This window comes from Halopseudomonas salegens, from assembly GCF_900105655.1.
GTDB lineage: Bacteria > Pseudomonadota > Gammaproteobacteria > Pseudomonadales > Pseudomonadaceae > Halopseudomonas > Halopseudomonas salegens.
In genome coordinates, this window is record NZ_LT629787.1 from 859594 (window position 1) to 915469 (window position 55876).

The 55876-nt window shown below is 58.3% G+C and carries 54 protein-coding genes, 1 tRNA gene and 2 riboswitches (2 of these 57 running past the window's edge); of the genes, 29 read left to right on the forward strand and 26 right to left on the reverse strand.

The window, feature by feature from the left end; all coding sequences use genetic code 11:
• The 7 genes in view from pseB to pseI are tightly spaced (at most 11 nt apart) and all read left to right on the forward strand, a layout consistent with a single transcriptional unit that may run on beyond the window.
• Window positions 1-68: the end of a UDP-N-acetylglucosamine 4,6-dehydratase (inverting) gene (pseB, locus tag BLU07_RS03890; RefSeq protein WP_092384343.1), read on the forward strand. It extends 931 nt beyond the left edge of the window; 68 of the gene's 999 nt are visible here — the last part of the coding sequence; the start codon falls outside the window, past its left edge; its stop codon occupies window positions 66-68.
• Window positions 69-71: 3 nt separating this feature from the next.
• Window positions 72-1238 (forward strand): UDP-4-amino-4,6-dideoxy-N-acetyl-beta-L-altrosamine transaminase, encoded by a 1167-nt coding sequence (gene pseC, locus BLU07_RS03895; RefSeq protein ID WP_092384345.1) that lies wholly within the window; start codon window positions 72-74, stop codon window positions 1236-1238.
• Window positions 1235-1870 carry an LbetaH domain-containing protein gene (locus BLU07_RS03900; protein ID WP_092384347.1) on the forward strand — a complete coding sequence of 212 codons (636 nt, stop codon included), beginning with the start codon at window positions 1235-1237 and terminating at the stop codon, window positions 1868-1870. The genes pseC and BLU07_RS03900 overlap by 4 nt, the downstream gene beginning before the upstream one ends.
• Window positions 1871-1872: 2 nt before the next feature.
• Window positions 1873-2568 (forward strand): pseudaminic acid cytidylyltransferase, encoded by a 696-nt coding sequence (gene pseF, locus BLU07_RS03905; RefSeq protein ID WP_092384349.1) that lies wholly within the window; start codon window positions 1873-1875, stop codon window positions 2566-2568.
• Between the two features lie 9 nt (window positions 2569-2577).
• Complete coding sequence (gene pseG, locus BLU07_RS03910) at window positions 2578-3666, forward strand: UDP-2,4-diacetamido-2,4,6-trideoxy-beta-L-altropyranose hydrolase (RefSeq protein ID WP_092384351.1); 1089 nt, start codon at window positions 2578-2580, stop codon at window positions 3664-3666.
• The gene (pseH, locus tag BLU07_RS03915) at window positions 3667-4182 is read left to right on the forward strand and encodes a UDP-4-amino-4,6-dideoxy-N-acetyl-beta-L-altrosamine N-acetyltransferase (protein WP_231701685.1); all 516 of its coding nucleotides are present in this window, start codon (window positions 3667-3669) and stop codon (window positions 4180-4182) included.
• 11 nt (window positions 4183-4193) lie between these two features.
• Window positions 4194-5255, forward strand: a complete 1062-nt coding sequence (pseI, locus tag BLU07_RS03920) for a pseudaminic acid synthase (protein WP_092384353.1) — start codon at window positions 4194-4196, stop codon at window positions 5253-5255.
• On the opposite strand, the gene BLU07_RS03925 is transcribed toward pseI, so the two are convergent.
• Both BLU07_RS03925 and BLU07_RS03930 read right to left on the reverse strand, forming a co-directional pair.
• Entirely contained in the window at window positions 5252-5986 is a 735-nt protein-coding gene (locus BLU07_RS03925) for a serine acetyltransferase (RefSeq protein WP_092384355.1), read from the reverse strand. The two genes, pseI and BLU07_RS03925, sit on opposite strands and share 4 nt — an antisense overlap.
• Window positions 5881-6480 carry a lipopolysaccharide kinase InaA family protein gene (locus BLU07_RS03930; protein WP_092384357.1) on the reverse strand — a complete coding sequence of 200 codons (600 nt, stop codon included), beginning with the start codon at window positions 6478-6480 and terminating at the stop codon, window positions 5881-5883. The genes BLU07_RS03925 and BLU07_RS03930 overlap by 106 nt, the downstream gene beginning before the upstream one ends.
• A 105-nt stretch (window positions 6481-6585) precedes the next feature.
• Between BLU07_RS03930 and msbA the strand changes: the two genes are divergently transcribed.
• Window positions 6586-8370: a lipid A export permease/ATP-binding protein MsbA gene (gene msbA, locus BLU07_RS03935; protein ID WP_092384359.1), complete on the forward strand. Its 1785-nt coding sequence runs from the start codon at window positions 6586-6588 to the stop codon at window positions 8368-8370.
• Window positions 8371-8400: 30 nt separating this feature from the next.
• Window positions 8401-9831 (forward strand): bifunctional D-glycero-beta-D-manno-heptose-7-phosphate kinase/D-glycero-beta-D-manno-heptose 1-phosphate adenylyltransferase HldE, encoded by a 1431-nt coding sequence (hldE, locus tag BLU07_RS03940; RefSeq protein ID WP_092384361.1) that lies wholly within the window; start codon window positions 8401-8403, stop codon window positions 9829-9831.
• A gap of 7 nt (window positions 9832-9838) precedes the next feature.
• On the opposite strand, the gene BLU07_RS03945 is transcribed toward hldE, so the two are convergent.
• Genes BLU07_RS03945 through BLU07_RS03955 form a run of 3 tightly spaced genes read right to left on the reverse strand, consistent with a single transcriptional unit; the run spans window position 9839 to window position 12689 of the window.
• On the reverse strand, window positions 9839-10702 hold the full coding sequence (locus BLU07_RS03945; RefSeq protein ID WP_092384363.1) for a hypothetical protein: 864 nt from the start codon (window positions 10700-10702) through the stop codon (window positions 9839-9841).
• A gap of 17 nt (window positions 10703-10719) precedes the next feature.
• Window positions 10720-11517, reverse strand: coding sequence for an aldo/keto reductase (locus tag BLU07_RS03950; protein ID WP_092384365.1), 798 nt, complete (start codon window positions 11515-11517; stop codon window positions 10720-10722).
• Window positions 11517-12689: an FAD-dependent oxidoreductase gene (locus BLU07_RS03955; protein WP_092384367.1), complete on the reverse strand. Its 1173-nt coding sequence runs from the start codon at window positions 12687-12689 to the stop codon at window positions 11517-11519. Before BLU07_RS03955 ends, BLU07_RS03950 begins: the two co-directional genes overlap by 1 nt.
• 100 nt (window positions 12690-12789) lie before the next feature.
• Between BLU07_RS03955 and waaA the strand changes: the two genes are divergently transcribed.
• From waaA to BLU07_RS03970, 3 genes are all read left to right on the forward strand, one after another.
• Window positions 12790-14049 (forward strand): lipid IV(A) 3-deoxy-D-manno-octulosonic acid transferase, encoded by a 1260-nt coding sequence (waaA, locus tag BLU07_RS03960; RefSeq protein ID WP_092384369.1) that lies wholly within the window; start codon window positions 12790-12792, stop codon window positions 14047-14049.
• A 117-nt stretch (window positions 14050-14166) separates the two neighbouring features.
• Window positions 14167-15186 carry a class I SAM-dependent methyltransferase gene (locus tag BLU07_RS03965; protein ID WP_092384371.1) on the forward strand — a complete coding sequence of 340 codons (1020 nt, stop codon included), beginning with the start codon at window positions 14167-14169 and terminating at the stop codon, window positions 15184-15186.
• Window positions 15187-15220: 34 nt separating this feature from the next.
• A riboswitch (yybP-ykoY riboswitch) is annotated at window positions 15221-15387 on the forward strand.
• 16 nt (window positions 15388-15403) lie between these two features.
• On the forward strand, window positions 15404-15973 hold the full coding sequence (locus BLU07_RS03970; RefSeq protein ID WP_092384372.1) for a TMEM165/GDT1 family protein: 570 nt from the start codon (window positions 15404-15406) through the stop codon (window positions 15971-15973).
• On the opposite strand, the gene BLU07_RS03975 is transcribed toward BLU07_RS03970, so the two are convergent.
• The 4 genes from BLU07_RS03975 to BLU07_RS03990 form a co-directional block, all read right to left on the reverse strand.
• Window positions 15970-17610: an acyl-CoA dehydrogenase family protein gene (locus BLU07_RS03975; RefSeq protein ID WP_092384374.1), complete on the reverse strand. Its 1641-nt coding sequence runs from the start codon at window positions 17608-17610 to the stop codon at window positions 15970-15972. The genes BLU07_RS03970 and BLU07_RS03975 overlap by 4 nt on opposite strands.
• Complete coding sequence (locus BLU07_RS03980) at window positions 17607-18248, reverse strand: TetR/AcrR family transcriptional regulator (protein ID WP_092384376.1); 642 nt, start codon at window positions 18246-18248, stop codon at window positions 17607-17609. Before BLU07_RS03980 ends, BLU07_RS03975 begins: the two co-directional genes overlap by 4 nt.
• A gap of 68 nt (window positions 18249-18316) precedes the next feature.
• The gene (locus BLU07_RS03985) at window positions 18317-18517 is read right to left on the reverse strand and encodes a DUF2788 domain-containing protein (RefSeq protein WP_092384378.1); all 201 of its coding nucleotides are present in this window, start codon (window positions 18515-18517) and stop codon (window positions 18317-18319) included.
• Between the two features lie 69 nt (window positions 18518-18586).
• Window positions 18587-19096 (reverse strand): Lrp/AsnC family transcriptional regulator, encoded by a 510-nt coding sequence (locus BLU07_RS03990; RefSeq protein ID WP_092384380.1) that lies wholly within the window; start codon window positions 19094-19096, stop codon window positions 18587-18589.
• 373 nt (window positions 19097-19469) lie between these two features.
• Here BLU07_RS03990 and hrpB point away from each other — a divergent pair, with 373 nt between their 5' ends.
• Window positions 19470-21998, forward strand: coding sequence for an ATP-dependent helicase HrpB (gene hrpB, locus BLU07_RS03995; protein ID WP_231701686.1), 2529 nt, complete (start codon window positions 19470-19472; stop codon window positions 21996-21998).
• Between the two features lie 53 nt (window positions 21999-22051).
• Here hrpB and BLU07_RS04000 read toward each other — a convergent pair whose 3' ends face one another.
• Entirely contained in the window at window positions 22052-23497 is a 1446-nt protein-coding gene (locus BLU07_RS04000) for a TolC family outer membrane protein (RefSeq protein WP_092384384.1), read from the reverse strand.
• A 148-nt stretch (window positions 23498-23645) separates the two neighbouring features.
• Window positions 23646-23740: riboswitch (TPP riboswitch) on the forward strand.
• Window positions 23741-23816: 76 nt separating this feature from the next.
• Here BLU07_RS04000 and thiC point away from each other — a divergent pair.
• The 5 genes from thiC (at window position 23817) to BLU07_RS04025 (ending at window position 29392) form a co-directional block, all read left to right on the forward strand.
• On the forward strand, window positions 23817-25700 hold the full coding sequence (gene thiC, locus BLU07_RS04005; RefSeq protein WP_092384387.1) for a phosphomethylpyrimidine synthase ThiC: 1884 nt from the start codon (window positions 23817-23819) through the stop codon (window positions 25698-25700).
• Between the two features lie 175 nt (window positions 25701-25875).
• On the forward strand, window positions 25876-26892 hold the full coding sequence (locus BLU07_RS04010) for a helix-turn-helix transcriptional regulator (RefSeq protein WP_157719076.1): 1017 nt from the start codon (window positions 25876-25878) through the stop codon (window positions 26890-26892).
• Between the two features lie 2 nt (window positions 26893-26894).
• Window positions 26895-28211, forward strand: coding sequence for an amidohydrolase (locus tag BLU07_RS04015; protein ID WP_092384391.1), 1317 nt, complete (start codon window positions 26895-26897; stop codon window positions 28209-28211).
• A 111-nt stretch (window positions 28212-28322) separates the two neighbouring features.
• A complete protein-coding gene (locus BLU07_RS04020) occupies window positions 28323-28937 on the forward strand; it encodes an NUDIX domain-containing protein (RefSeq protein ID WP_231701687.1) in 615 nt (204 codons plus the stop codon).
• The gene (locus BLU07_RS04025; protein WP_407920095.1) at window positions 28934-29392 is read left to right on the forward strand and encodes a DUF1249 domain-containing protein; all 459 of its coding nucleotides are present in this window, start codon (window positions 28934-28936) and stop codon (window positions 29390-29392) included. The genes BLU07_RS04020 and BLU07_RS04025 overlap by 4 nt, the downstream gene beginning before the upstream one ends.
• A gap of 3 nt (window positions 29393-29395) precedes the next feature.
• On the opposite strand, the gene BLU07_RS04030 is transcribed toward BLU07_RS04025, so the two are convergent.
• The 4 genes from BLU07_RS04030 to BLU07_RS04045 all read right to left on the reverse strand — a co-directional run bounded on the left by BLU07_RS04030 (window position 29396) and on the right by BLU07_RS04045 (window position 32575).
• Window positions 29396-30358: an NAD(P)H-dependent flavin oxidoreductase gene (locus BLU07_RS04030; protein WP_092389570.1), complete on the reverse strand. Its 963-nt coding sequence runs from the start codon at window positions 30356-30358 to the stop codon at window positions 29396-29398.
• 92 nt (window positions 30359-30450) lie between these two features.
• Complete coding sequence (locus tag BLU07_RS04035) at window positions 30451-31362, reverse strand: flagellar motor protein MotB (RefSeq protein WP_092384395.1); 912 nt, start codon at window positions 31360-31362, stop codon at window positions 30451-30453.
• Window positions 31362-32135, reverse strand: a complete 774-nt coding sequence (pomA, locus tag BLU07_RS04040; protein WP_092384397.1) for a flagellar motor protein PomA — start codon at window positions 32133-32135, stop codon at window positions 31362-31364. The genes BLU07_RS04035 and pomA overlap by 1 nt, the downstream gene beginning before the upstream one ends.
• A gap of 188 nt (window positions 32136-32323) precedes the next feature.
• Complete coding sequence (locus BLU07_RS04045; protein ID WP_092384399.1) at window positions 32324-32575, reverse strand: YheU family protein; 252 nt, start codon at window positions 32573-32575, stop codon at window positions 32324-32326.
• 70 nt (window positions 32576-32645) lie between these two features.
• On the opposite strand from BLU07_RS04045, the gene BLU07_RS04050 reads away from it, so the two are divergent.
• Complete coding sequence (locus tag BLU07_RS04050; protein WP_092384401.1) at window positions 32646-33404, forward strand: sulfite exporter TauE/SafE family protein; 759 nt, start codon at window positions 32646-32648, stop codon at window positions 33402-33404.
• Here the strand turns inward: BLU07_RS04050 and mnmC are convergent.
• Entirely contained in the window at window positions 33371-35395 is a 2025-nt protein-coding gene (gene mnmC, locus BLU07_RS04055; RefSeq protein WP_231701688.1) for a bifunctional tRNA (5-methylaminomethyl-2-thiouridine)(34)-methyltransferase MnmD/FAD-dependent 5-carboxymethylaminomethyl-2-thiouridine(34) oxidoreductase MnmC, read from the reverse strand. The two genes, BLU07_RS04050 and mnmC, sit on opposite strands and share 34 nt — an antisense overlap.
• A gap of 713 nt (window positions 35396-36108) precedes the next feature.
• Window positions 36109-36185, reverse strand: a tRNA-Met gene (locus BLU07_RS04060).
• Between the two features lie 234 nt (window positions 36186-36419).
• On the opposite strand from BLU07_RS04060, the gene BLU07_RS04065 reads away from it, so the two are divergent.
• The 4 genes from BLU07_RS04065 (at window position 36420) to BLU07_RS04080 (ending at window position 40897) form a co-directional block, all read left to right on the forward strand.
• Window positions 36420-37604, forward strand: a complete 1185-nt coding sequence (locus BLU07_RS04065; protein WP_092384405.1) for a GGDEF domain-containing protein — start codon at window positions 36420-36422, stop codon at window positions 37602-37604.
• A 23-nt stretch (window positions 37605-37627) separates the two neighbouring features.
• Complete coding sequence (locus tag BLU07_RS04070) at window positions 37628-38875, forward strand: diguanylate cyclase (RefSeq protein ID WP_092384407.1); 1248 nt, start codon at window positions 37628-37630, stop codon at window positions 38873-38875.
• A 37-nt stretch (window positions 38876-38912) separates the two neighbouring features.
• Window positions 38913-39965: a DNA polymerase IV gene (dinB, locus tag BLU07_RS04075; RefSeq protein WP_092389572.1), complete on the forward strand. Its 1053-nt coding sequence runs from the start codon at window positions 38913-38915 to the stop codon at window positions 39963-39965.
• Window positions 39966-40114: 149 nt separating this feature from the next.
• Window positions 40115-40897: an SDR family oxidoreductase gene (locus tag BLU07_RS04080; protein ID WP_092384409.1), complete on the forward strand. Its 783-nt coding sequence runs from the start codon at window positions 40115-40117 to the stop codon at window positions 40895-40897.
• A 124-nt stretch (window positions 40898-41021) separates the two neighbouring features.
• Here BLU07_RS04080 and BLU07_RS04085 read toward each other — a convergent pair whose 3' ends face one another.
• Window positions 41022-41468 (reverse strand): DUF2489 domain-containing protein, encoded by a 447-nt coding sequence (locus BLU07_RS04085; RefSeq protein WP_092384411.1) that lies wholly within the window; start codon window positions 41466-41468, stop codon window positions 41022-41024.
• 9 nt (window positions 41469-41477) lie between these two features.
• Window positions 41478-41951 carry an LEA type 2 family protein gene (locus BLU07_RS04090; protein WP_092384414.1) on the reverse strand — a complete coding sequence of 158 codons (474 nt, stop codon included), beginning with the start codon at window positions 41949-41951 and terminating at the stop codon, window positions 41478-41480.
• Window positions 41952-42080: 129 nt separating this feature from the next.
• Between BLU07_RS04090 and BLU07_RS04095 the strand changes: the two genes are divergently transcribed.
• Window positions 42081-42641, forward strand: coding sequence for a hypothetical protein (locus tag BLU07_RS04095; protein ID WP_092384416.1), 561 nt, complete (start codon window positions 42081-42083; stop codon window positions 42639-42641).
• Window positions 42642-42748: 107 nt separating this feature from the next.
• Here the strand turns inward: BLU07_RS04095 and BLU07_RS04100 are convergent, their stop codons facing one another.
• The 5 genes from BLU07_RS04100 to dinG form a co-directional block, all read right to left on the reverse strand.
• A complete protein-coding gene (locus BLU07_RS04100) occupies window positions 42749-43225 on the reverse strand; it encodes a YchJ family protein (protein WP_092384418.1) in 477 nt (158 codons plus the stop codon).
• A 2-nt stretch (window positions 43226-43227) separates the two neighbouring features.
• On the reverse strand, window positions 43228-43713 hold the full coding sequence (locus BLU07_RS04105; RefSeq protein WP_092384420.1) for a DUF6231 family protein: 486 nt from the start codon (window positions 43711-43713) through the stop codon (window positions 43228-43230).
• Window positions 43714-43734: 21 nt separating this feature from the next.
• A complete protein-coding gene (gene pdxH / locus BLU07_RS04110; protein WP_092384422.1) occupies window positions 43735-44376 on the reverse strand; it encodes a pyridoxamine 5'-phosphate oxidase in 642 nt (213 codons plus the stop codon).
• A gap of 84 nt (window positions 44377-44460) precedes the next feature.
• Window positions 44461-45633 carry a serine hydrolase domain-containing protein gene (locus BLU07_RS04115; RefSeq protein ID WP_092384424.1) on the reverse strand — a complete coding sequence of 391 codons (1173 nt, stop codon included), beginning with the start codon at window positions 45631-45633 and terminating at the stop codon, window positions 44461-44463.
• A 356-nt stretch (window positions 45634-45989) separates the two neighbouring features.
• A complete protein-coding gene (gene dinG, locus BLU07_RS04120; RefSeq protein WP_092384426.1) occupies window positions 45990-48122 on the reverse strand; it encodes an ATP-dependent DNA helicase DinG in 2133 nt (710 codons plus the stop codon).
• 136 nt (window positions 48123-48258) lie between these two features.
• Here dinG and BLU07_RS04125 point away from each other — a divergent pair, with 136 nt between their 5' ends.
• Window positions 48259-49077 (forward strand): SDR family oxidoreductase, encoded by an 819-nt coding sequence (locus BLU07_RS04125; RefSeq protein ID WP_092384428.1) that lies wholly within the window; start codon window positions 48259-48261, stop codon window positions 49075-49077.
• Between the two features lie 257 nt (window positions 49078-49334).
• On the opposite strand, the gene BLU07_RS04130 is transcribed toward BLU07_RS04125, so the two are convergent.
• Together BLU07_RS04130 and BLU07_RS04135 are read right to left on the reverse strand one after the other, a co-directional pair.
• Window positions 49335-50564 carry a TIGR03862 family flavoprotein gene (locus BLU07_RS04130; protein ID WP_092384430.1) on the reverse strand — a complete coding sequence of 410 codons (1230 nt, stop codon included), beginning with the start codon at window positions 50562-50564 and terminating at the stop codon, window positions 49335-49337.
• A 36-nt stretch (window positions 50565-50600) separates the two neighbouring features.
• Window positions 50601-51521 (reverse strand): histone deacetylase family protein, encoded by a 921-nt coding sequence (locus BLU07_RS04135; RefSeq protein WP_092384432.1) that lies wholly within the window; start codon window positions 51519-51521, stop codon window positions 50601-50603.
• A gap of 164 nt (window positions 51522-51685) precedes the next feature.
• Here BLU07_RS04135 and tesB point away from each other — a divergent pair, with 164 nt between their 5' ends.
• The 3 genes from tesB to BLU07_RS04150 all read left to right on the forward strand — a co-directional run bounded on the left by tesB (window position 51686) and on the right by BLU07_RS04150 (window position 54220).
• On the forward strand, window positions 51686-52549 hold the full coding sequence (tesB, locus tag BLU07_RS04140) for an acyl-CoA thioesterase II (protein ID WP_092384434.1): 864 nt from the start codon (window positions 51686-51688) through the stop codon (window positions 52547-52549).
• A 1-nt stretch (window position 52550) separates the two neighbouring features.
• The gene (locus BLU07_RS04145; protein WP_092384436.1) at window positions 52551-53135 is read left to right on the forward strand and encodes an HAD family hydrolase; all 585 of its coding nucleotides are present in this window, start codon (window positions 52551-52553) and stop codon (window positions 53133-53135) included.
• Between the two features lie 89 nt (window positions 53136-53224).
• Window positions 53225-54220 (forward strand): HDOD domain-containing protein, encoded by a 996-nt coding sequence (locus tag BLU07_RS04150; protein ID WP_092384438.1) that lies wholly within the window; start codon window positions 53225-53227, stop codon window positions 54218-54220.
• Between the two features lie 17 nt (window positions 54221-54237).
• Here BLU07_RS04150 and nadC read toward each other — a convergent pair whose 3' ends face one another.
• Window positions 54238-55095, reverse strand: coding sequence for a carboxylating nicotinate-nucleotide diphosphorylase (gene nadC, locus BLU07_RS04155; RefSeq protein WP_092384440.1), 858 nt, complete (start codon window positions 55093-55095; stop codon window positions 54238-54240).
• Between the two features lie 267 nt (window positions 55096-55362).
• Here nadC and BLU07_RS04160 point away from each other — a divergent pair, with 267 nt between their 5' ends.
• A protein-coding gene (locus BLU07_RS04160) for a hypothetical protein (RefSeq protein WP_092384442.1) crosses the window boundary here: on the forward strand, window positions 55363-55876 show its 5' portion. It continues 461 nt past the right edge of the window; the window shows 514 of its 975 coding nt (coding positions 1-514); its start codon is at window positions 55363-55365; the stop codon falls past the right edge of the window.

Consider the following 55876-nt stretch of genomic DNA (forward strand, 5'->3'; position numbering starts at 1 on the left):
AGTGGATGAGTCAGGCTGATCTGCAAGCCTGGATTGACGCTAATCGAGAAAAAATCGGGAGCATCTGATTTATGATTCCCTACGGGCGGCAAGAGATCACACAGGCAGATATTGATGCAGTTGTGCGTGTGCTGCAGTCCGATTTTCTTACCCAGGGCCCCATGGTGCCGCGTTTCGAAGAATGCATGGCAAAGCACGTGGGTGCCGGCCATGCGCTGGCAGTCAACAGTGCCACCTCGGCATTGCATATTGCCTGCCTGGCTCTGGGGCTTGGGTCGGGTGACTGGTTGTGGACGACCCCGGTTACCTTTGTGGCATCAGCCAATTGCGGCCTGTACTGCGGAGCCCGGGTCGATTTTGTCGACATCGACCCCCGCACGTACAACCTCTGCCCGATAAAGCTGGCGGCCAGGCTGGAACGGGCCGAGCAAGAAGGCACCTTGCCCAAGGTACTGGTCGCTGTGCACCTGTGTGGCCAGCCTTGCGATATGCAGGCGATACACGCGTTGGCCCGGCAGTATGATTTCAGGGTGATTGAAGATGCGTCGCACGCGGTGGGCGGCAAATATCAGGGCGAATTCATCGGCAGTGGCCGCTACAGCGACATTACTGTTTTCAGTTTCCATCCGGTCAAGATCATTACCACAGCAGAAGGCGGCATGGCGTTAACCAACAATGCCGAGCTGGCCAAGCGGATGAACCTGCTGCGTAGTCACGGCATTACCCGTGACCCCGAACTGATGACGCATAGCCCGGATGGGCCCTGGTATTATCAGCAAGTTGAGCTTGGTTTCAATTACCGGATGACCGAGTTGCAAGCGGCATTGGGTGTCAGTCAGATGGAGCGCCTGGATCAATTTGTTGCCCGTCGCCATCAGTTGGCCGAGCGATATGATCAGCTGTTGGCCGATGTGCCGGTGGTTACCCCCTGGCAGCATGCGGATGCCTATTCCGGTTTGCATTTATACGTGGTTCGTTTGCAACTGAGCGAGATACCGGCAACCCACAGAGCGGTTTTCGAGTCTTTGCGAGCGCAGGGCATAGGCGTGAACCTGCATTACATTCCGGTGCATATGCAGCCTTATTATCAGCGCATGGGCTTCGGTGCCGGGGACTTTCCAGAAGCCGAGCGCTACTACGCTGAAGCAATCAGCTTGCCCATGTATTCCGGGCTGACCCATGAACAGCAAGATCAGGTTGTCAATGCGCTGGTTCGGGCCGTTGGTGAAGCGCAATGATTGTGTCGCCTGGTGTTGAAACCCTGCAAAAGCTGGTCGCCCACCAGATCCATAACCTGTTTTTCTTGTCAGCAACGGAATCAGCTGCGCTGGATCGTGTTTTACCGGCAGTGCTGCAAAAAACCGAGGTCTGTTTCAGGGGCTCAAGCAACAAGTACTACACGAAGGATGGCCAGACATTCTTCTCTGTCTACCATTCAGGGCAATATTGTATTTTCCTGTATTTTCTTGCTCGCGAGGTATTTCTTGACCGCTCTGCCAGCAGAGACCTGGCTGACAAGGTCTATTATCTCAACAAAGCACTGAACAGCCTGGATTTGTACTACGAGGTTGAAATGCCCCCCGTGTTTCATCTCGATCATCCCTTGGGCGCTGTGCTCGGGCGGGCGGTATACGGCATGAATTTCACGTTCTCCCAACAGTGCACGGTAGGTAACAACAAGGGGGTCTACCCGTGCATCGGCGACAACGTCCAGATGCTGTCCGGCTCGAAGATCCTGGGCCATTGCCATATTGGTGACAATGTTGTGCTGGCGGCCAATGCCTACGTCAAAGATACCGACATTCCGCCTGACTCCATCGTATTCGGGTCTTCACCGGACTTGACCATCAAAGCAAGGAAAGCAGAGTAACTATGCGGCTGGCAGTCATTCCTGCCCGGGGCGGCAGCAAGCGAATTCCCAGAAAGAACATCAAGCTTTTCTGTGGAAAACCCATGCTTGCCTGGTCTGTTGAGGCAGCGCTGCAGAGCGGATGCTTTGATCAGGTTATCGTCTCTACGGATGACGACGAGATTGCAGACGTGGCGACACGGCTGGGCGCTACGGTGCCATTTATGCGGCCTGAAGAGCTGTCAGATGATTTCACTGGCACGCTGCCCGTTATCCGGCATGCTGTCGAATGGTTCCAGCAGCATGGCTATTCGGTTGAACAGGCCTGTTGTATCTACGCGACGGCACCCTTTATTAGTCCTGAAGATATCCAGCGCGGCCTCGAAAGGCTGCAGCGCGATGCCTGCGACTATGCTTTTTCCGTTACCAGTTATGCTTTTCCGGTTCAGCGCGCCATAGTCATCAATACGCTGGGCGAGGTGGAAATGCTCTATCCGGAGCATTTTAATACGCGTTCGCAGGACTTGCCGGAGGCGTATCACGATGCTGGCCAGTTTTACTGGGGCAAGGCATCCGCCTGGCTGAATGAAAAGCCGATTTTCGGCCCTGGGGCGGTTCCTGTGGTGTTGCCGCGACATCGTGTTCAGGATATCGATACGGCTGAAGATTGGCACCGGGCCGAGTGGATGTTCAAGGCGATGCACCACCATGAGCAATGAGCCGGCATCATGCGTGTAGTTTTCCGGGCTGACGCCTCCATTCAGATTGGCAGCGGGCATATCATGCGTTGCCTGACACTGGCGGACGCCCTTGCAGCTAGGGGGATTGACTGCCACTTTATCTGCCGTGAGCATCCGGGGCACTTGCTGGATGCCATCAGGCACAAGGGGTTTGCAGTGCATGTTCTGCCCCGGGCGGAAACCGGTGATGAGGCCTCGAGCAAGCCGCTTGCCCATGCCGACTGGCTTGGCAGCAGCCAGGATCAGGATGCTGCGGAATGCCGGCGCATGTTGGCCGAGCTGCGGCCTGATTGGCTTGTAGTGGACCATTATGCACTGGATGCCCGCTGGGAAGGCCAGCTCAAACCCTGTTCTGGCAAGTTGATGGTTATTGATGACCTGGCTGATCGGGAGCATCAATGTGATCTGCTGCTGGATCAGACGTTGGGTCGCCGTGCTGATGATTACCGCGCCCTGGTGCCGGCGGACAGCCGGATTCTGTGCGGATCAAACTTCGCCTTGCTCCGTCCGGAATTTGCTGCCTGGCGCCAGGCTGGTCTTGAACGGCGCAAGCAGGCCCGACTACGCCGGCTGCTGGTCAATCTGGGGGGCGTGGACAAGGACAATGTCACAGCCAGGGTCCTGGCGGCGCTGAGCCTGTGCGAGTTGCCTGCAGATCTTCGGATAACGGTTGTCATGGGCGCTACAGCTCCCCATCTTGAACAGGTAAGACGTGTCGCACAGTCCATGCCCTGGTCTACCGAGGTTCTGGTTGGTGTCAGCAATATGGCTGAACTGATGGTCGCCAGTGATCTGGCTATTGGCGCGGCAGGGGCCACTTCATGGGAACGTTGCTGTCTCGGATTACCGGGTATTTTGATAGTATTGGCAGACAATCAGAAGCAGGTGGCTCTGGGCTTGCAGCAAGCCGGTGCGGTAGCGCTGGTCGCCACGGATTCGTCCTTCAGTCAGGCGTTGGAAGACGCCCTGCGACGACTGCAGGAAAGCCCGGAGTTGCTTGCTGCAATGGCAAGCTCTGCGGCGGATATTGTAGATGGCCAGGGCATAGCCAGGGTTATTCAGCAATTGGAGTTATGAATGGCGCAAGCACCGCAGCAACTTATTCGCCCTATGCAAGCGTCAGATCTTGAGACAGTTCTCGCCTGGCGCAATCATCCCGATGTGCGGGATTTTATGTACACAAAGCATGAAATCACCCTTGCAGAACACACTGCCTGGTTTGCAAAAGCGAGCAGGGATGCCCAGCGTCACCTGATGATTTTCGAGTCGAACGAGGTTCCTGTTGGCTTTAGCAACCTTCATCAGATAGCCGAGGGCGGCATCGCAGACTGGGGCTTTTACACTGCACCCGAAGCGGTAAAAGGTACTGGCCGCGCTCTGGGTAAAGCCGCCCTTGAGTACGCTTTTGTCGAGTTGGGGCTGCACAAGGTATGTGGCCAGGCGCTGGCTTTCAATCAGCGCTCCATCCGCTTTCATGACAACCTGGGTTTTCAGCAGGAAGGGGTGCTCAGGCAGCAGCACTTCGATGGTCAGCGCTATCATGACGTAGTGTGCTTTGGCCTGCTTGCCAGCGAGTGGCAAACCAACAATTGAGAGAGATCATCATGTCGACCCACCCGAGTATGCATATTGCTGGCCGCAAAATCTCAATCGAGGCTTCGCCCTATATCATCGCCGAGCTTTCCGCCAACCATAACGGCAAGCTGGAAACTGCCCGCAAGATCATAGCCGCGGCAAAAAAAGCAGGCGCCGATGCCGTCAAGCTGCAAACCTACACCGCAGACACCATCACGCTTGATTGCGACAGCGAAGAGTTTCAGATCCATGGTGGCTTGTGGGATGGCAAGTCGCTGTATGAGCTCTATCAGCAAGCTCACATGCCCTGGGAATGGCACAAGCCCCTGTTCGATTATGCCCGTGAACTGGATATCACCATTTTCAGTTCGCCATTCGACAATACGGCTGTCGACTTGCTGGAAGGTCTGAATGCACCCGCCTATAAAATCGCCTCCTTCGAGGCGGTTGATCTGCCATTGATCAGGTACGTGGCCGGTACCGGCAAGCCAATGATCATCTCTACCGGCATGGCCGATGCGGCAGAAATACAGGAAGCCATCGAAGCGGCGCGCGACGGGGGATGTACCGACCTAGCTGTTCTGCATTGTGTCAGCGGTTACCCCGCACCTGCTGAGGATTACAGCCTGCGTACCATTCCCGACATGATGCAGCGTTTCGGCCTGGTGACCGGGCTGTCTGACCATACGCTGGATAATACGACGGCAATTGCCAGTGTGGTGCTGGGGGCAGCGATTATCGAGAAGCACTTTACGCTCGACCGCAATGGGGGCGGCCCGGACGACAGCTTTTCACTGCAACCCGCTGAACTCGAGGCCCTGTGCCGTGACAGCAAGACCGCCTGGTCGGCGCTGGGACAGGTCGATTATGGTCGCAAGTCCAGCGAGCAGGGCAATGCCCAGTTCAGGCGTTCGCTGTATGTCTGCAAACCAATGTGCAAGGGTGAGGTGTTTACCCGTGACAATGTGCGCAGTGTGCGTCCCGGGTTTGGCCTGCCACCCAAGCAGCTGCAACAGGTACTGGGCAAAAAAGCCGCCTGCGATATTGCCTTTGGTACAGCCTTGCAGACGAACATGTTGGCATCCGCTTAAGCAGGGGGCTGGTGTGGGATGATGGTGCTGGTTTTTTGCGTGATGTAGGTGACGTTGTCCGGCACATCTTTGTTGATAAAGCTCATTGCGCCAATGATCACATTGTCTCCGATGCGCAAGTTACTGCCGATAATGCAGGTATGTGCGCCGATATTGACATTGTCGCCCACCATGATGGCCTGGTTGCCGGCCTCAACCGAGCCAATAGTGGTTGACTGCCTAAGCGTGCAGTTTTTGCCAATGCGAACGCCCGAGTAAATGACGATGGCGTTCGGGTGATCCATTTTGAGCCCCTTGTCGATTTCCGCTCCCAGCATGATTTCAACGCCAAAGCGACGCGCCAGGGATTTGCTGATCCGCTTCGCCAGTGAGTGGGTAAAGCGATGAGGGCGGGTATCGAGATATTGCGCCAGACGGAGCCAGAACAGGCAGTTGCATGAGTTGCTTCTGCTTGCCCGACGCAACAGCCGCAGCCAGGAAAATGGTTTGCCTTTACCGAGGATTTCGCTGGTCCAGAAGTCCTTCAGATCGCTTATCGTGGATGGCGTGGGCATCGGTATTTCTCGTGAGATGGTTGGTTGGCTGCCGTGGGCTGCCGCTCCTGAGAGGCTGTCTTTTACTCTGGCTACTGCAACAAGCTCATCATGAAACTCGCATGCGCCACGGGCTGCACCTGTTCCCAGTCTTCTGCATAACGCAGCAAGTGCTGGTAATTGCGCTTGCGCATCCATTTTGACAGGGGACGACCCAGGCAACGCATATCGGAAATATCAATCAGGCCCAGCTCTCCCTGCGGCGTAAGGATGATGTTGCCCATATGCAGGGAGCGAAAATACACGCCGAGATCATGCAGTCGGGACACGAAGCTGCCCAACTGGCTCATGACTTCAACCTGCCGGGAGGGTGTGGCGTTTTCCAGCACCTGACGCAAGGTATCGCCCGGCAATGGTTCGTAATGCACGACTGACCGATAGGGGCGGCGCATCTTGTACAGGTCGAGAATTGTCGGGCAGGGAATGCCCATGCTGTGCAGTTTGTGCGCATTGCCGGCAAAACGTTTGGCATGCGGAAACAGGGTATTTTTCGACAGCAGCGTCTTGCGTCGAAAGAGTTTCAGGAAGGTGCCATCGTCCAGACGCATGACCTTGATGCCATACTGATCCTGCTCGATGACCTCAGCGGTTTCGAGCCAGTTATCAAAGCTTTTTCGATCCAATAACCGCATGCGTGTTTCTCAAGCCAAAACGACAGTTTATCCTATATTGCTATCACCTCTGCAAGTCGGGAGGCTGTGGTAAACTCGCGCAAGTTCCCACAGCATGGCAGGTTTATGTCCGATTCCAAGCAAGAAACCTTTCTGCAATCCAGTGTGCGTATCTACTGGCGACTGCTGTCCTATGTGAAGCCTTACTGGCTAGCCTTTGCCATCAGTATTTTTGGTTTCATGATTTTTGCTTCCAGCCAGCCGGCGATGGCCGGAATGTTGAAGTATTTTGTGGATGGCCTGACGGAAGGCAATGATGCGAAATTCTTTGGGGTTGCGCTGATCTGGGGTTTCCCGTTGTTCATTATCGCGGTGGCGTTTTACCAGGGTGTCGGCTCTTTTCTGGGTAACTACTATCTGGCCAAGGTTTCCATGGGTGTGGTGCATGACCTGCGGACGGCTCTGTTCGATAATCTGCTGAAACTGCCCAACAGCTATCTGGACAACAACAATTCCGGGCACCTGGTTTCGCGTATCACCTACAACACCACCATGGTCACCGGAGCGGCAACCGATGCAATCAAAACGGTTTTCCGTGAGGGCATGACGGTGATTTTCCTGTTCATTTACCTGTTGTGGATGAACTGGCAACTGACCCTGATTCTGATTGCCATCCTGCCGGTGATCGGGGTGATGGTGAACAGCGCCAGCAAGAAATTCCGCAAGCAAAGCAAGAAAATCCAGATTGCCATGGGCGATGTCACCCACGTGACCTCCGAGACCATTACGGGTTACCGGGTTGTGCGCAGCTTTGGTGGCGAGGCCTATGAGTCGGAACGTTTCCGCCAGGCGAGTGAGAACAATCGTCTGCGTGGCCTGAAAATGACCCGAACCAGCGCGGTGTTTACCCCGGCATTGCAGTTGGTGACTTTCAGCGCCATGGCGGTGGTGATGTTTCTGGTATTGCTGATGCGCGGTGATGCCACCGTGGGTGATCTGGTTGCCTATATTACAGCCGCCGGTTTGCTGCCCAAGCCGGTGCGCCAGTTATCTGAAGTCAGTGCCAATATCCAGAAGGGTATCGCGGCGGCAGAAAACATTTTTGAGCAACTGGATCAGGAGCCGGAAGTTGATGCCGGCACCTATGCCTGTGAGCGGGTAGCGGGGCGGCTGGATTTCGAGCATTTGCGCTATGCCTATCCGGGGACTGACAAGATGGTGCTGGACGATATCAGCTTCGGCATCGAGCCTGGGCAAATGGTCGCCCTGGTCGGACGCTCCGGCAGCGGCAAATCAACCCTGGCCAGTCTGATTCCGCGCTTTTACACCCATAGTGAAGGGCATATCCGGATTGATGGCGTGGATATCCGTGACTACACCTTGTTCAATCTGCGCCAGCATATCGCCCTGGTGACCCAGCACGTCACCCTGTTCAATGACACTATTGCCAACAACATTGCCTACGGTGATCTGGCAGGCGCGCCGCGTGAAGCCATTGAGGCGGCGATCGAGGCATCCTATTCGAAGGAATTTATCGATCGTTTGCCGGAGGGCCTGGATACCCTGGTCGGTGAAAATGGCGTGCTACTCTCGGGTGGTCAGCGTCAGCGCCTGGCGATCGCCCGTGCCCTGCTCAAGGATGCGCCTGTGCTGATTCTGGACGAGGCGACCTCGGCCCTGGATACCGAATCCGAACGGCATATCCAGGCCGCTCTGGAACGGGTCATGCGAGGGCGCACGACGCTGGTGATCGCTCATCGGCTGTCTACCATCGAACAGGCAGATGTCATCCTGGTCATGGACCATGGCTGTATTGTCGAGCGCGGCAGCCATGCCGAGCTGCTGGCCAAAAATGGATACTATGCACGGCTGCACAGCATGCAGTTTGAAGAAGAGCACAAGCCAGCCTGAGGCTGGCGTGAACCAACAGGTATTGCAGCCATGAAACTGAATATGCCCCGCTTCGATTCCGCACCTGTACTGGTGGTGGGTGATGTCATGCTTGATCGATACTGGCATGGCCCGACTCAGCGGATTTCCCCTGAAGCGCCGGTACCGGTGGTCAAGGTCGAGCAGATCGAAGACCGCCCCGGTGGCGCGGGAAACGTGGCGCTGAATATTGCTGCCCTGGGTGCGCCGGCCTGGCTTGTTGGCGTCACCGGGACTGATGAGGCGGCCGATACGCTGCGTACGCGACTTGAAGCCGCGGGTGTGTACTGTGATTTCCAGGCTCAGGCGGCGCAGCCGACCATCACCAAGCTGCGTGTGATGAGCCGCCACCAGCAATTGTTGCGGCTGGATTTCGAAGAGCCTTTCGTCACTGATGGCGAGGCCATGCTGCAGACCGTGGCAGGGCTGCTGAGCCAGGTCAAGGTGATGATCCTGTCCGATTACGGCAAGGGCGCACTGGTCAATCATCAGGCCTTGATTGCTCTGGCCCGCGAGCGCGGCATTCCGGTATTGGCTGACCCCAAGGGCAGCAACTTCGGTATCTATCGCGGGGCGACCTTGATCACGCCAAATCTGACCGAGTTTGAAGCGGTGGTTGGCCATTGTGCCAGTGAGCAGGAACTGGTCGACAAGGGGCTGGCACTGATAGACGACCTGCAGCTGGAGGCGCTACTGGTGACCCGGAGCGAGCATGGCATGACCTTGCTGCGCAAGGGCGAGTCAGCGCTGCATTTGCCGGCTCGTGCGCGTGAAGTGTTCGATGTGACTGGTGCCGGCGATACGGTGATCTCTACCTTGGCAGCAGCCCTGGCAGCGGGCGAAGACTACCCTCTGGCGGTTGGCCTGGCCAACCTGGCGGCGGGTATTGTGGTTGGCAAGCTGGGCACCGCCACCGTCAGTGCGCCGGAACTGCGCCGTGGCGTGCAGCGTGAGCAGGGCAGTGAGCGTGGTGCCTTGAGTGTTGAGCAGTTGTTGCTGGCCATTGAGGATGCCCGGGCCCATGGTGAGCGCATTGTATTCACCAATGGCTGTTTTGACATTATCCACGCCGGCCATGTGGGTTACCTGGAAGAGGCGCGCAGCCTGGGTGACCGCCTGATCGTGGCCATCAATGATGATGACTCGGTGACTCGACTGAAAGGACCGGGCCGGCCGATCAACAGCGTGGAGCGACGGATGACCGTGCTCGCCGGTCTGGGTGCGGTCGACTGGGTGGTCAATTTTGCCGAGGACACCCCGGAAGCCTTGCTCGATCAGGTCAAGCCGGATGTATTGGTCAAGGGGGGGGATTACAGTGTTGAGCAAGTGGTCGGAGCCCCTATCGTGCAGGCCTATGGCGGTGAGGTGAAAGTGCTCAACTTTGTGGAGAGCTGTTCGACGACGGCGATTGTTGAACGGATACGCGAGCGGGATGGTCAGTAGGCGGCCGTTACAGGTTGTGCAATCCATCCGGCCAGTCGGTTTTTCGCTCCCGAACCACCCAGCCTTCCTGTTCGGCCATGGCCTCACCAAGAGTGAAAACATGGCCGGATTGTTCAATCAGCTCACCACGACTCAACTGGAATAACTGCCCGGTCGGTGCCTGCGCGGCAAATTCTGCCAGATACAGGTCTGCATTCTGGTAGTCCAGCTGGGTGATCAATTGACCGCTGGCAGTGTCCAGGCGTTCATCCGCGTGCAGTCCGCTAATGTGCTCGAGATTGTCCGGTAATTGCAGACTCAGGTAGTAAATCAGCTGCAATGAGTTGGTTGGCAGGTGGACATAGGCACGAGGACGTTCCAGCAAATTCAGTTCGCGGCACATTACCGCGCGTGAAGCGCCACGTTGCGGGGCCAGGCAGTAGTGCCGGCGTGGGTCAAGCGGCAAGGTGTCGGCGTAGGGTGTGGGCAGCCAGGTATCCTGGTATCGGCCCTGTAGCCAACCGGATTCGGTTTCCAGCAACAGCTCTTCAGCAATTTCATTCATAGCGGTCAGCAGCGGCACACGCAGCTCATGGGCGGGCACATAGCCGGAAATCAGCTTTAGCTGAGCGCTGTCCGGTTCCTTGATCAGGAGCTGGAAGCGCCGCCCGCGCCAGGTCAATTCAAGGGCAACGGACACCCCCAGATTGGCGAGGGTGACTTCAAAATGCTCCGGATCAGCAAGATCAATGGGTTGGCGACGATCCTGCATGGCGGCAAAGCTCAAGGGTAAGCCGACCGGGGTGTAGTGCAGCACTTCGCTGCTGGCTTTGACCTGGATGGCCTGGGTCTTGAAGGCTATGGGGTTGTGCTGCGCGATGATGCGTGACATCTGCTGCTCCCTGACGGTTACCGGCCCAGAACCTCTACCGCTACCTTGATGTTGTGCCTGAGATGCTCGGGGTTGATGGTCCCGACGATAGCACTGCTGACTGCCGGGTGATCGAAGACAAATGCAAGCCCTTGTTTCACCGGATCAGCCCCCTGTAAACAAAGGTGCCCGCTGGCCAGGGCTTTCTTGATCAATATGCCTTTGTTGTGTGACAGGGCATGGTCAAGCACTGCGACTTCGGCCTGTTCCTGCAGATTGTAGGTGACCATGGCGCAGTCGCCCTGCTGCAAGGCGCGAATACCACCCTCAATGGTTTTTCCCGAGAAGCCGAATGCCCGGATCAGGCCTTCCTGTTTGAGCTGGGCCAGGGTCGGGTACACATCCTGATCGAGCACGGCCAGATCATTGCCATCAGAGTGCACCAGTACCAGATCAAGATAATCGGTTTCCAGTCGGCGTAGTGAGCGTTCCACCGAATGACGGGTATGGCTGGCGGAAAAATCAAACCAGGACTCACCGTCGGCGAACTCCTCCCCGACCTTGCTGCAGATCACCCATTGCTGACGTTGCCCACGCAACAAGGGACCCAGGCGCGTTTCGCTGGTGCCATAGGCTGGTGCGGTGTCCAGCAAATTGATACCCAATTCCTGCCCCAGTGCCAGCAGATCGGCGGCCTCGCGATCACTGGGAAGTTCAAAACCGCTGGGGTATTTTACCCCTTGATTGCGCCCGAGCTTGACCGTGCCCAGCCCCAGTGGTGAAACCTGCAGACCGGTGTTGCCCAGCGGGCGCCAATGGGAGGGGGAGAAAGCCATCAGAAACAGGTATCCCAGATCGGAGTGGCAGCGGTGGGTTGTGGTAGTGCATGAACTGGCTGGGCAGTCCTGGGTGTGACTCCCGCCTGTTGCAACTGCTCAAGGACCAGATCGCTCAGGTGTGGTGACAGCGCCAGTTTGGTCGGCCAGCACACCAGTGCATTGTGCACGCCTTGCACATAAGCACTGTCCGGACGCACCAGGCCACTTTGGGCGGGTTCGGCACGGTTGACCTTGAGCGTGGCCCATTGGCTGTCGTCAAGATCAACCCAGGGCAAGAGCTCGCCGAGTTCTTTGCGGGCGCGGGCAATCAACTCCGCTGCGGGCAAATCGACGCCCTGTTCGGCCAGCTCACCCCCCAGATACCAGCACCATTGACCATCGGCCGTAGGGTGGGTGGTCACGGTCAGTCGTGGTTTCGGGCTGCTACCCAGGCAGTGCGCATACAGGCCCGGGAGCTGCGGTCCCTTGACCAGCACCATTTGCAGAGGCCGGCGTTGCATGGCCGGTTGTTCGACGCCCCAGTCAGCCTGTAGCGCCTGGTTGCCTTCACCGCTGGTCAGTACATAGCGCTGGGCCTTGATGGTCAGGTCGCCGCTGCGGACGCAGGCAATCTGGTTGTTGTCGTCTCGTTCAATGCTGATCGGTTCAGCGGCGACAAGGCTGTGACCCGCCAGTTCAGTCAGGCGCTCGATCACGCTGGGCACATCCAGCACCAGTTCGGCCAGGCGATAGACTTTGCCTTTGAAGCGGGGTGACTGGAACACCGCTGGCAGTGCTTCCCCCTTGACCGCATCCACCCGGCCGCGCAGAGCCTTGCTGGCAAAGAAACCGGCCATATTGCTGACCAGTCCACCAGGTGACCACAGGTAATGAAAGGGTGACAGCAGGCGTACCGGGGTAAGGTCGAGCTCGCCGTTGCCTTCCAGACAGTCGCGCCAGCGGCCAGGCATTGCGGCAATGGCTTCAGCCGCGGTGGTCAGTTTGCCATGCAGGGCATATTTGGTGCCGCCGTGAATAATGCCCTGGGATTTGATGCTCTGGCCGCCGCCGAGGGTCGCCGTTTCCAGCAGCAGGGTGCTGAAACCCTGCTGGCGCAAGCGGGCATTCAACCAGAGGCCGGCGATGCCGCCGCCCAGAATACAGATGTCGGTTTCCAGGGTTGTGCTCATGGGCCTCGGCAGCGATTGAAAAGTGGATGCCCAGTATAGACTTTCCAAACGCCAGGGGTCACTTCTGATAGTCTAGGAAACCTGTTCCGGGAGCCTGCTCATGCCGCGTTTGATCTATAGCCTGATTTTTATTTCCCTGCTGCCTTTTATCCTCTTGCGCCTGCTCTATCGTGCGCTGCGCGCGCCAGCCTATGCACGGCGTTGGCCGGAGCGTTTCGCCCTCGGTGGTGACGTGCGCGCGGGAGGTATCTGGGTACACGCGGTGTCAGTTGGCGAAGCCATCGCCGCGGCCCCCATGGTTCGTGAGCTGATGGTGCGCTATCCGCAGCTGCCCGTGACCATCAGCTGTATGACGCCAACCGGCTCGGAGCAGATTCGTAAGCTCTTTGCCGGTCAGGTCGGGCATGCCTATCTGCCCTATGACTTGCCCTGGTTGCAGCGTCGCTTTATTCGTCGCTTGCGGCCACGCCTGGCGATTGTCATGGAAACCGAGTTATGGCCTAACCTGGTTGCCGAGGCGGCGCATGCGCAGGTGCCGATCGTGCTGGCCAATGCGCGGCTGTCCGAACGTTCTGCGCGGGGTTATGCGCGCGTCGGCTGGCTGGTGCGGCCGATGTTCGCTGCGCTGGACTGGGTAGCAGCGCAAACCCAGGCCGAGGCCGTGCGCTTTGTCGATCTGGGTGTGAAGAAAGAGGCCATGAGTGTAACCGGCAGCATCAAGTTTGACCTGCAGCCCGCCCCGGCATTGCTGCAGCAGGCCGCCGAGTTGCGTGCTCAATGGGGCGCGCGCCCGGTGTGGATTGCCGCCAGCACCCATGCCGGAGAAGACGAGCAGATGCTCGCCGCACACCAGCAGGTGCTGAACAAGGTGCCCGATGCACTCTTGCTGCTGGTGCCTCGCCATCCGGAACGCTTTGCCGGTGTCGCGCGGATGATCCGTGAGGCGGGTTTTACCCTGGCCCAGCGTAGCCTGGAACAGCAGCCCGGACCGGCGGAGCAGGTTATGTTGATCGACAGCATGGGGGAGCTGATGCAGTTCTATGCCTGTGCCGATATGGCCTTTGTCGGTGGTTCCCTGGTGCCCAGCGGCGGGCATAACTATCTGGAACCGGCGGCTCTGGGATTGCCGGTCTTGTCAGGGCCGCACCGCTTCAACTTTGCCGAAATCAGTCAGTTGCTGGAAGGTGCCGGTGCCTTGCAATCAGTGACCGATGTCGACAGCCTGGCACAGCAAGTACTGACCTGGATTGAGCAGCCGCAACAGGCCCAGCAAGCGGGTGCTGCCGGGCAGGCGGTGGTCAAGGCCAACCAGGGCGCGCTGGATCGGTTGCTGACGGGTTTGGCCCGCTGGCTGGACTGACAGTACAATCACGCCCGACTTGGGCGCTCGGGTACATGGGTCGCCACACACAAACTGAATCCCGTTACTGCGAGGCACGCAGCGACGTGGCAATCCATAGCCGAAGTGGAGTGACTTATGGACAACACCAGCCAGATCCTGATGCGCAGTGCCGAGCAGTTCGATGGCCGGCGCGTGCTGCTGGTCAATCCCTGTGCCGATCGCCTGCTGGCTGAAATGCCCGCTGATTGGCATGTCTGGTGTTGGGACTATGCCCCCTACAAGGCGCTGCAGAACCTGGTGCCGGCCGAGCGTTTGAGCTTTTCCCATCTGTGCCCCCAATGGTCAGCCCTGGATGCTGCGATCCTGGTCATGCCCAAGGCCATCGAGCGTGCCGAGTATGCCCTGGCGCAGATAGCCCCTCTGCTGGATGCGGGTACGCCGCTGTATCTGGTCGGGGAAAAGAATGGCGGAGTCAAGCGTGCGGAAAAACTCTTGCAGCCCTATGCCAGTGCCGTGCGCAAGCTGGACTCGGCGCGCCATTGTCAGTTGTGGCAGGCGGATATGGACGGGCTGGCTGCACCCTTTGCACTGCTTGACTGGGAGCAGCGCTTGACCATTGATCTGGCCGATCAGACGCTGGAATTGATCAGCCTGCCCGGCGTGTTCAGCCATGGCCGGCTGGATGAGGGCAGTGCGCTGCTGCTGGAAGAACCGGCCATGCTGCCGAGCGGCAAGGTGCTCGACTTTGGGTGCGGCAGTGGGGTGCTGAGTATTGCCCTGGCGCGGCGCAATCCGGCCTGTCAGTTCGAGCTGGTGGATGTTGATGCATTGGCAATATATTGCGCCGAGCAGAGCCTGCAGTTGAATCAGGTGTCCGCATCGGTCTCACCCTCGGATGGACTCAGCGACGTGCATGGCCGCTATGCGGCGGTGATCAGCAATCCGCCGTTCCATACCGGGATTCGTCAGGACACCGGGATTGCCGAACGCTTTTTCAACCAGGTCACCCGTAACCTGCTGCCCGGTGGTGAACTGCGCCTGGTGGCCAATGGATTTCTGCGTTATCCGCCACAGATCGAGGCCCATGTGGGCCCTTGCAAAGTGTTGCGTGAGACCAGCCGCTTCAAGGTGTACTCGGCGCTGGCGCCGGGCTGAGGACTTGCCGATGTCGGGCGGGATTGTTAACATCGCCGCCGTCGTGGGGGAGTAGTCTCTCTCTTGAGGCAGGTATCAACATGATTGGCCAACCGGCCATGGTGCCTGCGACCCGTCTGATCGGGTTTGACGAGACCTGTGACACGCAGCTGCCAACCGAGGGTGGGGGTGCTTGCGTGTCATTGGTAACGTAAACCCACCCTCCTGTGGAAATGTCATGGAAGCCCTGCTGGTTTCAACCGGTATCGTTGCGCTTGCCGAAATTGGCGATAAAACTCAATTGTTGGCACTTTTGCTGGCGGCACGCTTTCGCCGTCCGTGGCCTATCGTCTGGGGTATTCTGGCGGCGACCATTGCCAATCATGCACTGGCCGCAGCGGTCGGTCAGTGGTTGAGCAACCTGGTTCCGCCGGCGGGCCTGCACCTTGTGCTGGCGCTGTGTTTTATTGCGGTCGCCATCTGGACGCTGGTGCCGGACAAGCTGGATACAGAGGATGCCCCGCCGATCAGTCGCTATGGCGCCTTTATGGCCACCCTGGTGGCTTTTTTTCTGGCTGAAATGGGTGACAAGACCCAAGTGGCGACGGTCGTGCTGGCGGCGCAGTTCGACGCCTTTGTCATGGTCTTGATCGGCACGACAATTGGCATGTTGCTGGCCAATGTGCCCGTGGTCTTTATGGGCAATGCCGCCGCCGGCCGCTTGCCGCTGGGCCTGATCAGGGCGGTGGCGGCAAGTGCCTTTCTGTTGATGGGGTTGTATGCCGGCTGGCTGGCCTTCAGTTCCTAAAGGGATGAGCGGACAACAATGGCCGCGCAATCCACCCCCGGTGGCAGGGTGCCGAAGGCTCGGCCATGGCCTTGCAATCGGCTCTGGATAAAGGCATCGGATACGGTGCCGTTACCCGCTTCCAGCAAAAGCCTGGCTTGCAGCGCCACGGCGACATCTTCGGTCAACTGGCGGGCGCGGTATTGAATGTCTTCGGTATTGGCAAAGTCGCGCTTGATCTGTTCGATATGCCGCTGCAGCGCCGCATTGCCGTGCCCGTCACCCAGTTCGCTGTACAGGCAATCCAGCACCCCGGGCTCCTTGGACAGCGCGCGCAGCACGTCCAGACACTGCACATTGCCTGAGCCCTCCCAGATCGAGTTGACCGGTGCTTCACGGTAGAGGCGTGGCAGGATGGTTTCTTCGACATAGCCGGCGCCGCCCATGCACTCCTGGGCTTCGTTGATCATGGCCGGCGCACGCTTGCAGATCCAGTATTTGCCGATGGCGGTGACCAGGCGGGCAAACTTTTCTTCATGCGCGTCATGGGCATTGTCCAGTGCATGCCCCATGCGCATGGTCAGGGCCAGGGCGGCTTCACTTTCCAGGGCCAGATCGGCCAGTACATTCTGCATCAGCGGTTGCTCGCTGAGCACCCGCCCGCCAACCTGACGGTGATTGCAATGATGGATGGCCTGGCTCAACGCCTGACGCATCAGTGAGCTGGAGCCGATCATGCAATCAAAACGGGTCAGGGCCACCATCTCGATAATGGTGGGTACACCGCGACCCTCTTCGCCGACCATCCAGGCCAGTGCGCCGCGGTATTCGACTTCGCTGGAGGCATTGGCCCAGTTACCCAGCTTGTTTTTCAGCCGCTGGATATAGAACTGGTTGCGGCTGCCATCCGGACGGTGGCGCGGCAGCAGAAAGCAGCTCAGGCCTTTGTCGGTATAGGCCAGGGTCAGAAAGGCGTCGCACATGGGGGCGGAGCAGAACCATTTGTGCCCGACCAGCTCATAGGCCTGGCCGGGCCCACCCAGCCCGACCGGGTGGGCCTTGGTCGTGTTGGCGCGCACGTCGGTACCGCCCTGTTTTTCCGTCATTGCCATGCCGATGGTGGCACCCTTTTTTTCACTGATCGGCAGGTTGCGCGGATCATAGACACCGGAGAGGATTTTCGGCAGCCAGTGTTCGGCCAGATCCGGTTGTAGTTTTAGTGCCGGTACGCAGGCAAAAGTCATGGTCAGCGGGCAGCTGGTGCCGGCTTCGGCCTGATTGTGCAGGTACATGGTCGCCGCGCGGGCTACCTGGGCACCGGGTTGTGCATTGTTCCAGGGTGCCGAGGTGATACCGGCAGCCACGCCGGCGCTCATCAGGTCATGGTAGGCCGGATGAAAGTCGACCACATCAATGCGATGCCCATAGCGGTCATGGCTGCGAAATACCGGCTTGTTCTCATTGGCCAGAAAGCCGGCCTGCATCAGCTCATCACCGGCTTTGGCGCCGTAGTCACTCAGCGCGGTGTCAGCCCAGCCAGCCTGGTAGCGCTTGACCCATTGCTGCAGCGGCAGGTCAGCGCGATACAGATTGGTGCCTTCAAACGGTGGCACCTGATTGGTGACCTCATGGGTTTCGGCGTAGGTGTTCAGGTTCATCTGATGGATTCCTTGGCGCCAAGGGCGCGCAGACTGAAACGGACCATGGTGCGGGTGACGCTTTCCAGGCTGTCACTGGGCAGGCCGCTGGCGCGCGCGGCGCGGGCCTGGGGTGACAAGGGGCCGACCAGGGCTTCGGCAACGGCACCAACCAGGCAGGCTGCGGTCAGCGGGATATGCTCGGCGGTGAAGCTGCCATCATCGCGCCCGGCGCGGATCAGGTCGGCGTAGAGTTCAGCATAGGCTTCACGGTAGCGCAGGCGCTGGTTGTCGACTTCCGGGTCAACCGGTTCGGCGATCAGCGCATAGGCCAGTTGCCGGCTGTGCCAGGCGCGGGCAGCAAACAGGGTCAAGCCACGCTGCAGGCGTTCGGAGGCCGTGCCCGTGCCGGTAAACTGGCTGCGTAATTTGTCGACTTCTATGCGGGTGGCGCGGACGAAGACCTCGGCGGCCAGCTCGCCCTTGCCACTGAAATGGCGGTAGAGGCTGCCGGTGGCAACCCCGGCAGCATTGGCCAGGCTACTCATGGTCAGGGCATTGAAGCCACCGGCGCGCACTTGATCAAGGGCGCAATCAAGAATGTGCTCGCGCAGTGCCTGATCTCGCTGCTGGCGTTCGGGTGTGGTGCGATAGGCCATGGTCTGAATCCTGATTCATTTTATGTAGTGAATCATGATTCAGGGTTTCGGACAAGTGAACGTTGGGCTCAGCCCTCGAGGCTACCCACAATTACCGCCTTGATAACAAAGCCGAGCACCCCCAGGCCAAGGGCAAAAAACAATACAAAAGTACCGTAGCGGCCGGCTTTTGACTCTTTGGCCAGATCCCACACGATATACCCCATGAACGCTACCAGGGCGAAAATCATCAGTGGCATCATCAGGGCTTCAAAGGCTTCGTAATCCACGGTATTTCTCCGATTGAACAAAGTAATACTTTATCAATTTGGTCGGCTATTTGCCTGCGACAGCTTGTCTCAGGGCTTGAGATGTGTGAGAGGCAACTCCGTACTGGCGATGACCTGACGAAGCACAAAGCTGGAACGAACACTGGATACGCCCTCGATCCGGGTCAGGCGGCCAAGCAGGAACTGTTGATAGTGGTGCATGTCCGGTACCACCACGCGCAGCTGGTAGTCCGCATCCATGCCGGTCACCAGGCAGCAGTCGAGTACCTCAGGGCAGCCGCGAATAACCTGTTCAAAGCCTTCAAAGCGTTCCGGGGTATGCCGGTCCATGCCGATCAGAACAAAGGCGGTCAGGCTCAGGCCGAGCCTGGCCGGGTCGAGCAAGGCAACTTGCTGGCGTATGTAGCCGGCATCTTCCAGTGCCTTGACCCGACGGGAGCAGGGCGATGGTGACAGCCCGATGCGTTCCGCCAGCTCCTGATTGCTGATACGAGCATCCTGTTGCATTGCGGCGAGAATTTTAAGGTCAAAACGGTCAAGATTGTGCGCTGTGGCAGCAAGGGTTTTATCCTGTTGCATAAAAACCTCATAAGAAGATAATTTATTGCGCAAATAGTCGTATTTTATGCAATAAAAGGCAAGAAATTTCACGCAAGGAGGCGTAATCTAACCCTATCGAATCAACGCCATGATCGGTTGTCCAGCCAGCACGCTTACCCGGCGCGCCGGGGCAGAACACCTTACCAGGTGCCATGCCAGCCGATCACCTCGCCCACAAGGCAGGGGAACAGGCACTTGCCAACACGGCCAGGGGTGGACAGCAAACGAAAAAGCCGACTCTCGCCAGTCGGCTTTTTTGTGCGCGCGACGCAGGGATCAAGCCAGATCGGGGCATGCAGTATACTTGCGCAGGGACATTGACACCGCAATTCTTGGGATCGTTGGAGGCAAAGTGGGGTTACCGGTCGAACAGGTGTTGGAAGAGTTGCAGCAACGACTCACCGAACACCCATCAGTGGTGTTGCAAGCACCACCGGGCGCGGGCAAGACCAGCCTGGTGCCGCTGGCACTGCTCCAGGCCGACTGGTTGCAAGGGCAGAAGATCATTCTGCTCGAACCGCGTCGATTGGCGGCGCGGGCGGCAGCTGAACGTTTGGCGGAATTACTCGGCGAACCGGTTGGTCAGCGGGTGGGTTACCGTATACGCCTCGAGTCACGGGTGAGTGCTGACACCCGCATCGAAGTGGTCACCGAGGGCATTTTGCAGCGTCTGTTGCAGGCCGACCCCGAGCTCCCCGGTATCGGGCTGGTGATTTTTGATGAATTTCATGAGCGCAGTCTGGACGCCGATCTGGGCCTGGCGCTGTGTTTGCAGAGCCAGCAGCTGCTGCGCGATGACCTGCGCTTGCTGGTGATGTCGGCCACCCTGGACGGCGCAGCCGTAAGTCAGTTGTTGAACCATGCTCCGGTGGTGGCCAGCGAGGGACGCCAGTATCCGGTGACGGTCAACTATCTGAGTCCTTATCAGCCGGGTACGGCGATTGAGCCGAGGGTGGTGCAGGCCGTGCAGCAGGCACTGGCCGAAACCCGAGGCAGTGTATTGGTTTTTCTGCCCGGTGTCGGTGAGATTCGCCGCGTAGAGTCACTGTTGGCTGATGCGCTGGAGAGACAGCCGGATATCTTGCTGGCTCCTCTCTATGGCGATCTGGATTTTGCTGCCCAACGTCGGGCGATTCAACCCGCTGTGACAGGGCAGCGAAAGGTCGTCCTGGCGACCAGTATTGCTGAAACCAGTCTGACTATCGAGGGGATTGACAGCGTGGTCGACGCTGGCCTGGCCCGTTCGGCGGTATTTGATCCGGTCAGTGGCATGACGCGGCTGCAAACCCAACGCGTGTCCCGGGCCGCGGCTGAGCAGCGGGCTGGGAGGGCAGGGCGTTTGGGGCCGGGCTATTGTTATCGGCTGTGGTCAGAGCAGCAGCAGTCGCAATTGGCTGCGCAAACACCGGCAGAGATGCTCCAGGCTGATCTGGCGCCGCTGGCCCTGTTACTGGCGCAGTGGGGGATTCAGGATCCGCTGGAGCTGGCCTGGCTGGATGCGCCACCTGCCGCGGCGCTGCAACAGGGGCGAGAGCTGCTGGAGCGGTTGGGGGCTCTGGAACGCCGGGGTGAAAGCTGGTTGATCACGGAGCATGGCCAAGCCATGGCCGCGCTCCCCATGCACCCTCGTCTGGCGCATATGCTGTTGCGAGGCAGGCTGTTGGGATACGGAGAACTGGCGGCGCAACTGGCGGCATTGATCAGTGAGCGCGATGTGTTGCGCGGGGTAATGGATGCGGATATCAGTCGTCGTCTGGCATTGTTCAGTGATGCGCGCAGCGAAGCCGGTATTGACCGTGGGGCCTGGCAGCGAGTCAAGCAACTGGCTGCTCAGTGGCATCGCATGCTCGCCAGTCATGCAGCATCAATCGCCCCGATTGAACTGACCGAGTCTGCGGCTGTCGGGGTGCTGTTGGCTTTGGCTTATCCCGACCGCATAGCGCAGCGGCGCGGGGACTCGGGTAGTGATTATCGGTTGGCCAATGGCCGGGCGGCCGCCTTTGGTGACGTCGATGCGCTGCAACAACAGCCGTGGCTGGTCATCAGCGCACTTGGTGGCCATCGCCAGCAGCGCAATGCACGCATATTCCAGGCAGCAGCGCTTGACCTGGACGCATTGCTGCACTGCCAGCCGGACTTGCTGCAGGTGCAAGATACCCTGGAATGGGATGCACGCAGCGAAACCCTGTTGGCTGAGCGTCAGCAGCGCCTGGGCGCTCTGGTGGTCAGCCGTGAGTCTTTGCCGGAACTGGATCCAGAGCAGCGCAACAGGGCCCTGTGTGCCGTCGTGCGCAAACAGGGGCTTAACCTCTTGCCATGGATACCAGTCCTGCGCCAGTGGCAGGCACGGGTTGCCTTGCTGCGCAGCCTGGAGTTGGAGGCGGGTGCTGATTCGCAATGGCCGGACCTGAGCGATGTGACTTTGCTGGACTCGCTGGAAGACTGGCTGGCCCCGTATCTGGATAATGTCAGTCGATTGAGTCATTTTGCCCGTCTTGACCTGGCCAGTATTTTGTATGCACTGTTGCCCTGGCCGTTACCGCAGCAGCTCGAACTGCAGGCTCCGACACACTGGCGTGTGCCCACGGGGTCGCGTATTCGCATTGATTATCTGGCAGACAATCCGGTATTGGCGGTACGCCTGCAGGAGTTGTTTGGAAGTCGTGAAACACCACGCATTGCCGGTGGCAGAGTGTCGCTGACGTTGCACCTGTTGTCTCCGGCGCAGCGGCCGCTGCAGATCACCCAGGATCTGGTCGGTTTCTGGCAGGGCAGTTATGCCGAGGTCAAAAAGGATATGAAAGGGCGCTATCCGAAGCATTACTGGCCGGACGATCCCCTGCAGGCGGAACCCACCCGGCGTGCCAGACCGCGCACATGAAAACACCCGCCAGTTGGCGGGTGTTTTTTGGGCTTCAATCGATCAGCTGTTGATCAGAAGCTGCTGCGCGGACTGGCAGGCGCATTGCTTCCCGGTGCCGATGATGGGCGGCCGTAAGACATTTCGCGGGTTTCTTCATCAGTGAAGGGCGGGATGAAATCGCGGTCAGGGTCATAGTCCGGGTTCAACCATTGCGACAGATCCTGCAGGTCCTGGGGGCTGAGTGTGCCAGCCGCCTGTTTCAGACTCAGGTTGTTGATGATGTAATTGTAACGCAGGGTATTGTAGTCGCGCACAGCGCGGAACAGGTTGCGTTGCGCGTCCAGTACATCCACCACATTGCGGGTACCGACCTCATAACCGGTCTCGGTCGCATCCAGCGCGGCCTGAGCAGAGAGAATAGCCTGGCGACGGGCATCGATTTCTTCCACACCGGAGGTTACTGTGCGGTAAAGGTTGCGGGTCGTCTCGACCACGCGGCGCAGCAGGGCATCACTGGAGAACTCGGCCTGACTCAGGCGGTAGCTCGATTCGCGCACTTGCGAACTCGTCGCGCCACCGGTGTACAAGGGCATACTCAGCTCCACACCGACCTGGGTGGTGCGTGAATCAAAACCGCTGCCCCCCATATTGCTGCCGCCCCGGTTGTCCTGATAACGCACAAAGGCATCGACGCTCGGTGCATAGCCAGAGCGGCTGCTGCGCAAGGCCTCACCGGCACTGTCAACTGACAGGCGCGCGGCGGCCAGGTCCAGATTCTGTTGGCTGGCGGTTTCCACCCATTGCTGCATGTTGCGCGGCGTGGGGGGCAGAATCGGCAAGTCATGACTGATGCCATCAAGACGCTCATAGTCATTGTTGGTCAGGCGATTGACGGCTTGAAAGCTGACATCCAGGTTGGTTTGTGCGGTCAGTCGTGCTGCGCGCGCACTGTCATAGCCCGCCTGAGCTTCGAGAACGTCGGTGCGTGCTGACAGGCCGACTTCAAAACGTTCACGCGCCTGTTCAAGCTGGCGCTCAAAGGCCGCTTCTTCGGCTTTCGCGGTAGCCAGGTTGTCGCTGGCCTGCAAGACATTGAAATAGGCTTCGGCTACTTCCAGGATGAGTGCCTGCTGGGTGGCGGAAAACTCGGCTTGTGCCTGTTGGCTGAGATACTTGGCCGACTGGTAATCAAACCAGCGGTCAGCGCGAAACAGGGGCTGGGTAAGGCTGGCCTGGAAATACTTGGTGGTGTAGCGCTCATCGCCCGCCCCGGTTTGCGGGTTGCGACCATCGATGTCAACTTCTTCTCGAGCAATGCCGGCGCCAATGCCCAGATTGGGCAGCAATTGTGAACGGGCCTGGGGCAGCACTTCCTGCTGCGCCATGCTGTCAGCCTGAGCGGCAGCGAGATCGGCACTGTTTTCCAGAGCCTCTTCATAAATGGTCAGCAAGTCAGTAGCCAGGGCGGGAGTTGCCAGGCCAGCCAGAAGGCAGGCCAGAGTAAGCGGGCGCAACATGCGGTCTTTCCTTTGCATGGTAGGGATAATCTCCCAAGGCTAAAGACCTGCCGGGAGATGGTCAAGACAAGTCTGCGCGGGCTCCGGGAACAATGTGTTTCATCAATTGCAGTGTTGCACCGATTTGAGGGTTACTTTACGCTGGCTGTTCATCTTGACGGGGTGCCGTGAAAGCCGGCTGAGATAATACCCGTTGAACCTGAACCGGTTTGCACCGGCGTAGGAATCGAGATGCGTGCCGCATACTCGTGGCTTACCGCCACCCGACCTAGCTCGCCCTTTCGGTTCCCTGCGATTTTCCATGCAGTGGAGCATAACAATGAACAGCAAGTTGTCTGATACCGCGATTGCCAATTCGGGCGCTGACAGCGCCGCGACCCAGCCTTTGCCCAATTCGCGCAAGATCTACGTCACCGGATCACGTCCTGACATTCGCGTGCCCATGCGCGAGATCAGCCTGGCGGATACCCCGACCGATCTGGGTGGCGAGCGCAACCCGCCGGTTACTGTGTATGACACCTCCGGCCCCTATACCGACCCCGAGGCGACTATCGATCTGCGTGCCGGTCTGAAACCGGTGCGCACGGCCTGGATCGAGGAGCGCGGGGATACCGAGATTCTGCCCAGCCTGAGTTCGGAATTCGGCAATGCCCGTCTGTCCGATCCATCACTGGATCATATGCGTTTCGCTCACGTGCGCACCCCGCGCCGGGCCAAACAGGGGCATAACGTCAGCCAGATGCATTACGCGCGCAAGGGCATCATTACCCCGGAAATGGAATATATCGCCATCCGCGAGAACATGAAGCTGCAGGAGGCGCGTGAAGCCGGTCTGCTCAAGCAGCAACACCCGGGTCAGAGCTTTGGTGCCAGCATCCCGAAAGAAATCACCCCCGAGTTTGTGCGCGACGAAGTGGCCCGTGGCCGCGCGATTATTCCGGCCAATATCAACCATCCGGAAATCGAGCCGATGATCATCGGGCGTAATTTCCTGGTCAAGATCAACGGCAATATCGGCAACTCGGCGCTGGGTTCCTCGATTGAAGAAGAAGTCGAGAAAATGACCTGGGGGATTCGCTGGGGCTCGGACACCGTGATGGACCTGTCCACCGGCAAGAACATCCATGAAACCCGCGAGTGGATTATCCGCAACTCGCCGGTGCCGATCGGTACCGTGCCTATTTATCAGGCGCTGGAAAAGGTCGACGGCGTGGCCGAAGACCTGACCTGGGAAATCTTCCGCGATACCCTGATCGAACAGGCCGAGCAGGGCGTGGATTACTTCACCATCCATGCCGGCGTGCTGCTGCGCTATGTGCCGATGACCGCCAAGCGGGTGACCGGCATCGTTTCACGCGGTGGCTCGATCATGGCCAAATGGTGCCTGGCGCACCACAAGGAAAGTTTCCTGTACACCCACTTTGAAGACATCTGCGAGATCATGAAGGCGTATGATGTCTCCTTCTCGCTGGGTGACGGCCTGCGCCCGGGTTCTATTGCCGATGCCAACGACGAAGCCCAGTTCGGCGAGCTGGAAACCCTGGGTGAATTGACCAAGCTGGCCTGGAAGCATGATGTCCAGTGCATGATCGAAGGTCCCGGCCATGTGCCCATGCATCTGATCAAGGAAAACATGGACAAGCAGTTGGAATGCTGTGACGAAGCGCCGTTCTATACCCTGGGGCCGCTGACCACTGACATTGCTCCGGGCTACGACCACATCACCTCCGGCATTGGCGCGGCGATGATCGGCTGGTTCGGCTGTGCCATGCTCTGCTACGTCACGCCCAAGGAGCACCTGGGTCTGCCCAATCGCGATGACGTCAAGACCGGTATCATTACCTACAAGATCGCCGCCCACGCCGCCGATCTGGCCAAGGGGCACCCGGGCGCGCAGATTCGTGACAACGCGCTGAGCAAGGCGCGTTTCGAGTTCCGCTGGGAAGACCAGTTCAATCTGGGCCTGGATCCGGATACTGCACGCTCTTTCCACGATGAAACCCTGCCCAAGGACTCGGCCAAGGTGGCACACTTCTGCTCCATGTGCGGCCCCAAGTTCTGCTCGATGAAAATCACCCAGGAAGTGCGCGAATACGCTGCCGAACAGCGTATTGAAGCGGTCGATCTGGCGGTGGAAGAGGGTATGAAGGCCAAGTCCGAGGAGTTCCGCAAGACCGGGTCACAGTTGTACCAGAAGGTCTGATCGTCCGGCTTGCTGGCGATATGCGTTGAATCAGGCACGCCTATGCGTGCCTGAGCCAATACGGATTGTCACCTTTTGCACTTGTGGTCAACACTCAGCAGCCTAGAATCAGTGTGGGGCTCCTGAGTGGCAGGAGCTGATTGCAGCGCAGTCTGCATGCACCATGAGATCAGGCATGAATCGACGCCAGACCGAACTGTCCGTGGCCAGCGAGCATTTCAGCACCACGCTGAAAGCCTTGCGCAATGTGCTGCCTGACCGGCAGGTTGGCGAGCGCCTGAGGCGGTTGTCAGCGGATGCGCGTCTTTTGCAGCAGAGACGGGTTCCACTGGAGATACTGGATTCCTTGATCAGCGAGCTGACCTTGGCCACCGGTGCCCCTGCACTCTTGACCCAGGCCTTCGATACCCTCGATTACTCTCCTGAATTACTCAGCAAGACCTATCTCGCAGGCGGGCTCACCCGCGCGGACGCTTTGGTATTGCTCTGTCGTTACTGTCGGATCAATTCAGAAGGGATGTCCCTGACCCTGTCGAGAGGGCCCCAGTGGTTCACCCTGCACCTGACCACCGATAGTCAGCTTGCCAGTGCTGCAAGCCAGCACGCTGCCTTTTTCCATGGGCTGATGCGTACCCTGGTTGCGCTGGGTATTCTTGACTCAGCCGTACTCCCCGATATGCCCGCTGCGGGCCTGACAGCCGCTGAACCAGCCAGCAGCGTTCACGCAGGGGCCTGCAGTAGTCTGATTCATTTGCCTGCTGCCAGGTTGACTGCACCTCTTGCCTGGCAGCCTTGCCCGGTAGAACGGCTGGCCAGGCGCGAGCGTTATTTGTTGCGGGATGCCGTTGCAGCCGAATGGAGCTGCGCCGTGACGCTGTTGTTGCCACTGCTCTACCGTCAAGGCCAGGGGGATATTGACCAATGCGCCAGTTTGCTGGCTGTCAGTCGGCGTACCTTGCAGCGCCATATCAAGGCTACCGGCGTTACTTTTCGGGATCTCGTTGAAGACACGCGCAAGTCCCTGGCCCACACTTACCTGGCTCAATCTTGCTCCGTGGATGACGTTGCCGAGCGGCTGGGCTACCGGCAATCGGCGCAGTTTTACCGCGTTTTTCGACACTGGTATGCCTGCTCGCCAGGCGAGTATCAGTCACTGCTTTACCCTGAACGGATAGAACCAATAGCGAGTTAACCATGAACAAAATAATCACTGGCTGCGTCTTCGCGTGCGCAGTTGCCGGCCTCTCTGTGCCTGCGATGGGCAATACCCTGACCGATGATGTATTGACCTCTGCCGCCAGTCTGGAACAAAAGGCGATTGCCTGGCGGCATGATATTCACCAGCACCCGGAGCTGGGGAATCAGGAGTTTCGCACCGCAGAACGGGTGGCAGAGCATCTGCGAGAGCTGGGTATGCAGGTCGAGACCGGTGTCGGTACCACGGGTGTCGTCGGGCTGCTGGAGGGTGGCAAGCCGGGGCCCGTGGTGGCCCTGCGCGCGGATATGGACGCCTTGCCCGTGCGCGAGCAGACCGGGCTCCCCTTCGCCTCCGAGGTGGAGCAGGAATACCACGACCGGATGATGCCGGTCATGCATGCCTGCGGTCACGATGCCCATGTCGCCATTCTGATGGCGGTGGCAGAGAACCTCGCCGAGCACCGTGAGCAGATTCCCGGTAGCGTCAAATTCATTTTCCAACCGGCGGAAGAAGGTCCCAGTGACTATGTCTACGACGGTGAGCGCCATTTCGGTGCCCGCCTGATGGTGGAGCAGGGTGTCCTCACACATCCTCAGGTCGACGCCATTTTCGGTTTGCATGTCACCTCTGCGGCCCCGACCGGTGTGATTGGCTATCGTGGTGGTCCGATCATGGCTGCGGGAGGTGACTTGCATATTCGTGTGCGCGGGCAGCAGACCCATGGTGCTCAGCCCTGGAATGGCGTGGACCCGATTGTCGCCAGCGCGCAAATCATCAACGGCCTGCAAACCGTTGTCAGCCGGCAAACCAACCTGATGCCAGCCCCTGCCGTGGTCACTATCGGCACCATCGATGGGGGTACCAGGCACAATATTATTCCCGACAGCGTGGAAATGACCGGCACCGTGCGTACTTTTGGGGATGATGTACAACAGCAGGTCAATGCCAATATTACCCGTACTGCCGAGCAGATCGCGCTGGCTTCGGGCGCCGAAGCGGAGGTAACCATCATTGACAACTATGCCACTACGGTCAACTCACCGGTGTTGACCGAGCAGATGCTGCCGACCCTCAAGCGCGCAGCGAATGACCGGGTATTTCCATCGCCGCTGGTAACCGGTTCCGAAGACTTTTCCTATTTTGCCCAGCAAGTCCCTGGCGTGTTCTTTTTTCTGGGAGTAACACCACCCGAGCAGATGGGGCGCGCAGCGCCCAATCACTCGCCGGAATTTATGGTGGATGATGACGCACTGCTGACCGGGATTCGGGCCTTGTCCGCTTTGGCAACCGAGTTCATGCTGACCAATCGCTGAGCCTGGCTACCGACTTCAGGTTACAACCCTGGTAGATTTGGCACTTGCAGCTGGCGACCGGTTGCTTGTAGCTTGTAACCAATAGCTTGAAGCCTTCGCTTGGGAGTAGCCGTGACCTTTACCACCGACGATGTCGACATCATTCAGCGCGATACTGTGTTCCAGGGTTTTTATCGCCTGGACGTTCTGCGCTTGCGCCATCGCCTGTTTGCCGGAGGCTGGGGGCCAGAGCTGCGCCGTGAATTGTTTGTGCGCCATGATGCCGTCTGTGTGCTGCCTTACGATCCCTGGGAAGACAGCCTGGTGCTGCTGGAACAGATGCGTATTGGCGGACTGGACAAGAGCAATCACCCCTGGATGATCGAACTGGTGGCGGGGCTGATCGACAAGGATGAAGCGCCGGAAGAAGTTGCCCATCGCGAAGCGGATGAAGAAGCCGGTCTGCAACTGCATCGGCTGGAGCCGATCACCCGTTACTTTCCTTCCCCCGGCGGCAGCAATGAACAGGTTCATCTGTACCTTGCGCTGGTCGATAGCCGTGGGGTGGGGGGAATTCATGGCCTGGAAAGTGAGGGAGAGGATATTCGCGTCAGTGTCTGGACACGTACCGATGCCCTGGCAGCCATGGAGAAGGGGCGGATTGACAACGCTGCCAGCATTATCAGTCTGCAATGGCTGGCTTTGCATGGCGAGCGTATTCGTGCTGATGCGGGGCCACGGCCATGATGGCGTTGCGCAGGCGCCGATACAGCGTCGATCTGGCGGGCCTGCAGGCCATTTGCGAGATGAACTATTTGCGCTTGCAGCGATTGATGCCGAATTGGCAGGAACGCGATCAATGGCAGATAGTCCTGCAGCATGCTGATCAACCGGGGCAAACCCTGCTGATCCAGATTATTGAGCGTTGCCGGTACACCAGCACCGTGCGGCTGCACTATCCGCGGCGAAATCCGTGGCTGCATGCGTTGCAAATGGAAGTGCGACTCTATCATGACGCCAATATGGCTGAAGTGGTGGCAGCCTATGATCAGCGGCGTTTTTCCGGTGTATATCCCTATCCGAATGAACAGATGTTGCAGCCGGATGAGAAGCACCAGTTGAACGTATTTCTGGGTGAATGGCTTGGCCACTGCCAGCGGCTGGGGCAAAGTGGCCAGGTTATCACTCTGGATGCGCTTTAGGCCTTAGCCCAGTAACCGCTTGCGAGCCGCGAGATAGTCCTGCTTCAGCTCGGCCACAACCTCTGCCGTCGACTGCACCCGATCGATATTGCCCACGCCCTGACCGGCACCCCAGATGTCGCGCCAGGCTTTGGACTTGTTACTGCCACCAGAACCGAACTTCATACTGCTTTTGTCGCCTTCGGGCAGGTTGTTCGGATCCAGACCGGATTTTTCGATGCTGCCGCGCAGGTAGTTGCCATGCACCCCGGTAAACAGGTTGGAATAGACAATGTCGCTGGCGCTGCTATCGACCAGCATCTGTTTGTAAGCTTCGTCGGCGTTGGCTTCATGGGTGGCGATAAAGCGGGTGCCGATATAGGCAAAGTCTGCCCCCATGGCTTCAGCGGCAAGGATTTGCTTGCCTTGGCTGATCGAGCCGGAGAGGGCAATAGGGCCGTCATAGAATTTGCGCACTTCCGAGACCAGGGCAAAGTTGCTCAAGGTTCCGGCATGCCCACCTGCACCAGAGCAGACCAGTATCAGACCGTCTACGCCAGCTTCAATTGCTTTCTCTGCGTGGCGGACGCTGATGACGTCATGAAAAACCTTGCCGCCATAACTGTGCGCCACCTCGACGGCCTCATGCGGAGCGCGAAGGCTGGTGATCATCAGGGGTACTTCATATTTGGCACACAAGTCCAGGTCATGCTGCAGGCGGTCATTTGACTGATGCACAATCTGGTTGACCGCAAAGGGGGCAACTTTCTTGTCCGGATTGGCGGCACGGTATTCGGAGAGCTCGTTGGTCAATTGTTGCAGCCACTCATCCAGTACCTCCGCGGGGCGCGCATTAAGCGCCGGAAAAGAACCGACAATACCGCTTTTGCATTGAGCGGCCACCAAGGCGGGATTGGAAATGATAAACAGTGGTGAGGCGATGACCGGAATATCCAGTTGGGCCTTGAGTTCTTCGGCAAATGACATGGCGGGTTCTCGTTGGTTAAAAATGCAGTCTACTGCTTGCTGTTGGGCCGGTGCCAGCTTCATAAGCCCGGTCGTTCATGCGGTATCAGGCTTTATTGCTGAGGGCCGTCCTGCAGTTCCAGTTCTTTGACCAGTTGATCAAGGTCATTGTCAATCAGGGCACGCAAGCGGGCTTCGTATTCTTCCAGTGGGCTGGAAGCATCGATGATGATTTCCACCCGGCGGTTCAGGGCGCGGGTATCGGGGAAATCATTGCTGGCGCGTGGACGGGTGTCGGCATAGCCCTGGACGCGCAAGCGGTGAGGTTCAACGGCGCCGCTTTGCAGCAGGGCGTTGGCTACCGAAGAGGCGCGGGCGGCAGAGAGGTCCCAGTTGGAGCGGAAGCGGGCGGTGCTGATCGGGATGTCGTCAGTGTGTCCCTCGACGGTGATTTCGCCGGGCATGCGCGATAGTACTTCGGATATATCCAGCAACATGCTTTCGAATTCATAGGTCATGTCTGCAGAGCCAGAGGGAAAAGAGCCACGCTCCTCGACCCGGATGATCACCCGCTTGCGATCACTGAGTATGTTGACTTTGCCGTCCATTACTTCTTCTTCTAGGAGTTCGGACAAGCTATCTGCGGTTGTTTTTACCTGAGCCAGAGCAGTCAGGTCAATTTTCTGTTCGATTGCAGCTTCCAGCTGCTCGCGCAGGGTGTCATGTTGCGGCAGTTGTTCACTGGTTGTCTGGCGTACTTCTTCTATCGGTGTTGGCTCCGGAATGCCCGGGGAAAAATCGTCGAAAATCGGGCTGGTACCCATGGGGATGTCGGTGGCGGGTACGTCGCGTTGCACGCCGAAAGCGGCTTGCAACGAGCCAGCAATCTGCTTGAATTTCATCGCGTCGATTTCGGAAAATGACAGCAGCAAGACGAAAAAACACATCAACAGCGACATTAGATCGGCGAAAGTCATGACCCAGGCTGCGGGGCCTTTAGGTTCGTCTTCCTGCTCAAGATCCATTATACCGGCTCCGCTGGATCTGCTTCCTTGTCGCGCTTGGAAGGCGGCAGATAGCTGCTCAGCAACTGCTCGATGACGCGGGGGTTGGTACCTTCCTGAATGGCTAGTAGAGCATCAATCCATAGTGCTTGCATACGCGATTCTTCGGTCATGCGCAGGGTAAGCTTGTCGGCAATGGGAATGAAAATCATGGTTGCCAACATCGCGCCATAGAGCGTCGTCAGTAGGGCGACAGCCATGGCCGGGCCAATGGATTTGGGGTCGTCCATGTTCGACAGCATTTGCACCAGGCCGATCAGGGTGCCGATCATGCCCATGGCTGGCGCCACATCGCCCATGGCAGAAAAAATCTTGGCTCCCCAACGGTTGCGATCCAGTGTCAGCAGGCGTTCCTTTTCCAGAATGGCCTTGACGGTCTCTTGAGGATGGCCGTCGATCAATAGCTGCATACCGTTTTGCAGAAACTTGGAGTTGATTTCCTGATCTTCGAGAGCCAGCAGCCCCTGCTTGCGGGCAATACCTGCGAGTTCGACCAACTCGTTGATGCTGTCTTCGGTGTCGGGCAGGCGAAAGGAAAAAGCACGGCCAGCGACTTTTATGGCACCAATAAACTGATTGATGCTGAACTTGGCCAGTACGACAAACAGGCTCCCACCACCAACGATCAACAGTGATGGTACGCTGAGAAATACTTCGCTGGATGCACCCAGAATAATTGCCAACGCAATGATGGCAAGTGCGCCAATAAGTCCGATCAGTGTCGCTAAGTCCACGACATCTCCTTCGTGATGATATCGCTGCTGCCGCTTTTCAGAGCTGGTAACTTCCTGGGCATAGGCGGGCAGATAAAACTTCTATACACCTAGTGTACGGATTTTTTTGTGGCTATTAAATGCTGCTGGCTGCCGGTAGCTGTAATAATCCGCTTGCTACTCTGCAAATCTTTGTTTTTCAATGACTTTCAGGTTTCGTTGCTGTACTTCAGTGCTTGCAACCATTCCGAAGGTACCTCATGGCGGGCGGCCAGGCTGGTCTCGGCCGTATCCGGATGAAACACGATAACCACCTGTTTGCGCTCCAGCTGTCGGCGTAGCTGGACTACTCGGCTGCTCAGCTGATCGGCATGGCCGTTGTCGGTTCCATCACGGCTGGCAAAGTCTTCCAGCAGGCGTTGCAGGGTGTCTGCTTCGAGCATCTGATAGGGAATCAGCATATTGTCTACGTCTCGGATGACAATGGGTGGGGTGTTACACTGCGCGTTTTATCGCAACTTGAGTCCGGGCATGATAACCGATCCACTGTTTTATCTCTGCGCGATTCCTGCTGTGTTGTTGTATGGCATCGCCAAGGGTGGCTTCGGTGGCAACATTGCCATTCTGTCAGTGCCCCTGATGGCCCTGGTTGCATCCCCGATTGTTGCAGCGGCTATCTTGCTGCCGATTCTCTGTGTCATGGACCTGGTCGCGCTGCGCACCTTTCGTGGACGCTGGCACCGGGAAAACCTGCGTATCATTCTTCCCTCGGCACTGGTCGGGGTGATCATTGGAGGGCTTACCTTCCAATTGTTGAATGAGGCGCACATCCAGTTGCTGATCGGGGTCATAGCCATTACCTTCACCCTCAACATCTGGTTGCGACGCCAGGTGCAGGCCCAGCGCGGTCCGGATATCCTGCGCGGAGGCTTCTGGGGCGCGGTTGCCGGTTTCACCAGTTTCGGCATACATGCCGGCGGGCCGCCGATCAACATTTACCTGCTGCCCCAGCGGCTGGACAAGACAATTCTCATGGGCACCATCGCGGTGTTTTTTACCGTAGTCAATCTGGCCAAGGTGCCGGCCTATATTTTTCTGGGGCTTTTCTCACCGGCTAATCTGTGGACTTCCCTTGTATTGCTACCCCTGGCTCCCATCGGCGTGCGCATGGGGTTCTGGTTGCTGCAGCGGAGCAACGAAAAGCTGATTTATCAGCTCTGCTATATATTCCTTTTTGTCACTGGCTGGAAGTTGCTTTACGACGGCTGGATCGGTTTGTCGGGTGGCTGATGCTTGCCGCGGATCAGGTTGCGCAGCACAAAACGATTCGGATGCAGCGCTCTGAGCAGGTCATCGGGTAGCGGGGCCGGCTCGCCGCTGAGGTAGGCCGCAATGATTTCACCGCTCAACGGCGTACTGATCAGGCCCCGCGAACCATGGGCACAATTGACCCAGAGGCCGTTCAACCAGGGTGCTGGTGCGGTCGGCTGTTTTGACGCATCTTTGCCCAGCTCGGCATAGCGGTAGAGCAGCTGCCCGGCGTCGGCTACCGGCCCAACCAAGGGCAGGTAATCCGGCGAGGTGCAACGCAGTGATGCACGCGCCTTGAGGTTGGCACTGTGTGTGCGTGCCTGCGGCCAGAAGTTGCTCAAGGCCGGGGCCAGACTGTCGAGCAGGTCCAGATTGCTCAGGGTCTCTTCTGCGCTGGGCTCGGTGTCCATGCGATCAAAGCGAAAACTGGCCCCCAGGTGATGCTCACCAAGGCGTGCCGGTGAAATATACCCATCGGCACACAGCACTGTGCGTAATGCCTGGCTTTCTTCAGTAGCGGGCAAGTGGCTGATCTGGCCGCGAATGGCCTTGAGTGGCAAATGTCGGGTCTGGATGAATTGGCGGGTATCCGCCGCGGTGCAGAGAACAACATGCGCAGCGCTGGCTACACAACTGTCATGGTTATTCAGTACCTGCCAGCCATCAGTCCCTGATTGCAGAGTGAGCGCCTCGGTGTGCAATAGCACAGATATGTTCGGGTGTTCGACTAGGCGCCGGCAGAGTGCCGGTGGATTGACCCATCCGGCAGCTGGAAACCATAGCCCGCCACGATCAAGCGGGATGCCGGCGAGTTGACTGGCAGTCTCACTATTCACGGCTTGCAGTAAATCGTCGGGCAGGCTGCTGGCGGCCAATGCAGCCTGGCGTTGTTGCTCTTTTGCCGTGCCTGGAAGTTGCAGCACGCCGCAGGGTTGCCAGTTGGTTTCCCCAACAGGTAACCGAGACTGCAGTAGCCGCAGGCTATAACTGTAGGCACTGAGAATAAAGCGGGACAGGGCCGTGTCGTGGGCCGAGAGTTTGCAATAAAGAATGCCTTGCGGGTTGCCCGAAGCTTCAGCGGCCAGGTCATTGTGACGATCAATCAGGCTGACCTGCCAGCCACGCAAAGCCAGGGCATGGGCAGTGGCGCAGCCAGCCAGGCCAGCACCAATGACAATGGCGGTTTTATCTGTCGGACCATTGGTTGAGGTGGGGCGGCCATACCAGGGCGGCTGCCATTCAGGTGTCGGTGACGCGCGTAGTTCACCGCAGAGCATATCCCGCTTGTGACCAAAACCACGGGTTTTGTGCATGGCAAAACCGGCAGCCTGCAAACCGCGGCGTACGTCACCAACACTGGTAAAGGTGGCCAGGGTGCAGCCGGGTGACGCCAGGCGCACGAGTTGTTGGTAGAGCGCAGGTTGCCACATGTCCGGATTCCTGGCCGGCGCAAAGCCATCCAGAAACCAGGCATCAATACCCTTGCCGGCATCCAGTTGCGGCAAGGTGGCAAGTACATCGCCGATCAATAACGTCAGGGTTACACGGCCCGAGGAAAAGCTGAAGTGTTGCCAGCCCGGGCTGACGACCTGGTATTGCGCAAGCAGCTGTCGACTGAATTCGGCCAGTTCGGGCCAGAGTTGCAGGGCGCGCGACAGGTCGGCCGAGGTCAGTGGGTATTTTTCACAGCTGATAAAGTGCAGGTGGGCGTTGCTCGGGGCCGTCTGCTGCCAAAGCTGCCAGGCGCAGAGAAAGTTGAGGCCGGTCCCAAAGCCGGTTTCGCCAATCGTGAAATGTGCGCCTGAAGATAACCCGGCCCAGCGTTCGCTCAATCGATTGCATTGCAGAAATACATGGCGGGTTTCCTCCACACCTGACTCGCGGGAAAAATACACATCATCAAACTGACGTGAGAATGGATGACCATCACGGGTCCAGTCGATATTGGCGGAATTGGCGGGCACTGTCACGGGCACAACCCTGTCGGGTAAAAGCCCTATTCTACCTGCAGGGCAGTGATCAGGTAATGTTCGGAATAATCAGAAACAGGCTGGTAGCAAAGATAATAACGGCAATAGTGGGCAGTTTTCCACGGATCAATTGTAGTTGTTTCATGGTGGCGACCTTTTTGTTGTTATATCACTGGCGTTGTTTGCGTATTCTCATGAAATACATCGCAACGCTTGATGTGTCAGGCGGGTTCTGCCTTAGTCATGGCTTCCCTGCAGGCTGATTTTTGGGGGCAGCAGACGGATCTTTCAAGTCAGACCAGAATAATCCGGACTTGTTCCGTAATGATAGCTGCCTGCGGCTCGCGCGGTTAGAACTATTTGCTCCACTCGTCGGGCTGTATGTCGCGCTTGGCTATAGTGGTCGGTCGGTGGAAAAAAAAGGGTGAAAAGCCACGCATACGTCATGCCTGCGAGGGTGGGGCGGGCGGACTATGGCAGTCGCGTTGCATGGCTAGGTCGTGCATGCCTCGTTTTTTTAGAGAGGGTGCCGGTAAGCACTGAGTCTTTGCAGTGGGAAGTGAGCAATGAGGCAGGGTAACCGGGCCGACGAGGAGAGGTCGCGATGATTTCAGGGTGTCTTCAATAATGCGGGGGGGGGGGGGCGTGAGCTATAGCTGGAATTCTGGCCGAAAAAAAACCTGCTGATGCAGTGCATCAACAGGTTTCTGAACTGGTTGCGGGGGCAGGATTTGAACCTACGACCTTCGGGTTATGAGCCCGACGAGCTACCAGACTGCTCCACCCCGCGTCTGTGTGTGGCGCATTCTACGCATTTGCGATGGGCTGTCAAGCATTTGATGAAAAAGCATTTTTGGTCTTGAATGGAGTGTGAGGGCAGTGCACAAAATAAATCTTTGATGACATAGTGCCATCGGTTGTTTATGTTACTATCAAAAGCTGATACATGATGACTGGGTGAGACGTTTTTGATAGTCTGTCTCATGTCAGCTGCTCGCATAAAAACAAGACATAGGTGGACTGAGTGACAGCCAACCATGATCCCTACGCTCTGGCACCCTTTCGTGCCGAGTTCCGTGATGCGCAGACGGAAAAAGCCTTTCTCAAGCATGTGGAGCAGGGTACCGCGAGGCATCTGAAAATTGCATTGGCCATCTGGGCCGGCATGGTGTTGTTGTTTGGCTCGCTGGATTATGGTGATCTCGGCCTGACTGACGGTTTCTATACCCTGATGACCATGCGCGTCCTGCAAGCGGTCGCGATCGCTTGTCTGATTGTCTGGGTTTACCGGCGTCCGAATCTGGCCAGCTGGAGTCTGCCCCTGACCCTGGCCGAAATTCTGGGCTTCCCTTTGATGTTCGTGATTTTCTTTATTCGTCCGGACATTGCCGCCTGGAATGTCGGTGTGATCTGCATCATTCTGATTTCCATATATGTTTTCGTCCCCAACCGCCTCATGTACAACAACCTGGTTGCCCTGTTTGGTCTGGTAGGCACGCTGGTGTCTCTGGGGATTCGCGGCAGTGAGCTTGCTACCCTGCTGCCCTTGTCTGTGGTCATGTGCTTGCCTATCGTCACCGGTTATGTGGCATCCCGGCGCTTGCAGTTGGTTCAGCGTCAGGAATTTTCCCTGCTGCAAGAGGTCAACCGTTCGAATCAGGAACTGTGTGACGAAATTGAGCGACGCAAGTCGCTTGAGGCCGAGCTGCAACGCCAGGCCACTACGGATCCGCTGACCGGGCTCAGCAACCGCCGTCAATACGAAATGTTGTTTCGCCGTGAACGTGAACGTTGTGCCCGTCAGGGTGGCAGCATGGTGCTGGGCATTGCTGATCTGGACCATTTCAAACAGATCAATGATACCCATGGCCACGATCTGGGCGATCAGGCGCTCAAGCATGTGGCGAGTATTTTCCTCGAGTCCCTGCGCCACTCCGATGTGGTAGGGCGTTTTGGCGGCGAGGAATTTATTCTGTTGTTGCCGGATACCCAGATGGATCAGGCCAAGGTGGTGGTTGAGCGCTTGCGTGAACAGTTGGCCGGTACTCCACTGGGTGCCGAGAGCCTGAGCATTCCTCTGACGGCAACCTTTGCCATTACTCCGGTCAGGGTTGATGACGACACTATTGAAGACATCATTCGCCGGGCCGACAAGGGGTTGTACCAGGGTAAGCGGGAAGGTCGCAATCGGGTGGTGGTAGCCGCCTGAGCTGCCCCTGCCGAGGAGATGACATGCCATCACGCCACTTGCTGAAGGGCTTTCGCTGCCTTAAATGGGGACAACCCATTAGCACCCATGTAGCCAAGGGTTACGAGTGGTCAATCAAGCCCTGGTGGGGCGAATTCCGCAATAAAGAGCATGAGCAGGCGTTTTTGCGTCAGCATGCCCCACTGGTTGCCGGGCAGTTGCAGTTGGCGTTGCTGGTGTGGATGTTTCTGTTGCTTATTTTTGCCATCCCTGATTATTTGACGCTGGGCCCGGGTACCGATTTCTTTATCTTGCTGGCCATGCGACTGGCAACCTCGGTCTTAATCCTCGCCCTGTTTGTTGCAGTGGGTTTCAAGGCACAACTGGCTGTGCAAGGGCGCTGGATTTCGTTGGTGGAAGTTGTCGCCATCAGCCTGTTCATGTTGGTCTACTTCTATCGTCCGGATATTCTGTCCTGGACCATAACCGTTACCTTGCTGATGATTCTGGGTGTTATTGCGTTGGTGCCTAACCGCTTGAAAGCGGCTGTACCTGTTGCTTTCTATATGGCTGTTCTAACGGCCTTGGTATTGTTGTACCTGGGCAGCCTTGATGAGAGTGAATTTGTTGGCTTGTTGGTAATCTTCAGCTTGCCAATCGGCATCGGTTGGGCTGGTGCCTTGCGGGCCAATGTGCTGCAACGCAGGCAGTTTGCACTCTTCCAGCAATCCACACAGCTCAATGCGGAATTGACCCGCGAAATAGAGATGCGCAAGCGCCTGCAGGAACAGCTGCAGCACCAGGCCACCACCGATGCCCTGACCGGCCTGAACAATCGCCATCAGTATCAGCAACTGTTTGCCCGCGAGTTATCTCGCAGCATGCGCCTTCGGCAACCCATGTCACTGGGTATTATCGATCTGGATCACTTCAAACAGGTCAATGATACCTGGGGACATTCCGCCGGAGATGAAGTACTGCGCCGTGTAGCACAACTGTGTCGGGATAACTTTCGCGACATTGATATCCTCGGTCGCCTCGGTGGCGAGGAGTTTGTCGTGCTGCTACCCGATACCACGCAGGAACAGGCAATCATTGTCGCGCAGCGGTTTATCGAGACCCTCGCCAATACGCCGATTGATATTGGCACCCGGGATATTCAGGTAACTGCCACCATTGGCGTGGTTACTCGTCAGCCGGATGAAACCAGTCTCGAAGGTTTGATCAAACGCGCGGACGACGCCTTGTACAAAGGCAAGGAAGCTGGCCGCAACCAGGTAATGCCGGGCTGATACAATCAGCTCATTGTTTCCTGAGGGCAGGCTGCCGGTGCGCAAGATCATTCACATTGACTGCGATTGTTTTTTTGCTGCAATCGAGATGCGGGACGATCCGCGTTTGCGCGGACGTCCGCTGGCAGTGGGTGGAGACCCTGGCAAGCGTGGCGTGGTTGCTACCTGCAACTATGAGGCACGTGCCTATGGCGTGCGGTCGGCTATGGCATCGGCCTACGCGAAAAAGCTGTGTCCCGAGCTGTTGATTGTGCCCGGCCGCATGGCGGAATACCGTGCAGTTTCACAGAATATTCTCGCCATCTTTGCCGATTACACCGAGCTGATTCAGCCGTTGTCACTGGATGAGGCCTATCTGGATGTGACCAACAGCCAGCATTGCCGCGGCAGCGCCACGCTGATTGCGCAAGAAATTCGCCAGCGCGTGCGTGATACCCAGGGGATTACCGTGTCTGCCGGGGTCGCGCCCAACAAGTTCCTGGCCAAGATTGCCAGTGACTGGAACAAGCCGGATGGATTGTTCGTCATTCTTCCCGATCAGGTCGATGAGTTTGTCCGTGCCTTGCCCGTCGATCGTCTGCACGGCGTCGGCAAGGTGACCGCCGAGCGCCTCAAGCGCCTGGGCATTGATACCTGTGGCGATGTGCGTACCTGGCGGCAGGATGATTTGTTGCGCCGTTTTGGCGTTTTTGGCCAGCGGCTGTGGCAGTTGGCGCATGGCCAGGACGAGCGTCCGGTAGTGGTAGAGCGCCAACGCCAGTCGGTCAGTGTCGAACATACCTATGATCAGGACCTGCCGGATCTGGCGGCCTGCCTGGCCGAGTTGCCCAGCCTGCTGGAACGCCTGGCCAAGCGTCTGGCCCCCTTGCAGGGGCAGTACCGTATCAGCAAGCCCTTCGTCAAAGTCAAATTCCATGACTTCACTCAGACCACCATGGAGTTGCAAGGCACCCCGGTAACCCCTGAAGGCTATGCTGAACTCTGTGCCCAGGCCTTTGCCCGCGGCTTGCGCCCGGTTCGCCTGCTCGGCGTGGGCGTGCGGCTGGATTCAGCCCACGACCCATTGCATGAGCAATTGGCGTTGTTCTGATTGTCTGACAGCTGGCTGCCTGCCGCTGGCCACCTGTTCTCGATAAGGCAGGCGGCTTGCCATATATCACTGCTACCTTTGATGGTCGGCAGCCAGCAGTTAACTGGTTAGCATCCGGGCATCACTTTTTGAACACCAAGGAGCACATCATGAAGATGCAAGAATTGTTTGACCTCAGCGGCAAAGTTGCGCTGATCACTGGCGGTACCAAGGGGCTTGGCCTGCAAATGGCCGAGGCTTTCGGTGAACAGGGTGCCAAGGTATTCATCAGTGCGCGCAATGCCGAGGAAGTGGCTGCGGTCGTGGCCGAGCTGAAAGGCAAGGGCATCGAGGCGGGCGGTATTGCCTGCGATATGGGTGACCTGGCTTCCCAGCCGGTAGACAAACTCTGTGATGCGGTAGAGCAGGCCTTCGGTACCGTGGACATTCTGGTCAACAACGCCGGCACCAGCTGGGGACAACCCGCTGAAGATCACAGTTATGAAGGTTGGCAGAAGGTGATGACGCTGAACGTGGATGTCTGCTTCCTGCTGGCGCAGGCTGTGGGCAAACGCTTCATGTTGCCGCGGAAATCCGGCAAGATCATCAACATTGCATCGATTGCCGGTTTCAAGGGCAATCGGCCGAATACCGGTATTCATACCGTGGCCTACAACACCAGCAAGGCCGCAGCCATCAACCTGACCCGTGCTCTGGCGGGTGAATGGGGTCCGTACAACATCAATGTGAATGCCATTTGCCCGGGTTACTTCCCGACCAAGATGGCCAAGGGACTGGAGAAAGTCACCGAGGTGATCAAGCAGGGTACGCCCTTGGGTCGCATTGGCGGCGAGGATGACATCAAGGGCGCTGCGGTGTTCTTTGCCTCGGAAGCCTCGCGTCATATCACGGGTCAGGCGCTGGCGGTTGACGGCGGTAACTCGGTAGTCTGATGGCATTAAGGAGCCACTGAATAACGCCTTGCGTGCTCAGCGTGAAAGCCTGAGCAGGCAAGGCGTTGTTCGGAGGCTCCTGCACCCGGCCAGCCAGATGTGCTGGCCGGTAGGCCCGATATCCTCAGGGGTTGCTCAGGCCCCGGCTCAGCTGGCCAGCAGCGGCTGTAACCCGCTCGCCATGCTCTTCTTCCAGCTGCTGCATGTGTTTTTCATGCAGTTTGCGTTCACTCGGCGATAACGCTTTCCACGCCTGATGGGTGGGGATATGTGCAGTGGCATCGTAAATCAGGGTGAATATCTCACAATCATGCTGACTGTTAAGGGCCCCGGAGTAGTTGTCCAGGAGCACCTTGATGCGAATGCTGCCTTCAATGACAGGTACCTGCCGGGTTACCAGGCTATTGGTCAGGAACTCGATGTCTTCGGCCAGGCGCTGATTACGTTCATCTTCGTTGTCACGCACGGCGGCTTGCCGCTGCCATACCTGCCGCCACAATCTCAGGGCGTACCAGCCGAGGCCGGCAATGATGAGCAGGGCAAGCAGGGTTAGCAGTAAGGTAATCGGCATGGTTTCAACTCAGAGATTCAGATCGGCTGGATCCAGGCTGCCGCTTTCTCGCAAGGTTATCGTCCGGGCCATGAACAATCCGGTGCGGATGTGGCCTTCAATGCGGTAAGTGACAGGCTGGCGGTTCTCGACCAGTTTGCCGATATCCACTATGTGACGCCACAAATTGGAGCGTACGTTCAATTCAAAATATTCCGAGCCGTAGGCGGGCACGTCAAAGTGATTGTTGCTGACGCCGGTGGCCAGCCGAATATCATTCAGGTACACCTGATAATGCATGCCTCGAATCGGCAGGCTGCGATCATTCGGATTATCGATACGCAGTTGCAGGCGAAAGCTTTGTTCCCACAGGTTGGACTTCAGCATGTCGACATTGGCCAGATGGATGTCTGGTTTGCTATAGCCCGGATTCAGAATGGCGCAGCCGGATAACAGCATAAGGCCGAACATGGTCAGGCTGATGACCAAGATGCGTTGTGGCATGGCTTCTGCTCCTTGGGATACTGGCTGCAATTATCAGTGGAGTTGTCGTGCAGCCCTTCTCTGTCCATACTAACGATTAATGGCTTAAAGGAAAGGCCCTGATTCGGGTTTCCGCGAGGGAGAAGGAAAATGGCAGAGTTTCAGGTGGTTTTTCAGGGTGAGATTCAGGCTGGAGTCGATGCCGAGCTGGCGCGATCGGCGGTGGGCCAGCTGTTTCAGTTGTCAGACGGCAACCTGGAGCGCCTGTTTTCAGGTAAGCGAATTGTCATCAAACAGGGGCTGGATGCGGCGACGGCGGATAAATACCGCCAGGCGATTGAACGCGCCGGGGCTGTATGCGTGGTTGAGCCAATGGCATCTGAAACGGACGCTGCACCGACGGCCAAACCTGCGTCTGAGGCGCCTGCGTCGGCAGAGTCTGCTGAGGAATCCGCCGGGACTGCGAGCAAGGGCAGCAAGCTGGAGCCGCGGGACAGTTTTATGGCTGCTTTTACCGAGGTGGACGCGCCGGACTACGATATTGCGCCGGTCGGTAGTGATCTGCAGGAGCAATACCGTGATTACACGCCACTGGATATTGATCTGGCCGCGCTAAGCCTGGCGCCGGTAGGCAGCGATATGGGTGAGATGAAGAAAGACCAGACTGCAGATGTGCCGGATACCAGCCATTTGAAGTTGCAAGACAAGTAATCTTTCCTGTTCCCGGGCTCCCTTTTCAGGCAAGGCTGATTAATCGCGCAAAACCATAGCAGCCGGGGTGGCGCTGGTGCACTCAGGCGATTTGATTAGTCTTTCCTTCATTGCAAGCAACACTGCTTGTATTTCTTGCCTGACCCACAGGGGCAAGGTGCATTGCGGCCGGGTTTCAGTGGGTTATTCGGGTCGACAAAGTACCAGCGGCCCTGCTCGCGACGAAATTCCGAGTGTTCTTCATGGGCCTGCTGTTCGCCGTTCGGGTCCTGCCAGCGGGCGATAAAACGCACCCAGGCCTGTTGGCTCTCCGGGCTATCCGCCTCGCTGTCCACTACCTCCAGCCCCAGCCAGCGGCTTTGCCTGCTCCATTGACGCATAGCCTTGCGATCCAGGCTGGCCTGTTGCGCGGGCAACGTGGTGTTGACCAGATAATCAACCAGCCCAAGGGTGTAGGCGCAATAGCGTGAGCGCATCAGGCGCTCGGCACTGGGTGCTTCGTGGCCCTGGTGCAACGGCTGGCAGCAGTCGGCATAAGGTCTGGAGTTGCCGCAGGGGCAGGGGGATGTTGCCGTCGGGGTCACGCTTACCACCAGTATTTGCCAAAGAGCTCCGGATTGGCCCAATATTTGGCGTTCAACCAGTCCGGTACCTGTTTGTAATCCTGCAGATCATAACTGAACAGGTGCAGGCTGCGCTCCTCTTGCTGGAAGTGTCCCTGACGCTGCATGGCGAGGGCGAAAAAATCTTTCTCCTGCCAGTCGCTGGCCAGGTTCAGATCCACCAGAACGGCCAGGCGGTTGACCAGTAAATTGCGCAAGCCGGCCAGCAGTTCGGTAGCCCGTTGTTTGTCGAGTATCTCCAGTTGCTCGGCGACCAGCGCCAGATCGTAGCGCTGCTGTTGCCAGACCTCGGGTACAGGTACTTCCCGGCAATGGACAACCTCAGTATCAGGATGCGCTGCGGCATAGGCCTGTGCTGCCGGAATCGGGTCGACACTCACGCACAGCAGGCGTTGCGGCTGGTAGTGATCCAGCAGGGCGAGCAGGGCGCTGGTCGGGGAATTCGACATGGGGGCTCCGGCAAGATGGGTTCAGGGCGCCAGGCGTTCGCGCACCCAGATGCCGTTGACCAGGCGGTAATTCAGCCGGTCATGCAGGCGGCTGGGGCGGCCCTGCCAGAATTCGATCAGGTTGGGCACCAGGCGGTAACCACCCCAATGCGGTGGACGATCCGGCGGGCTGTCGCTGTGCTCGTTGGTCAGGGCACCAATGCGGTCTTCCAGTACACTGCGATCGGCAATCACCTGGCTCTGGGGTGAGGCCCAGGCGCCGAGACGGCTACCGATGGGACGGCTGTGGTAGTAGGCATCGGATTCTTCGGCGCTGACCTGTTCGACAATGCCTTCGATGCGCGCCTGGCGCTCGAGGTCGTGCCACCAGAAGGTCATGGCAGCTTTGGGTTGCTGTTTCAGTTGCTGGCCCTTGGCGCTCTGGTAATTGGTAAAGAACATAAAACCGCGCTCATCAAAGCCCTTGAGCAGCAGGGTGCGCAGGTGCGGCTGACCCTGGGCATCGACGGTGGCCAGCATCATGGCATTGGCTTCGGTGGATTCGACCTCGACAGCCTGCTTGAACCATTCGGCAAACAGGGCGAAGGGTTCGTCCGGGGCCTGGCTTTCGGTGAGGCCGTCACGGGTGTAGTCGCGGCGCAGCTCTGCAATGGATGGGGTCATGCCGGTTCTCCTTGGTCTATGCAGTAATGCTAGCACTCGCTGCGGTCGGTGCATTGATCCGCAGCAAGTTCACGCCGGACAAATTCAGTCGAGTTGTTGCAGGCAGCGGGCCAGTTCGCGGCTCAGTGCGAGGGCCCGCGGGTCCATCAAGACATAGGGTCCCATGGTGTTGGTGACATAACCAAAGCCGACCTGGCGTTCGGGGTCGCAGAAGCCGAGTGAACCGCCAGCCCCCGGATGGCCCCAGGCTTGTGGCCCCATGCCATAGCCGCCGCCTTCATAGTCTTGCTCCAGCATACAGCCGAGGCCAAAGCGGGTCGGGGCCAACAAGGTCTTGTCCATGCCGGCGCTGTGCTCGCGTTGCATGCCGTTGACCAGTTGACTATCCAGCAAACTCACACCGTCCAGGCTGCCGCCATGGGCCATCAGCTGCCAGAAGCGTGCCAGTGAACGGGCGTTGCCGGTGCCGTTGGCGGAGAAGATTTCCGCTTGCTGCCATTCGGTACGGTTGGTGCTGGTCATCATGCTGGTCGGGTTGCCAAAGGCCTTGGCGGTCAGGCTCTCTGGCTGGCCCATGCTCATGAACAGGGCGCGGGCATACTCGTCACCAAACTGGTTGCGCAGGCGGGACACACTGGCAATGCGCTCGAGGTCGCTGTCCGGTACGCCGACAAAGAAGTCCATGCCGGCGGCCTGACAAATATGCTGGTTGATGTAGGCGCCGGGGCTTTCGCCGCTGGCCCGGGCCAGTGGTTCGCCGAGCAGCCAGGCATAGGTGACGGGTGCGTAGCCGTGGGCGCTGTCGGGCTGCCACCAGGGTGTTTGCTGTTCCAGCGCATGGGTCATGGCGGGCCAGTTGAACAGGGCTTCTGGCGGCAAGGGGATGCTGACGGCTGACAAGCCGGAGCGGTGGCTGAGTATCTGGCGCAGGGTGATCTGGTCTTTGCCGGCGACGGCGAATTCGGGCCAGACTCTGGCTACCGGGGCGTCGAGTTCGAGTGTGCCGGCTTGCACCTGTTGCAGGATGGCGACGGCGCCGAGGGGCTTGGTGCAGGAAAATACGTTGACCAGTGTGTCCTGTTCCCAGACCTGCTGGTTTTCCTTGTCCATTACGCCCTGCCAGAGATCCAGCACGGTGTCGCCGCCAACGGTGACGCAGAGGGCGGCGCCACGGGCCTGTTCGTCACTTTGTTGCTCGGCAAACAAGGCGCGAACGCTTTCAAAGCGCGGATCAAAATACCCTTGTACTTCAGCCATGGTTACTCCGTTGTTGTTTTGGTACTCATTTTATTGGTGGTGCATGGAGGTATTGCCTATCTCCTCCTTCTAGCTAATGTGCAGAATTCGCGTTCCAAGGTAAACACTGATTAAAGTGACTTGGGTGCGCTAGCCCTGTTGTCGCTGACCGGTTCTGGACACGCCGTAAACCCTTCCCTGGGGGCTCGTAGATGCCATCCCTGGCATCTAACGGTCCAGAACTGGTCAGCGACAACAGGGCTACGAGAGATTTGTGCAATTAATCAGTGTTTACTAAAAAATGCCAAGAACAATGCACCTCTGCTCGAAGTGGTATTGCCGGCCACCTGACACAGGAACAATTAACCGGTGTTTCACTATTCTATTTCCCGCCGAAACGGCGGCAACGCATTCAGTATCGCCTTGCCATAGCGTTTGGTCACCAGCCGGCGGTCGAGCAGGGTGATGGTGCCGCTGTCCTGTTCGGTACGCAGCAGGCGGCCGCAGGCCTGGACCAGGCGCAGGCAGGCGTCGGGGACGGCGATTTCCATAAAGGGGTTGCCGCCATTGCGTTCGATCCATTCAGCCAGTGTCGCTTCGACCGGGTCATCGGGTACGGCAAAGGGGATTTTGGCGATCACCACGTGTTCGCAATAGTGCCCCGGCAGGTCGACACCCTCGGCAAAGCTGGCCAGGCCAAAAATAATGCTCTGGTGCCCATCGTCGACGGCTTTGCGGTGCTGGCGGATAAGCTCCTGTTTGGACAGATCGCCTTGTACCAGCAGTTTTTCCCGCATGGCCGGGTCGAGTCCGCCAAAGACTTCGAGCATTTGCCGACGTGATGAGAACAGCACCAGCGCTCCTCTGCAGCCAGCCAGAATGTCGGGCAGGTGGCTGATGATGGCGGCACTGTGACCGGCGTTGTCTTTCGGATCGACGCCAATATCGGGGATGCGCAGCAGGCCTTTTTCCGCATGGCGGAAGGGGCTGGGTGCCAGGGTGCAGACGGCGCTTTTCGGCAGGCCAGCGCGGTGGCTGAACCGGTCAAAGCGGCCGAGTGCGGTCAGGGTGGCGGAGGTGACCAGGGCGGCAAAGGCGCTGTGCCAGAGGTATTGGCGCAGGGTGTCGGCGGCGCTGATCGGGCTGACGTGGACGTCGATGTCGTTGGCCTCGGTCAGTGTCAGCCAGCGTGCGGTCGGCGGTTTGTCTTCGGCATCCTGCAGGCAGAACTGCGTCCACAGGGTCCAGTTGGTGGCAGCCCTCGCTTGCAGTGCGCCAAACAGCGGGTACCACTCTTCGGCCTGATGTTCGGGGACGCCGACGGCTTCGCCGTCGATGGCTTCTTTCAGCAGGTCGACCAGCCGCTGCAACAGGTCACTCAGGCGGCCAAAGCCGGCTTTCAGCTCGGTGCCCATGTCGCGTAGATGATCCGGTATCAGGCCATGCTCGAAACGGTGCTGCGGGCGAATATGCCCGGAAAAGTCTTCACTGTTGGCAAAGTCGGCGACTTCGCCCATGGCCTGTTGCATGAATTGCTGGTGCGGACGCAGGTCTTTGGCCTGGGCGGGTACCTGTTCCAGCAGGCGGCCAAAGTCACCGGGTAGCGGGTTTTGCAGCAGCAGTTTGCTCAGGCTTTTGTCCAGTTGGTCGAGCCAGTCGGCGGTGGCCGCGAGGCGCGTATTGTGGGCAAAGTGGGCGATGGCCTTGTCCGGCAGGTGGTGACCTTCGTCGAAGATATACAGGCAATCACGCGGGTCGGGCAGGATGGCGCCGCCGCCGAGGGCCAGATCGGCCAGCACCAGGTCGTGGTTGGTGACGATGACGTCGACCTTTTGTACGCCTTCGCGGGCCTTGTAGAACACGCATTGATTGAAATGGCTGCACCGGCGGTTGCTGCACTGGATATGGTCGGTGGTCAGGCGCGACCAGTCCTGGTCTTCCAGGGCTTCCGGCCAGGAGTCGCGCTCACCATCCCATTTGTTGCTGGCCAGCGCTTCGACCATGCGGGTATAGAGTTTCAGGCCCGCTTCGTCGACGGCCAGGTTGAAGCCTTCTTCGGCAAAGCCCTGTTGCCGACTGGCCATGGCCTGGTTGTCTTGCAGCAGATGATCGAGCTTGGCCAGGCAGACGTAGCGTCCACGCCCTTTGGCCAGGGCAAAGCGGAAATCCAGCCCGGCGTTGCGCTGAATGTCCGGCAGGTCCTTGAGCACGATCTGTTCCTGCAGGGCGACGGTGGCGGTGGCAATCACCAGCGGCTTGCCCAGGTGTTTGGCAATGGGAATGCCGGCCAGGCAGTAGGCAACGGTCTTGCCGGTACCGGTGCCGGCTTCGACCACGGCTATGGCAGGGTCGCCGTCGCGGCGACCGTCTTCGTCGAGGGTGATGCCACCAAATACCTTGGCGACTTCGGCAATCATCACCCGCTGGCCATAGCGTGGCTTGAGTTGCTTGTTCTCGAGGAAGGTGCGATAGGCCGTCTGAATCTGGCTTTTGAGTTCGTCGTTCAGCATGCGGGCTCCGGAAGATCAGCGCCGATCATACCATTTGCGTTGTACTCGGGTGCAGCCGGCTGGTTGCAGCCTTGGTACTTTTGGCGCACTCTTTAACGCAATCAAGGTGTCAAGCAATCAGCAGGCGGAGTCGGCCATGGCGGTCAAGGCATTTCATAACAAGGTGGTGGTGATTACCGGTGGCTGTGCCGGCATCGGTCGGGCTCTGGCGTTGCGCTTTGCCCAGGGCGGGGCGCGGATTGCGATTCTGGATGTGCAGGATGAGGCGCTGGTCGCCTTCAAGCAGCAGTTGGCCGACAAGCTGAATGCCGAGGCGCTGGCGATTCACTGTGATGTGGCGGATGACCAGCAGTGCGAGCAGGCGATCTGTCAGGTGGAGGAGCAGTTTGGTGGCATCGATATCCTGATCAATAATGCCGGCATTACCCATCGCAGCGCCTTTGCCACTACCGAGATGGCCGTCTTCAAGCGCATTATGGATGTGAACTATTATGGCGCCTTGCATTGCACTCGTTATGCTCTGTCCAGTCTGATCAAGCGCAAGGGTCAGGTCATCGTACTGAGTTCGCTGTCCGGCTTTGCGCCCTTGCTCAATCGCAGTGCCTACAATGCGAGCAAGCATGCCTTGCACGGGCTGTTTGATACCTTGCGTATGGAGGTGCGCGAGCAGGGCGTCAATGTGATGCTGGTTTCACCGGGCTTTACTGCGACCGATATGCGCAGAAATGCGTTGGTCGGCGATGGTTCGGTCAGTCAGCAGTTCATCGGTGCTCCCTTCAAAGTGGCTTCGCCGACCGATGTTGCCGACGATATTTATCTGGGCGCTTTGAAGCGCAAGCGTTTGCTGGTGTTGTCCAATGTTGATTGGCGGGCACGCTTGCTGGCGCGATTGTTCCCACGTTTGTTTGAGCGCTGGATGGTGCCGCGGTTGTCGGGGATTAAGATGGTTCGTTAAGGCTTCTTGGATTGCTTTGTTGCATGTGCGCTGGGCGTTACCTTGGTGCTGCCGGCCGGGACACGCTGTGAATACGTCCCTGTAAGCTCGACGGCAGCATTCCTGCTGCCTTGGTGTTTGGCGCAATTACCAGCCGCCTGGTGCAGACACGCTGCGAGCCATCCCTGGGGCTCGTCGATGCACGTCCCTGTGCATCGACGGTCTGCACCAGGCGGCTGGTAACCGCGCCAGCATAGTTTTGTGCTGCCCGTCTGAGTTTAATTTGCTAAATCAATTTTCTTCAAAATTTCCTTGGCTGCATGCCGCCCACTGGCAAAGCAGGCGGTCAGGAGGTAGCCACCCGTCGGCGCTTCCCAGTCGAGCATTTCCCCTACGCAATACACCCTCGGCAGGGCTGTCAGTTCCAGGTGTTCGGTCAGGGCATTGCGGCAGACGCCGCCGGCGGAGCTGATGGCTTCGTCGAGGGGGCGGGTGGCGCTGAAGCGCAGGTGCAGGTGTTTGATGGCCTGAACCAGTGTTGCCGGGTCGCGCAGTTGCTCGGGTGGGGTGACTTCGTGTAGCAGAGCAATCTTCACAGGGTCGAGGCCGGCTTTGCTGCGCAGGCGTTTGCTCAGCGAATCGCCTTTGCGGGCGTTGCTCAGGGCGGTAAGCAACTGGGCTGCGGTGCGGTCGGGGGCCAGGTCCAGTTGCAGGTCGGCGTGGCCCTCGCTTTCCAGTTGTTGGCGCAACGGGGCGGAGAGGGCGTAGATCAGGCTGCCTTCCAGGCCGTCGTGGGTGAGCACGCATTCGCCGCGGCGTTCAAGCCATGTATCGCCATCCTTTACCCGGGCGATCAGGGGCTTGAGGGGGTGGCCGGCGAAACGGCTGGACAAGTGCTCGCTCCAGCTAGCCACAAAGCCGCAGTTACTCGGGCGCAGCGGGCTGATGTTGACGCCTTTCTCTGCGAGCAAGGATCGCCAGGCACCATCCGAGCCCAGTCTGGCCCAGCTGCCGCCGCCCAGGGCGAGGATAGTGGCGGACGCGGTGACGCGGATCGGGCCTTGTGGGCTGTCGAATAGCAGTTGCTCCCCCTCCCAGCCTTGCCAGCGGTGGCGGGTATGCAGGGTGACGCCGCGTTCGCGCAGGCGGCGCAGCCAGGCGCGCAGCAGGGGGGCGGCTTTCATGTCGCGAGGGAATACGCGGCCGGAACTGCCGACGAAGGTGTCGATGCCGAGGTCGTGAATCCAGTTGCGTAGTTCGTTGGCGGCAAAGTCCTGCATCCATTCGGCGGCCCAGTCGCTGGCCTCGCAGTAGCGCTGGATAAAGTGTGCGGAATCTTCGGCATGGGTGATATTCATGCCACCGATACCGGCAAGGAGAAATTTGCGTCCGACTGAGGGCATGGCATCGTAGACCGCGACTGCAGTGCCTGCGGCGCTCAGGGTATCAGCCGCCATCAGGCCGGCGGGGCCGCCGCCGATGATCACTACGGGAGCTGGGCTGGACATACGTGCAGGCACCTTGGACGAGGAAATCGGCGCAGTCTACCCCATTCCCCGGGCTTGCCATACTGCATGGGCGGCTTGGTGCAGCAGGGCGTGACGGCGTGCGAGGGCCGCGCGGTCATCGGAATACCCCCCGCCAATGACGGCGCAAACCGGAATGTCGCGACCCAGGCAATGCTCAAGTACGGCGCGGTCACGCTGGGCAATCCCGTTATCGGTCATGGCCAGCAGGCCGAGGGCGTCGTCCTGATGCACGTCGACGCCGGCGTCGTAGAGCACCAGGTCAGGTTGATAGAGGGGCAGCAGGTAGCCGAGCAGGTCGTCGACGGTTTGCAGGTAACCTGCATCATCCAGTTGGCGTGGCAGGTCGATATCCCAGTCGCTGGCGGCCTTGCGCGCGGGAAAGTTGTCTGCACAGTGCAGGGATACGGTAATGATGTCGCGGTCATCAGCCAGAATGCGGGCGGTGCCATCGCCCTGGTGCACGTCGCAGTCAAAGATCAGGATGCGCTGTGCCTGACCGGCAGCCAGCAGATAGCGGCTGGTGATGGCGAGGTCATTGAAGATGCAGAAGCCAGAGGCAAAGTCATGATGGGCGTGGTGGGTGCCGCCAGCGAGGTGGCAGGCCAGGCCATGCCGCAGGGCAAGTCCAGCGGTCAGCAGGGTGCCGCCAACGGCGCGGGTGGTGCGTCGGGTCAGAGGCTCGCTCCAGGGCAGGCCCATGCGTCGTTGTTCTTTCGAGCTCAGCTGATTGTCCAGAAAGCGATCAACGTAATCGGGGGCATGCGCCAGGACCAGCAGCTCACGGCTGCAGTTTTCCGGGCTGTGCAGGTTGCCAGCGTGCAAGATACCGGTATCACGCAAGACGTCGTGCAGTCGCGCGAACTTGTCCATCGGAAAACGATGCCGGTGCGGGAGCGAAAAACTGTAATCGGCATGATAAACCAGTGGAATATCCATTATGGCCCTCGTCATTGCTGGTCTGTGGAGTATGGGTGGCAGTCAGCTGGGTGAACAAGTGTGCGACAACCCGCAAAGGTAGATAGAATGTATCTATCTGCGACAATTCGACGCCTTTAGCATCTGTATGTCGATTGTCTTGTTTTACCTGAGGATTACCCCTGATGACGCAATTGCTGGATGATCTGGTCAGCCTGTTGGCGCTGGAAAAGATTGAAGAGAACCTGTTCCGTGGCGGTAGTCAGGATCTGGGCTTCAAGCAGCTGTTTGGTGGCCAGGTTCTGGGTCAGGCGCTGTCGGCGGCCAGCCAGACAGTTGGAGATGAGCGCCACGTACATTCACTGCATGGTTATTTTTTGCGTGCCGGTGATGCCACCTTGCCGATTGTTTACCAGGTTGACCCCTTGCGCGATGGCGGCAGTTTTACCACCCGCCGGGTGCAGGCGATTCAGAAAGGCAAGCCCATTTTTACCTTGATTTGTTCTTTCCAGGGTGATGAAGAGGGTTATTCCCATCAAGCTAGAATGCCTGATGTTCAGGGTCCGGAAGATCTGCTTAATGAGACTGATCTGAGCCGCAAGTATCAGCATCTGATTCATGAATCGGTGCGCGAGAAAGTGCTGCTGGACAAGCCGATCGAGATTCGTCCGGTCGAGATGTTCAATCCGTTCAATCCGCAGCCTGGTGAGCCGGTACGCCACATGTGGTTCAAGGCCGATGGCAACTTGCCGGATGACCCGCAGGTGCATCGCTATATGCTGGCTTACGCCTCGGATTTTCATTTGCTCGGCACCGCCATGCTGCCCCATGCGATTTCGTCCTGGACCAAGGACATGCAGGTCGCCAGCCTGGATCACTCGGTCTGGTATCACCGTCCGCTGCGGATGGATGACTGGTTGCTGTATGCCATGGACAGCCCTTCGGCTTGCGGTTCGCGCGGTCTGTCTCGCGGGCAGATTTTCAATCGCGCTGGCGAGCTGGTGGCTTCGGTGACCCAGGAATCGCTGATGCGCAAGCGGTCCAGCTGATATGCATGGTTTGCAGGCCTGGATCTTCGATCTGGATGGCACACTGACCCTGGCACAGCATGATTTTCCGGCTATCCGGCGGCAACTGGGTATTCCGGCCGAAGCCGATATCCTGGCTTACCTGAAGAGCTGCGCCCCGGCAGAACGTCTGCGCTTGCAGTCTGAACTGGATGCAATCGAGCGTGAGTTGGCGCAGCAGGTTTCTCCGGCTCCGGGTGCTGCCGAGTTGATTCGCCACTTGCACGCCGAAGGTCATAAACTGGGTATTCTGACGCGCAATCTGCAACAGGTAGCGCGTGATAGCCTGGCGGTGATCGGAGTCCTTGACTGTTTTGCCGCTGAGGACATTCTGGGCCGTGATCAAGCCGAACCCAAGCCTGGCCCCGGCGGCATTCTGGACTTGCTGTCGCGCTGGCAGCAGTCGCCACGCGACGCGGTAATGCTGGGTGATTTTCGTTTTGACCTGGAAGCCGGTCGTGCGGCTGGTTGCCATACCTGTCTGATTCATCCGGAAAACAGCTGGCCGGCACTGGCCGATTGGCATATGCCTGACTGTGGCAGTCTGCTGCGTTTTCTGCAGCAGTGAAGCCGTGGTCGGCGACGGGAAAACAGGCATAGGTCATAACAAGGCACTATGCTATCAAGTAAGCTCTGGCCGTCGGATAGTTCCCTGTCATGTTCAAGCGTTTGCTGGCTTTATTTACCCGTAATGACTCGCCTGCGTCTGCCATGCCACGGGCCGGGTCAAGCACGCAGCCGCCACTGTCCATTGATGAGGATGAGCGGATTCAGGAAGCCTTTCTCGGACTGGTGCTGGGCGTGCACTCGCCGCAGGATATTGCGCTCAATCACTTTGAACACAAATCGCTGAAGCGTTTGCGCAGTCTTGCCGACAGTGGACTTGGCGATGTTCAGTTGGTGCCACGCATGCCGAGTGTTCTGCCCCGCTTGATGAGTTACTTCAGAGATCCAGAGACCACCAGCAAGGAACTGGCGGATTTGATCGGTCGGGATCTGGTGTCGGTAACCGAAGTCATGCGTCTGGCGAATAGCCCGTATTACCGCCGAAGCAGTGCTGCTCGCAGCCTGGAGCAGGCAGTGGTGGTTCTGGGGCAGCGAGGCTTGAGGCAATTGGCGGCCAATCTGTTGATCAAACCCTTGTTTACCGGCCACAAGGGGCATTTCAGCAACCTGGCAGGCCCTTTGCTGTGGACTCAATCCGAGAAAACCGCCGTGCTCTATGCGGCGATGGCTCATGACGCAGGGAGTGACGAGTTTGTCGCTTATCTGGCCGGCCTGGTAGCCAATCTCGGACTCCTGGTGGGCTGTCGGGTACTTGATCAGGCGTTCGATGGTCAGCAAACGCCATCGAGTCGTGAATTCCGACAGTGTTGGCAGTCGGCAAGCCGGGATCTGGCCGTTGGTGTTGCCCGTGTCTGGGAGCTTCCGGATGGGGTGGGGGACGTGTTGCAGGGGTTGCAGGTTGAAACCGGCTTGCCGGATACGTGCGCCAGTCAGCAGCTGTATGCGGCTGAGCGACTCAGTGAGCTGCACTGCCTGCATCAGCACGGCCGACGAGAGCTGCCCGCGCCCGGTGAATTTACTGCCAGCAGCTTGCTACAGACCTATTATCCGTTGATGCTGAGTGAAATGCGCCGTTTTACCGGTTGAGGCGCACTCAGGTCTGTTCAGATGCTGTCCATGGTCAAGCGCAAGGACAGATCCACCGCTTTGATGTCCTTGGTCATGCTGCCGATCGAGATGTAGTCGACCCCGGTTTCCGCTACGCTGCGCAATGTGGCCTCGGTAATGCCGCCGGAGGCTTCCAGTTTGGCCCGGCCCTGACAGCGTTCTACCGCGGTGCGCATGTCTGCGTGGCTGAGCTCATCCAGCATGATGATATCGGCGCCGGCATCCAGCGCCTGCTGCATCTCCTCCAGGTTTTCAACCTCGACTTCCACCGGTTTTCCCGACACCATCAAGCGGGCCTGAGCAACGGCTTCAGTTATGCCACCGCAAGCGGCAATATGGTTTTCCTTGATCAGGAATGCATCGAACAGGCCTATGCGATGATTGTGGCAGCCACCGCAGGTGACCGCATATTTTTGGGCCATGCGAAGACCGGGCAGGGTCTTGCGGGTATCCAGCAAACGTACCGGGGTACCGGCAACCAGAGCCGCAAAATGTTGGCTGCGTGTAGCCGTAGCAGAGAGGGTCTGCAGAAAGTTGAGTATGCTGCGTTCAGCCGTCAGCAGGCTGCGCGCCGGGCCTTTTATCGTGCACAGCACCCGGTTGGGTTCCAGGCTGTCACCATCGGCAACCTGCCAGCTGGCTGACAGGGCAGGATCGACCTGTCTGAGTACTTCATCAGCCCAGGCGCGGCCACAAAACACTGCAGCTTCACGGGTGATGATGGTGGCGCTGGCCTGGCGCTCGGCCGGTATCAGCGCTGCGGTAATGTCTCCACTGCCAACATCTTCAGCCAGCGCTCGCTGAACATCGGCAACAATCACGGCGTAGAGATCATTGAGTTTAATATTGGCCATGGCAGGCTCCAGCAGGTCTGACAGAGGCGCGAGTATACCGGAAAATGACCATTTCGCGGGATGCAGGTGCCTGGGTGAAGGCACCGTTGCCGGTTGCCGTTGTATTGACCGGTTGACTGGTTTAAATTCGTTGGCGCTTGCGCAATACCAACAATACCCGGACCTTGATACATTCTCCCGGTCGATTGCAGGGGAGTTGCAATTTGCCCGGTTCATATCTGCTGTAAGTTCGCGGTGAAATATATTCTGCTAATTCAGGACTTTATAATGAAAAATATAACCAACCCACTTTGCGTTCTGACCGCTGCCGTGTCGCTGTCACTGGCTGGTTGCGATGGATCCTCACCATCTGATCTGGTGGTCGGCGAGCTGACCGATGTCAGCATCGGGTTTACCGAAACCAAAATGGATGTCGAGATCACTGATCCGGGTTTCTATTCGCTGTTTACCCGTGGTGATGAGGATTCAGTCTGCAAGCTGTATGACGCGGATGGAGCCTTGATTGTCGAGGATGATGACAGCGGATCCGAGTTCAATTGCATGATCAATACCATGCTTGATGCAGGCAACTACACGGTGGGTCTTTCTGGTTATGAAGTCAGCGATCGGGGCCGTGTTCAACTGATGCTGGAGGCATTGCCGGTTGAGCAGGCCAAGGTTGGAGATGTCATCAATCTGGATGTCGACGCGGGGCGTGGAGCCGTTATTGCCTTTGACGTGGCGGAAGATGGCGCATTCCTGTTGAGCACCACGGGGCTGATGGATACCGAATGTCACCTGT

Excerpts from the sequence above, each read along its gene's own strand:
- pseI (WP_092384353.1), top strand. The coding sequence starts at position 4,194 with ATGTCGACCCACCCGAGTATGCATATTGCTGGCCGCAAAATCTCAATC.
- BLU07_RS03900 (WP_092384347.1), top strand. The coding sequence starts at position 1,235 with ATGATTGTGTCGCCTGGTGTTGAAACCCTGCAAAAGCTGGTCGCCCAC.
- tesB (WP_092384434.1), top strand. The coding sequence starts at position 51,686 with ATGACGCAATTGCTGGATGATCTGGTCAGCCTGTTGGCGCTGGAAAAG.
- BLU07_RS04145 (WP_092384436.1), top strand. The coding sequence starts at position 52,551 with ATGCATGGTTTGCAGGCCTGGATCTTCGATCTGGATGGCACACTGACC.
- BLU07_RS03990 (WP_092384380.1), bottom strand. The coding sequence starts at position 19,096 with ATGCAACAGGATAAAACCCTTGCTGCCACAGCGCACAATCTTGACCGT.
- BLU07_RS04035 (WP_092384395.1), bottom strand. The coding sequence starts at position 31,362 with ATGGATCTTGAGCAGGAAGACGAACCTAAAGGCCCCGCAGCCTGGGTC.
- BLU07_RS03965 (WP_092384371.1), top strand. The coding sequence starts at position 14,167 with ATGGACAACACCAGCCAGATCCTGATGCGCAGTGCCGAGCAGTTCGAT.
- pseG (WP_092384351.1), top strand. The coding sequence starts at position 2,578 with ATGCGTGTAGTTTTCCGGGCTGACGCCTCCATTCAGATTGGCAGCGGG.
- BLU07_RS04080 (WP_092384409.1), top strand. The coding sequence starts at position 40,115 with ATGAAGATGCAAGAATTGTTTGACCTCAGCGGCAAAGTTGCGCTGATC.
- BLU07_RS03980 (WP_092384376.1), bottom strand. The coding sequence starts at position 18,248 with ATGGCCTATCGCACCACACCCGAACGCCAGCAGCGAGATCAGGCACTG.
- msbA (WP_092384359.1), top strand. The coding sequence starts at position 6,586 with ATGTCCGATTCCAAGCAAGAAACCTTTCTGCAATCCAGTGTGCGTATC.
- BLU07_RS04105 (WP_092384420.1), bottom strand. The coding sequence starts at position 43,713 with ATGTCGAATTCCCCGACCAGCGCCCTGCTCGCCCTGCTGGATCACTAC.
- BLU07_RS04045 (WP_092384399.1), bottom strand. The coding sequence starts at position 32,575 with ATGCTGATTCCCTATCAGATGCTCGAAGCAGACACCCTGCAACGCCTG.
- BLU07_RS03975 (WP_092384374.1), bottom strand. The coding sequence starts at position 17,610 with ATGAACCTGAACACCTACGCCGAAACCCATGAGGTCACCAATCAGGTG.
- BLU07_RS03950 (WP_092384365.1), bottom strand. The coding sequence starts at position 11,517 with ATGGCTTTCTCCCCCTCCCATTGGCGCCCGCTGGGCAACACCGGTCTG.
- pdxH (WP_092384422.1), bottom strand. The coding sequence starts at position 44,376 with ATGACCCCATCCATTGCAGAGCTGCGCCGCGACTACACCCGTGACGGC.
- BLU07_RS04090 (WP_092384414.1), bottom strand. The coding sequence starts at position 41,951 with ATGCCACAACGCATCTTGGTCATCAGCCTGACCATGTTCGGCCTTATG.
- BLU07_RS03925 (WP_092384355.1), bottom strand. The coding sequence starts at position 5,986 with ATGGATGCGCAAGCGCAATTACCAGCACTTGCTGCGTTATGCAGAAGA.
- BLU07_RS04000 (WP_092384384.1), bottom strand. The coding sequence starts at position 23,497 with ATGTTGCGCCCGCTTACTCTGGCCTGCCTTCTGGCTGGCCTGGCAACT.
- BLU07_RS04030 (WP_092389570.1), bottom strand. The coding sequence starts at position 30,358 with ATGTCATTTGCCGAAGAACTCAAGGCCCAACTGGATATTCCGGTCATC.
- BLU07_RS03930 (WP_092384357.1), bottom strand. The coding sequence starts at position 6,480 with ATGCGGTTATTGGATCGAAAAAGCTTTGATAACTGGCTCGAAACCGCT.
- BLU07_RS04015 (WP_092384391.1), top strand. The coding sequence starts at position 26,895 with ATGAACAAAATAATCACTGGCTGCGTCTTCGCGTGCGCAGTTGCCGGC.
- thiC (WP_092384387.1), top strand. The coding sequence starts at position 23,817 with ATGAACAGCAAGTTGTCTGATACCGCGATTGCCAATTCGGGCGCTGAC.
- BLU07_RS03970 (WP_092384372.1), top strand. The coding sequence starts at position 15,404 with ATGGAAGCCCTGCTGGTTTCAACCGGTATCGTTGCGCTTGCCGAAATT.
- BLU07_RS03955 (WP_092384367.1), bottom strand. The coding sequence starts at position 12,689 with ATGAGCACAACCCTGGAAACCGACATCTGTATTCTGGGCGGCGGCATC.
- BLU07_RS03945 (WP_092384363.1), bottom strand. The coding sequence starts at position 10,702 with ATGTCACGCATCATCGCGCAGCACAACCCCATAGCCTTCAAGACCCAG.
- pseC (WP_092384345.1), top strand. The coding sequence starts at position 72 with ATGATTCCCTACGGGCGGCAAGAGATCACACAGGCAGATATTGATGCA.
- BLU07_RS04085 (WP_092384411.1), bottom strand. The coding sequence starts at position 41,468 with ATGCCGATTACCTTACTGCTAACCCTGCTTGCCCTGCTCATCATTGCC.
- dinG (WP_092384426.1), bottom strand. The coding sequence starts at position 48,122 with ATGCTGAACGACGAACTCAAAAGCCAGATTCAGACGGCCTATCGCACC.
- pseH (WP_231701685.1), top strand. The coding sequence starts at position 3,667 with ATGGCGCAAGCACCGCAGCAACTTATTCGCCCTATGCAAGCGTCAGAT.
- BLU07_RS04150 (WP_092384438.1), top strand. The coding sequence starts at position 53,225 with ATGTTCAAGCGTTTGCTGGCTTTATTTACCCGTAATGACTCGCCTGCG.
- nadC (WP_092384440.1), bottom strand. The coding sequence starts at position 55,095 with ATGGCCAATATTAAACTCAATGATCTCTACGCCGTGATTGTTGCCGAT.
- pseF (WP_092384349.1), top strand. The coding sequence starts at position 1,873 with ATGCGGCTGGCAGTCATTCCTGCCCGGGGCGGCAGCAAGCGAATTCCC.
- BLU07_RS04115 (WP_092384424.1), bottom strand. The coding sequence starts at position 45,633 with ATGGCTGAAGTACAAGGGTATTTTGATCCGCGCTTTGAAAGCGTTCGC.
- BLU07_RS04130 (WP_092384430.1), bottom strand. The coding sequence starts at position 50,564 with ATGTCCAGCCCAGCTCCCGTAGTGATCATCGGCGGCGGCCCCGCCGGC.
- BLU07_RS04050 (WP_092384401.1), top strand. The coding sequence starts at position 32,646 with ATGATAACCGATCCACTGTTTTATCTCTGCGCGATTCCTGCTGTGTTG.
- BLU07_RS04070 (WP_092384407.1), top strand. The coding sequence starts at position 37,628 with ATGCCATCACGCCACTTGCTGAAGGGCTTTCGCTGCCTTAAATGGGGA.
- BLU07_RS04025 (WP_407920095.1), top strand. The coding sequence starts at position 28,934 with ATGATGGCGTTGCGCAGGCGCCGATACAGCGTCGATCTGGCGGGCCTG.
- hldE (WP_092384361.1), top strand. The coding sequence starts at position 8,401 with ATGAAACTGAATATGCCCCGCTTCGATTCCGCACCTGTACTGGTGGTG.
- BLU07_RS04125 (WP_092384428.1), top strand. The coding sequence starts at position 48,259 with ATGGCGGTCAAGGCATTTCATAACAAGGTGGTGGTGATTACCGGTGGC.
- BLU07_RS04135 (WP_092384432.1), bottom strand. The coding sequence starts at position 51,521 with ATGGATATTCCACTGGTTTATCATGCCGATTACAGTTTTTCGCTCCCG.
- BLU07_RS04010 (WP_157719076.1), top strand. The coding sequence starts at position 25,876 with ATGAATCGACGCCAGACCGAACTGTCCGTGGCCAGCGAGCATTTCAGC.
- BLU07_RS04095 (WP_092384416.1), top strand. The coding sequence starts at position 42,081 with ATGGCAGAGTTTCAGGTGGTTTTTCAGGGTGAGATTCAGGCTGGAGTC.
- waaA (WP_092384369.1), top strand. The coding sequence starts at position 12,790 with ATGCCGCGTTTGATCTATAGCCTGATTTTTATTTCCCTGCTGCCTTTT.